The sequence below is a fragment of the Akkermansia sp. genome (assembly GCF_020860705.1).
Lineage (GTDB): Bacteria > Verrucomicrobiota > Verrucomicrobiia > Verrucomicrobiales > Akkermansiaceae > Akkermansia.
In genome coordinates this window covers 1-57671 of record NZ_JAJBTT010000028.1, presented here as the reverse complement: position 1 = coordinate 57671, position 57671 = coordinate 1, and the positions used below count along the sequence as shown (strand labels likewise).

Sequence of the window (57671 nt, the reverse complement as noted above, 5' to 3'; positions counted from 1 at the left end):
GGGCGTTTTTATGGCCTTGTCCATCTACAACAGCCGGGAAGCATGGATATTGACGGGTCCGCCCTTCCCATCGTCCGGCTGCATTGCCATCTTTTGCCGTTGCTTTTTCTGCGGAACCCGGCCTTTCCGCAAGGGAGGGGCCATACCGGAATCCCGCCGCCTCCTCCCCCGGAATGATTTACGGGAGCCTTCCCTTCCACAGCCTCACCCCTGCGGCGTGGCCGGCTGCCAATCCTGCACAGGCAGCTGCAATCCCCAGTACGTCCATCCACAGCCAGCCGTTCCCCCCATTCTGGAACAGCAGCAGGTGAACAGCCTGCCCCACGCTAAGAGCCGCCAGGAACCACATCAGGAAATAGCCCCAGCTCCACGCTCCCCGGAACAGCAGGAATTTTTTCAGGGAAGGTTTCTCACACGTCCGCCCTTTCCATGGATTTCCGCACTGCATAAAAATCATCACCAGCTGGAAACAGAAACATCCTGCAAACAAAAGGGCGTCTATCACCAGGTACCCCAAAGGGGAAAAACAATGCTGCTCATCCAGCTCCAGTCCCCAAGTAATGGATGTCACCAAAAAGAACGCGAGCAGAATGATATTTCCATACATCAGAACAACCGCTATCGTTTAAAACATATGTTTTTCCTCCAGCAATAAAATTTATTTTCCGGTCATCCCTTTTCAGGAAGGTACAAGCATTTTCATTTTTGGAAACTTCCTTCCACAAAGTAAAGAATCTGGAGGGGGGGGAGCTGTTGTCAGACAGTCAAGGAAAAACGAAGCTTTCTTCAACAAGAAGCTATCCGGTATTTTTTTGCCGGCGGCGTCTTTTCCAACAAGAATATATTCGCAGGAAGTATTGGGAACAGGATCCATACCAAAGGAATCACCGAGCGTTCTTGCAATGATCGCATCAATATCTCCTATCATTTTTTGTAAGAGGTCTTCTCCTTTCTGAAAGAAACCCCGGATAAACAGGAAAAATAATTGACACTATAAAATAGTTGGGCATGAATAATGTAGTATGAAATACTCGGCATTGTTATTCTTTTTTCTGTCTTTTCTGGTTGCTTGCGAGGCACAAGAGGTCTTTTTTAACCCCGATCCGGTCGAATTCACCCCTCCCCGAACGCATCCTTTAACGTCAAAGGAAATGAAAGAGTTAGAGGAAGAATGGCAAAACGCTTACATCGGAAAAAAAGAAGACTGGACACTCTTTACACGTAAGATAAAAGGGGGAGAATTTATTCCGGATATCCTACTAAATTTGGATATCACGGGAATGAAAAAACATGTCAATAAATCTGGTTACATTTATTTTACAATACCTTTCAAATCTGGAGAGAGAAAGCTTTCATCTTTTAGCAAGTGGCACATTTCCACGAACTGCATAAAAGCGCGAAATTATATGATGCCGACCCATGAAATGGATGCCTTTTTCAAATACAGGCAGGATCTGTTTTTTACTCCCCATCCCGGGGACGAATCTTTGACGCAAGAAGAAAGGGAATTTATTAAAACTTTGGATAGATGCCTGAACCGGAATTTCGCCTTTATCTACGCGCGGCCGTATTCCAACATGGAGAGAAAATTACTGGAAAGCGGAGCTTATTCCGGCCTTCTGCATGACCATATGCTTTTGACTCACTTGCCCGCAAATACTCAATTTTTTACAAAGGATCAATACAGAAAAGAAGTGAAAAGCCTGAAGGACAGGGAACAAACTTGCATAGGGGAAAGCGGAGTTCTTGTTTTTTTCAAACGGAAATTTCAAATGTCGCATAAAGATGAAAAAATAGCAGATAGCATCTATAGTTCCTTTGGTATAAACGGGGTTAAAATGTTTAATGCACTGTGCCGGAATTTTGAAGAGTTTGAAAAGGGACTCACACCGAAACTGCGAGATAAATTCACCCCGGAAGAACACAAAATATACATGTATCTAGGTTATCCTTTGACTTTGAAAGATGAACTGGATGATGTCCTGATGTATTCCCGAGGAACTGAATCAGCTTGCCTGGACGGTCAAGAAAATGTACTCCGCTCAACTGGTAATCAATCATTTTTCAGCGTGGAAACAGTGGGTAATATAAAAAAGGAGAAGTGGCGTTCTAGCAATCTTGTTGGTGCTCACAGAGAAAAAGCGGCGGATGTCCTGTACAGAAGGTATAATGAGCGTGTCAACGCCAGTGTGTATTGTAATGCCTTTTGGACGAAAAAAAACCTTCGGGAGTTAATTCTGGACCGAGCGCAGTTTGACCCCGAAGGCTCCGGAATGAAAGAAAAGAAGCAGACACCTTTTCAAGAGGCTTTGCTCGTACGCTATCAAACGGCATCAGGCTATTGCAACAAACTGATGAACTATGCCCTAAGTAAAAAGAAGACTCCGAAATCCATGGCTCATACGAATCTACTCACTAAGGAATTAATGAAAAACGATGAAATCAAGCGCCAACAGAAATCAATTAAGTAAAGGCGTCGTAAGGAGCAGAGATCATATGATCGATATCTTTACAAAATCAGGCATTTGATAAAAATCGGCTTCCTGCCTCTCAAGAGGCGGAGAGGGGGGGGGTTGCACGTTATGCCAAAAACACTTTCTCCTTATCTGGCTATCGTTCAAATTCGACACTTCTTTTTATGAATCAAAGTATGGTGACGACGCTATTTAGATTTCTTTAATGATTTCCTTTGCAACATAATTTTCAGAAAATATTGGTAACCAATACTTCAGAATTTCTTGAACTTATCCCCTCCTTATCCTTTGCAGCCGCCTGCTATATGCGTTTTTCATGCGCGGCCCGCATGGACGCAGGCCGCGCATGAAAAAAGCCGGAACGGAATGGAGCGGCAGCAAAAACGCCTTTCAGGATTCCTGGAAATGGTATACTCCGGATGGAGAACATACCATTCCCGTATTCGTATCCGGAAAGTGCACCACCTCGGGCATGAGGCGGGTGCCCACATCCAGATAGACCAGCTTTTCCGTGGCGGAGCCGTTACGGATCACGTGCGCTCCTTCCGGATTAGCGGGAAACGCAATAATATCCCCCTCTTTCAGGCTCTTTTCACCTTCCGGGGTACGCACGACGGCATGGCCTCTGATGATATAAAATACTTCTTCATTCACTTCATGGTAATGGTAGCCGTAAGCGAATTGCCCTGGCTCCACTTCCACGAAATTGGCCGCGCATTTGCCGGTGTCCACTTCTTCAATAACGGATTTTACCGCAAAGGAATTGCCTCCCTGGCTGATGACCTGCGGCGCCATCTCTTTGTAATTGGCAATGATGATCTTGTTCATGGCATTATTTGTTCACGCTTGCCGGAACGGCAGGCTTCCGTTAGAATAACGGAACTACCTCCCTTCTGTAAAGTAGGCATAAATTTGTAACCTAGACTCCCAAAAGAAACCATTGATTAAAACCAATGACTTATCAACCTTCCTCATGTCCTGTTGAAACCACTCTTCAACTGATTTCCTCCCGCTGGAAAGTGCTGATCATCCGGGACCTGCTCCAAGGTACCCGGCGGTTCGGGAACTCCGCAAATCCATCGGTCCCGTGACGCAGAAGGTCCTTACGGCTCATTTGCGCTCCATGGAGGAGGACGGCCTGCTCACCCGGAAGGTATATGCGGAGGTGCCCCCGCGCGTGGAATATACCCTCACGGAACTGGGCTACAGCCTGGGCCCCATTCTGGCTGCCATGGCCGCATGGGGATGCGGGTACCAGCAAAGAGGCAACTGATCCTGCTTTTCCGGCTTTCTCCAGCCGTCATCCCACGGGAATGGTCATAAAATCCCGGCGGGCTTTTCTTTCCGGAAAAATCAGCGGGCGGCTTCCGCCGTCTGGCGGATGATGTCGCGGGCCTTGCGCACGTCTTCCTCATGGGTGTTCCCACGGCTCTTTTCCACTGTGAAGAGCTTGGACAGCTCTTCATCCATGCGGGCCACGGCGGCTTTCGCCTTCGGGTTCTTTGCGGCTCGGGCGCGCAGGATGTTGACCTTTTCAAACTCTTCCAGCCCGTCGCGCAGTTTTTCAAACCGCAGGGAGCTGAGGTTGCCGGGATAGACCAGGTAGCAGTCTCCCGCGGGCCAGTTGCCAAAGTCTGTCGTTTCAAACGGATTGCGGTTCCATGAATTATAGGCCCATCTCAGGAAGCCGTCCAGGTTGTTGGCCGCAGCAAACAGGGGCAGCCATTCCGCCTCCGCCAGGGGGGATGCCGTGAAGGTATTGGGCTTTTTGGGGTTGACGCAGACATAAAACGTCGTCTTTTTCCCCTCTTTTTTACGCTGCGCCAGCAGATCGCCCATGACGGTGTCGGCATGGCCGATCACGGGGGAAACGTCGTACACGTCCCGGGTCATGGCGGTAGGCCGGTCGACTGCGGAAACGATTTTGAATTCCGGGGCATACTTGTCCAGGACGTTCTTGGCGGCCTTTACCATGGCGTCCGGCCGTTCGTCCAGGCCGATGCAGGTTTTGTCCAGCCATCCCCTGCTCTTGACGTGTTTCCGGAAGTCCTTCAGGAAGGGCCCCCAAATGGCCTCATAGGAAGGGTCGGAGGGCTTGAGGTCCAGGAATTGGTCATGCCCGGTAGCTTCATCCCTGTAACGGATTTTCATGGACCAGGGAATCATGGTGTAGCAAGTGATCTGGCCTTTTACTCCCACGTCATTAAGCATGAAGGAGACCCATTTGTCAAAGTTGGCATAGTCATACCTCATGACGCCATCCCTGCCCTTCACCCATTCAATCATGGACGGCCACCAGTCATAAGTCTGGCCATTCCAGGCTTCATCAATCAGGGAGCAGGTAATGGCCTTCTGGCCGGCCTCCGCCAGCCTTTTCATCACGGGTTTCAGCAGGGCGAAGTGCTCCGGCGACCACGGTTCCACATCGTGCCAGCGGGCCACGGCTTCCGGATGCTGCCAGAGGTCCAGATGCACCTGCCAGCCGGCGGGCGGGGGCAGCAGTTCCGGAGCCACCTCCAGCCTGACGGGGACGGTCACCACCGGGCTGTTTTCCGAAGAAACGGCCACCTTCCCCTGGTAAACGCCGGGGCGGGCTGCCGCCGGAATATTGATTTCCACCCACACGGGACGAATGCCGCCGGCCGGAAGGTCACAGCGCTTTTCCTTCCCGATGATGTCCGCCACGGGTTTTCCGGCTGCCCTGGTGTAGCGCACCAGGGAGACTTGAACGGGCAGCATCTGCCCGGCGGCATTTTTCAGGCCGGCGCAGGAAACGGTTAATTGGGGCTGTGCCTGGGAAGACCAAACCGCAATTTGCCCGCTCACCCGTTCTCCCCGCCACCCGGAAAGACGGAGCGCCTTCTGGAGCATTTCCGCACCGGGCGCGCTTCCAAAGGACAGGCGGTCATATTCTTTCACCGCCGCCGCTTTCAAATCCAGGGAGGCATCCGGGCCATAACCCTTGATTTCCACCAGATGGCCGCCGTTTTCCTTCCCGACGCTGTTGCCGAGGAACGTGATTCTGACGTATCGCACCGTCTGGGGCTCCAGCTTGAACGGCACGCCGTCCGCCGTGGCGGCAATGCTGTTGGAAGACTGGTCCACCAGCATTTTCCAGTTTTTCCCGTCCGGGGAACCTTCTATCTTGTATTGATAGACGCGCCCGTCCTTCCAATAGGGCCACACGTGAAGGGCGGACAGCGAACGGGGGCGCCCCATGTCCACCTGAAGCCAGACAGGCAGATGCTCGCATCCCCAATACTTGCCGCCGTCATTGGTCCGTCCGTCCACAGCCAGTTCAGGACGGTCTTCCCCATAATGCCCGGACGCGGTTACCGTGGCCCCTGAAAAAAGGTTGGCCCCTTCTCCGTCCCCCTTCATGGAAAGAAGAGCCGGTTCATACAGGGGATGCCTGTCCGCGGACTGGGCATGAACGGCGGATGCTAAAACAATGGCGGAAAAAAGAGAAAAAAAACAATGTCGCATCATTTCCCAGTACGCGGAAACGCTCTCCATACTTTCATCCAGGCTCATTTTATGGCTATTTCACCACCGGGCGCACGGGAATATCTCTGGAAGCAAAGTACGCCTTGGCTTCCGGCACCGTGTATTCGCCAAAATGGAAGATGGAGGCTGCCAGGACGGCGTCCGCCTTTCCTTCCACCAGCACTTCCACCATGTGATCCAGATTGCCCGCGCCACCGCTGGCGATCACGGGAATGCGGACCGCCTCACTGACGGCGCGGGTCAGTTCAAGATCATAGCCCGTCCTGGCTCCGTCCGCATCCATGCTGGTCAGCAGGATTTCCCCGGCTCCGCGGCGTTCCGCCTCCACAGCCCATTCCACCGCATCCCTGCCTGCGAATTTCCTTCCTCCGTGGGTGGAAACTCCCCACTTGCCGGGAGACTGCCTCTTGGCGTCAATGGCCACGACGATGCACTGGCTGCCGAAGGCCGCCGCACCTTCATTGATCAGTTCCGGACGGTTGATGGCCGCCGTATTCAGGGACACCTTGTCCGCGCCCGCCAGGAGCATTTCACGCATGTCTTTCACGGAGCGGATGCCTCCGCCCACCGTCAGCGGCATGAAACAGCACGCCGCCGTGCGGCGTACCACGTCCACCATGGTGGCGCGCCCGTTGGAAGAAGCGGTGATGTCCAGAAAAACAAGCTCGTCCGCCTGCTGCGCATCATAGGCCCTGGCGCATTCCACCGGATCCCCGGCATCCCTCAGATTGACGAAGTTGGTCCCTTTGACGACTCTGCCGTCTGTTACGTCCAAACACGGAATGATTCTTTTTGCCAGCACGCCCTTATCAAGCCAGCTCTTCCTCAAAAGGAAAAGCTTAAAATACGGCTTGGCCTGCCGCGTGCGTTTTTCATCGTCCAGTTCGCTCTGTCTTCGGACGTTCCAAGTTGTCTCCCGCTCTTCCCTCTCTTTTTTATAATATTGAAATTCAATAAATAGCGACGCTTGAAAAAGAATTTTCCACCACATTCCATGCAATCATCAAACTCGTTTTGCGGATTGCGAATCCGGTTCAAATAAAAAAATATGACCATAAAAGAATTATGATTTTTAATTCATTGAAAATAAGAATCTTTTCCTATAACTGGTCTTTTTTTTAATCTCTCCCGTTGCTGATTTTACGGGGGATGGATAGGGGTCGTCCTCTTAAAGACGGAAAAAATCGAAGAACCGGATTCGCAATCCGTTAAAGGAATTACAGATTCACCCCGTTGTTCTTTTCCTTGTCTAACAATTTAATTATATGAAGAAAACATTATTTATCCTGGCCATGGGGCTCCTTGGAGTCTCGGGAGTCCAGGCAAGCGTAACTCTGGTTTCCGGCTTTTCCCGGTTTGACCAAACTTCCCCAGGCAGCGGCACCGCCGCCTCCGACCTGGGCACAACCGCCCTCAGCTGGACGCTCAATGACGCCACCTGGAACGATGACGGAACCTGGACATCCAACGCAACGAACGCAAAGAAAAACGGCTTGGACGTTTCCAGCCTGAATCTTTCAGGAGCTTCCGGTTATACCGTCAATATCAATTTTGCCAAAGCTACCGGCCTTGACAATCAGGATTCCATCTTTTGCGCTTCTATCGGGGGAACAGGCAACAATTCCATCCTGGGACGTTATGAAACCGGAAATAAAATTGGAATCGCAAACGATGGCGCCAGTGGGGGCCGTCCTGCCAGCGCTTTGAGCAACGCCATTAGTTTTACCGATCCTTTCTCCCTGACTCTCTCCGTTGAGGCCGGAGGCAACTATAGTCTATTTATCACGCAGAACGGAACCACCCAGAATATATACTGGAATGGAAAAACACAAGCCGGGCTCCTGAATACACTGTACATCGGCTGCTGGGGTTCATTGCCCAATTACCAATGCTCCCCGACGGTATCCGGCCTCAGCTTCTGGGAAGGAGCGGCAACGCAAGACGATCTGGCAGCCATCATCAACGTACCGGAACCGGCCACTGCCTCCCTGGGTCTGCTGGGACTTGGAGCGCTGTGCCTGCGCCGCCGGAGAAAATAGGCCAAGGTCTTTCTCTTCATGAAAGCCGTTGGCCGTGTTTTACCGCCAACGGCTTTTATTTTTTACTTTTCTGAAAACAACTGCCATGAAACTGTCTCCTTTTTGCCGCGGCCTGCTGTACATTCCCCTGGCGGCAGCCCTGATCGGCACGGCGAACGCCAAAACGCTCCAATTATACATCCTGACGGGCCAGTCCAATTCCCTGGGCGCAGTCAAGGGTTCTCCGGCATCCGCCGAATTGCTGGAACAATACAAGTCCGACGGGAGCACCAAATTCTGGCACAACAATTTCAACAAGGATTCCGGCAACTCTGTGGATTACAATCCTGCGGCTTCCTCTTCCTGGGGTTCCGTGGTTCCGCAGGTGTGCGGAACGGCGAAAAGCAATTACAACTGCATGGGGCCGGAGTACGGATTCGCGGCCGTGATGGAACGCAAGGGATGGTCCCTGGGCGGCTCTTCATCCGGAAGCACGGAGATGGGCATCGTCAAGGTTTCCCTGGACGGAGGCGGCAATTCCTACTGGAACAAGGGAACCAATGCGTACAATACCATGGTGGAAACCGTCCGGCAGGCTTGCGCGAATGCCCTGGCCAACGGCTACGACCAGGTGGAAATCATGGGCGTGATGTACCTGCAGGGGGAATCCAACGGCAATGCAAGCAACGTCGGCGATTCCTTTTTAACGTTTCTGGACAATTTGCAGGCGGACGTCAGCCAGGCAGGCGTGGACACCACCGGCTTGGCGGAGCACCAGGCCATCCTGGGAGAACAGGCCCAGTGGTCTACGGCCAATGTCACGAATGCCGAAACCGGAGATGTCACCGGCGGCTTCAACGGCAATGAAGGTTCCTCCGGAACGACGCGCGACCAGCAGAAAGCCCTGGCCCAGGCCAACGACAACATGGGCTGGGTTCCCACGCGGGACCTCGCCAAAATCACTTCAGGGGATGCCATGGGCGTTCATTACGACGGGAAGTCCCAAATTACCATCGGAGCACGGTATGCCTATGAGGCGGCCAGGCTCGCCGGCTATGATACGGGCACCGTACGCAGCGGAAATTACGATGCCGCCCTGTCTTCCACAGACGCCTGGATGAACGGCAAGCTTCCGGTGGACAGCGTGGCCGTATGGGACGTGGCTTCATCCGCCAAGGACAACATGGTGAGTACAGCTGCCGGAACCAATGCCGTTCTTTACGGCATCAGGATTGAAGACACCTACCTGAACACCATTACCATCCGGGGCGTGGCCGTGGACGGCAGCGCCTCCCCTTCCCTGGAAGACGGGCACCTGATCCTCGGCAATGGCGGCATTGACATTGCCGCCGGCAAGAATCTGAATATTGACGCCGTTCTGGAATTGCAGGGAAAACAGTCATGGAACATCGCAGGCGGCAGTACCCTCGCTATTCAGGGCAGCGGCGCAGGAAACAGCAATGCCGGCAACCAGGTTCTTTCCTTCATCACCGGAAGCGGGGACGTCTCCATCAGCAATTCCACCCTCGCGGCTGATCCGGCCGGGATAGCCAGGGTTAATGTCAGTACCTACATCAATACCAACGCCGCCGCCTTCACGGGAAACTGGACCATCGGTCCGGGCGTCGAAATCACGATGAACGGGAAGGATTCGCAAACGGCGGCCTCCGGCTGGGGTTCCGGCGCCATCCATCTTCAGGGGGCGACGGTCCTGGCCGGCTGGGAAAACGTGACGGCCAATACGTGGAACAATCATTTTATGTTGGAAGAGGGTACCGTTTCCTCCTTCGGAAGCTCCACCAACTCTTCCGGAAGCGTCCTGACCCTGGCCGGAGAGATTTCCGGAAAAGGGGCCCTGTCCAAAACCACCGACAATACGCTGGTGCTGTCCCACGCCAATACCTACACGGGAGGCACCCGGATCCAGGGAGGCACCCTGCGGCTCGGAGACAAGGATGCCCTGGGTACGGGAACCGCCGCCGTTTACACGGGGGGAACGCTGGATTTGAACCATTACGACGTTTCCAGCGCCATCCGCCTGGCCGGGGGGGAAGTTCTGAATTGGAGCTCTGCCGCGCGGGTGGAAATCGCCCACCAGGTCATCTGGGCCAACCAGCATTTGACGGGGCAGCTGGCCTTGTCCGACGGCTCCCGGATTCTGGCCGGCAATTCCATGACGCTGGGAACGGGAGACAGCCTGACGGCGGGCAATTTCACGGTGGAACTTTCATCAAGAAACCTGGTGGACGGCGGCGAAGGACTGGCCGCCATCATCATGACCGGAGGCACATTGAACCTGTTGAATGGCCTGACGCTGGACGTCAGCGGAACCATGGATGCCGCCGGTACCCTGGCCTTCAAGATAACGGATGTTTCCGGAGGTTCCCTGAACGGACTGTCCTCCGCGGAAGATTTTTCCATGGCCGATGCGTCCAGCAGCTGGAATATCCTGAATTACGACGCTTCCACCGGAATCGTGACGCTCTCCATTCCGGAACCTTCTTCCGCCTTGCTGGGACTTCTGGGCGTTACCGTCCTGCTGGCCATGCGCCGCAGAAGCTGACCTTTTTTCCGGGCGTTCATCTGCATGCAGATTAAAACGGGGAATGGGTTCTGATGCCCGATGAAATGCCGCAAGCCTCTGCGGCGTTCTCCGGCCGGTCCGGATTCTGCCGGGGACGTTGCTGGAAGCCATGTTTTCCTCCTCAAGGCATATTTCCGGGACACTCCGGAAATATGCGGAAAAATTCGGGGGAAGAAGGGCAGACGGCTTAATACTTTTCTTTCCGTGCCCAAGTGGTAGACTCCGCGCAAGGCATCTCCACCCATGACAAACACACGCTCGGGATTTACCAAACTTGCAGCCATCTGCATCGCCATCCTTCTGGGAGCGGTGATTTGGGAACTGGGGTGGCCCCTGACGCGTGCGGAACATGAATGGTCGCGCCTGATTGCGGCCGTCGCCACGCTGGGGCACCTGACGGGCGTGCTGGGCTCCTACTTCCGGAAGGAAATCAACAGGCCTTCCCTGAGGCTGCTGGTCTTCCAGATCATCAGCTGCCTGCTGATCTTCATCCTGATCGACAGGGAGCAGCAGGAGGACAGTTTCATGAGGTTTACGGAGCTTTCCCGCCTGGTGATTACGGCCGGCCTGATTGCCATTCCCACGCTGATGTCCCTGACCAAGATTTTCCAATGGCTGCTGGGCAAACAGAAAAAAGGGCGCCCGCTGATGGCCCCCGCCATGCAGTTTGTGGCCTCCCTGGGAGTAGTCATTCTGGCAGGAACCGGGCTTCTCCTGCTTCCCAATTCCACGTATCCGGGCATCACGCTGAGCTTTACGGACGCCCTGTTCACCAGTACCAGCGCCGTATGCGTCACCGGCCTGAACGCCGTGGACTTCGCCCATATCTTCACCCCGCTGGGAGAAATGTTCACGCTTGCGCTCATCCAGATCGGCGGGTTCGGCATCATGACGTTCGCCTACTTCGTGGCCATGGTGGCGGGCCAGGGATTTTCCCTGCGGGACCGCGTGCTGCTGACGGACTTGCTGGACGAAGGCAATCTGGGGTCCGTGGTCTCCTTCATCACCACGATTGTGGTAAGTACGCTGTTTATTGAATTGTGCGGCGCCGTTCTCCTTTATTTTTCGTGGGAGGGGAAAGACATCAACCTGATGGGGGAACCCCTGTGGTGGCATTCCCTTTTCCATTCCGTTTCCGCTTTCTGCAACGCAGGTTTTTCCACGTTTCCGATGAATCTGATGGAGCCGGGCATCCGCCTGTGCTACAGCGGGCAGGCCGTCATCATGGCACTGATCATCTGCGGCGGCCTGGGCTTCGGCATTTACAAGGAAATCAATTCCCGGCTGGTCAACCGCTTTCTGGCGAAGCACCGCCGCCTGCGCATGCAGTGGAGCCCTTATTTCAAACTGGTGATGATCACCACCGGCATTCTGCTGGCAGGGGGAGCCCTGTCCATCTTTGCCGTTTCAGCGCCCCATGCCTCTGCCCCGCTGGGGCAGCACCTCTGGAACTGCCTTTTTGACAGCGTCACGTCCCGCACGGCGGGCTTCAACATCAGCGATTACAGCCACTACCTGCCAGCCGCCAGCCTCATCATGTGCGGCCTGATGGTGGTGGGCGGCAGCCCCGGCGGCACGGCGGGCGGCATGAGAACCACCACCTGCGCCATTGCAGGCGCGGAAATCCTGCGTATTCTCCGCGGGCGGGACCATGTGGAATTTTTTCACCGCCGCATTGACCAGCGCACCGTGGCGCGGTGCGTGATCACGGTGGTGGTCTCCTGCGCCTGGATCGGCTGCTTCACCATCCTGATCTGCAGCCTGGAGCCCGCCATGAGCTCACTGGATATCTTCTTTGAAAATTGCAGCGCTTTTGCTACCGTAGGCGTGTCACGGGGAATCACGCCTGATCTGAGCGACCCTTCCAAATATCTTCTCATCATCAACATGCTCGCCGGCCGCGTGGGGCTCTTCGCCTTTCTCATTGCGCTGGCCGGCACCCCCACCCCGCGGCATTACCGCTATCCATCCGTCAAAATCCCGCTAACCTGAACATACCGTTATGAGATATACCGTTATCGGCCTGGGCCAGTTTGGGCAGGAACTCTGCATTGAGCTTTCCGCCCGCAATATTGAAGTAGTGGCCGTCGCCTCCACGGATGAAGAACTGGAGCAGGTCAAGGATTTGGTTACTTATGCCGTTGTAACGGATTACACTAATCCGGCCGCCCTGCGCGAACTGGAACTGGACGAGCAGTCAGCCGTCATCGTCGCCATCGGGGACAGCTTTGAAGAAAACCTTCTGGTCGTCACGCACCTTCAGAAAATGGGCGTCCGCTACATTTACGCCCGCGTGATGAGCCCGGTGCATGAACACATCCTGAGCCAGATGAACGTGTACGCGCTCATCAATCTGTCCCGCGTGGCTTCCAAGCAGCTCGCCAGCCAACTGGAATCCCCGGAATTCCTGCGCGTCTCCCCCATGGATGAAAACCACAGCATCGTGGAAATAGCCGTGCCGCGCATCTGGGTGGGCAAGCGGCTCCGCGACGTGGGCCTGCGCACGGACCACCATCTGAACCTGCTGACCATCCGCCGCGGAGAAGCCCAGACCCCGCAGGGGCGCCGGGAAATCCTTTCCATCCCGCGCATTCCCGTGATCGGCACCCCTTCCCCGGACCTCGTTTTTGAAGACCACGACATCCTGGTCCTGTTCGGCAAGGAAACGAACCTGATTGAATTCGCCCAGCTTTCCAAGGGTTTGTGACCTGGAAACATTTTCCATGAAGGAAGGGGGAGGAATCATGCCATGGCATGCTTTTTCCTGTTCCGGAATTCTTACAGGATTTTTCGGGCTTCCTGATGGAAAGTCCGGCCAGTTCCCGGAGCCATAGCTTTCAGGAGAGTTCTTCAAACGCGGTGATCAACCGCTTTTCAGAGATGCGCCCTTTGACAGAAATAGCGGGAGCGAAGACGGCCAGGCGGTATTCTTCCAGCAGGTAGCCGTACTGCGTCCAGCGCAGATCGTCCGCATGCTCCGGCAAAGCCCGATGCCAGGGGAGATAAACGCGTTCAAAGAGGTCCAGGCGTTCCAGCTCCCTGGCGAGGGGTTGCTGGCCGATGCGCCTGATGCGTTCCGAGATGCCCTGCATGTACCGTTTCAGGTCCGGCAGGCGTTCCACTCCATGCGCCCACAGAAAGCGGGGACGGAGCAGCCAGTCAAGCTGGCGGCGGAGATCCGCCGTGATGCGCTCCGTATGGCGCACCCCCTGCTGCGCGGCGGAGAAGTCCCTTGCGGCATGCTCCGTGGCTGCCACCAGTTCCCATACATCCGCCACGCCATGCGCGGCGTCAAAGAGATTCTGCCGCAGGTTCATTTCTGCAGCGGCAAATTGTTCCGCCGTACGCGGGAGGGGACGGCCCATGGCCATTTCCGCAGAGACGTCCACCAGATCATCCGCATTGGTGGACGGATCCTGGCCAAGCAGGTGCAGGGAGAGTTTTCCTTCCAGCTTCAGCGGGAATTTTTTGCGGAGGTGGTTGAGCTGGTCCGCCTGGCGCAGGCGCATGAAGCGCAGGCACCCTCCCCGGTGGGAGTCCGCCGCACGCAGCCCGTCTTCAAAAACGCGCACGCCTACGGATGAGCCTTCATCCACCAGGGCGACGTAACCCGTCCTCCCCGCTACATCCACCGTGTGTTCCAAATTCCCGCAGGTCCATTCCTTCATTCCGGTAACGGACACAATGTCCGCCGCCGTTTCCCGGAACCGGCGGGAGAGTTTTTTGCCCAGGCGTCCGTTCAATTCCGCAACGTCCGTACCCATGGCAAGTTCTTCCCCTTCATCATCGCATACCCAGATTTTCGTGACCAGCTCCGCCGGAATACGGTTCATGTCAAAGAAGGAGGGAGCGCAGAAACGCCCGGTTTCCGATTCCACGAATTCCGCCAGTTTCTGCGCCAGCGGGCCATCCGGTTCCAGGCCATGCCGCAGTTCCGCAAAGTAGGCGGCTTTCTGGCTGATGGGCTGGAGGAAGACGCGCAAGTCCTTGGGAAGGGTACGCAGCAGGCATTCCGCCCGCTGGGCCAGATGGCCCGGTACGCCCCACTCCGGCAGCCACTCCGGAACGTCCGGCAGCTGGTCGATATGGACGCCCAGCGTCACGCCGTCATCTTCCGCGCCGGGGTCATTCTGGTAGTAGACGGCATACTCCGCCCCGGCACAGCTGATTTCGTCCGGAAAGCCGTCCAGCAGATCCTTTCCCCAGAATTCGTACATGGCTTCCTGGGCCGGAACATGCAGGGCTTCCGGGTCTTTTTTCTCCACGCTTCCGGCCCAGCGCAGAAAGGCCCTGGCCGTGCAGCAGTCCTGCGGAATGAGCCTGTCAAAGAATTCAAAAACGCCTTCTTCGCACCAGACCTGGTCCGGACGGCGGAGTTTCAGTTCTATCTGCCGCACTTCCTCCCGGAGCGCTTCCAAATGTTTGATGCACCCGGGCCTGGTACGGAAGCCGCCGCCCAGCAACCCTTCACGGATCATGATTTCCCGCGCATGGGCGGGATTGATGCGGCCATAGTGGACGCGCCTGTTGTCAATGATGCGCAGGCCGCCGCACATCACGCGTTCCACGGCGTATACCGCACCCTGCTCCTTGTCCCACCGCGCTCCGGAGTAATGGGATTCACAGAGGTGGGGAGCCACCTGCTCCACCCATTCCGGTTCCAGCCTGGCGGCGCGGCGCATCCACAGGCGCGTGGTGTCCACCAGTTCCACGCCCATCACCCATTCGCTCCGTTTCTTGCGGCGGAACAGGCCGGATCCGGGAAAGATGCCGAAGGAGCGCCCCCCGGCGCCGCGGTATTCCCGGTTATCCGCATCCCAAAGGCCGAACTGGCGCGGAACGCCAGCCAGAATGCTCCGGTGAATCATGGCAAAGGACGCCTGGCGCTCCGCTTCCGCCTCCAGCGGGGGAATCTTGCATTTCAAGGTCTCCTTCACCAGACGGGAAAGGTCTTCCCACAGGTTGAACCATTCCATCATGCGGTTGAAATTGAGGAAGTTTTTTCCGCACCATTTCCGGAGCTGGTTTTTGCGCCAGCGCCGCCCTTCCCGGAATTGCCAGGCAGCCTTCCACAATCGGAGCAGGGACAGGAAATCGCTGTCTTCATCCTTCCATTGCGCATGGGCCTGGTCCGCCTTTTGCGCAGCGTCCGCCGGACGTTCCCGGGGGTCCATGACGCCCAGGCCGGCCACGATCACAAGCATTTCAGGCAGGGCCTGTTCATGCTGCGCTTCCAGCAGCATGCGGCCCAGGCGAGGATCAATCGGCAGCCGCGCCAGCTTCCTGCCCACGGGCGTAAGCTGGCGCGCCTTGTCCAGCGCGCCGATTTCCCGCAGGGTGCGGTAGCCCTCCGTCACCAGCTTGGAGGAGGGAGGGTCCGGAAGGGGAAATTCCGGCATTTCAGGCAGACCCAGGTCTTTCATCCTGAGCAGCGCTCCGGCCAGGGCGCTGCGCCTGATTTCCGGGTCCGTGAAGTCCTGCCTGTCCTCCCAGCCTTCTTCACTGTACAGGCGGATGCAGACGCCTTCGCAGACACGGCCGCAGCGGCCCGCACGCTGGCGGCCGCTGGCCTTGGAGACGGGCTCTATCTGGAGCCTCTGCACCTGGCGGGCCGGACTGTAGCGGCTGACGCGCGCCAGACCGGAGTCAATAACGTAAATGATGCCGGGAATGGTCAGGGACGTTTCCGCCACGTTGGTAGCCAGGACGATGCGGCGGTATCCCCGCTCCGGGTGGAAAATCCTCTGCTGGTCCGCCAGGCCCAGCCTGGCAAACAGCGGCAGGATGCGGGTATTCCTCAAATTCCGGCCTTCTAATTTCTCCGCTACTTCACGTATTTCACGTTCTCCGGGGAGGAAAACGAGCACGTCCCCGCGGTCGTCCAGGGTGTCCAGCCAGTCCACGGCGCGTGCCACGTGGGCGGAGAGTTCTTCCTCCTCATGCACCGGAGGCAGGTAGTGAAGGTCCACCGGATAAGTGCGGCCTTCCACCTGGATGATGGGAGCGCCCCCGAAGAATTCGGAAAATCCCCCGGCGTCCAGCGTAGCGGAGCTGATGACCAGCCGCAGATCCTTCCGCCTGTCCAGCAGGAGTTTGAGGTAGCCCAGCAGGAAGTCGATATTGAGGCTGCGCTCATGGGCCTCATCCAGAATCAGGGTATGGTACTGGCGCAGGTCCGGATCATGCTGCGTTTCCGCCAGCAGAATGCCGTCCGTCATGAATTTCAGGCGCGTATCCGGCCCGGCTTTTTCTTCAAAGCGCACCTGGTAACCCACCAAACCTCCCAATTCGCAGTTCAATTCCTCCGCCACGCGGCGGGAAACGGAAGCCGCAGCCAGTCTTCTGGGCTGGGTGCACCCCACCCTGCCCGGCGCTTCTCCGGCAAGCTCCATGGCCATCTTGGGAAGCTGGGTGGTTTTACCGGACCCTGTTTCCCCCACTACCACAATGATCTGATGCTCCCGCATCGCCGCCAGAATATCGTCCCGGCGGCGGGAAATGGGAAGATCCGGATAGGAAATGTTCATGATGGAAGGGAGAAAAAAACCCTGCAAGAACGTCCTGCAGGGTGGGAGGGAAAAGCCGGAAAGGGATTTTCTTTACTGCCGGGGTTTGGGAAGGGCGATGCGGCCGCTCCGGGTCAGCATCTGCACATCGTAATCCTCAATAAGGGACAGGAAACGGTCGATCTTGTGTTCGCCGCCCGTCACTTCAATCGTCAGGGCGTCCCGCGTGACATCCACGATGCTGGCGCCCAGGATCTGGCAGAATTCAATGACTTCATGCCGCGTGGTGGAATCCACGCTGATGCGGGTCAATACCGTCTCCCGGTACACGTTGTCCGTGTTGCGGAAATCCACTACTTCCACCGTGTTGACGAGTTTTTCCAGATGTTTTATAATCTGGTCCAGAACGTCTTCCTTTTCGCGTACGACGATGGTCATCCGTGAAAAGCGCGGGTCCTGGCTAGGGGCAACGTTCAACGAATGAATATTGTAGCCCCGTCCACTGAACAAACCGGCAATGCGGGCAAGCACGCCAAATTTGTTTTCAACAAGTACGGAGATAGTATGACGAGTCATAAGTTTAATTTCTTAAAGGTGATGTATTATATGCGCTTTTAATTGCCAGTCAAGTCCGTGGAATAATGATGCCGGAAAACGTTTCCACGGGTGCATTTTCTGACAGGAGGGGAGAGGAGAAAAAAGACGGAATTCAAAGCTCCCGCGGGATGATGGCGTTGCTCTTCGTCTCCGTGGGGATGCGGGGCAGCAGGGTCTTTTCAGAAATGGGCCGCGCGTCCACTTTCACGTTGAATTGCTGTCCGTCACGGGAAACGGTCAGCAGGGCCGGACCTTCCCTCAGGGCTCTGACCAGCGCATCCATGGTGCTGACGCTCTGGTGATTCACGGCAAAAACCATGTCCCCCGCCTGTAAGATCTGCCCCACGGACTTCTTCGGGTTCACCTGGATAACCAGAAGCCCGCGCGCGCCAATGGATTGTTCCTCCGCGGTAAGTTCACGCAGATGCATGCCCACTCCTTCCATAAAGTCCTCCCACGGGGAGGGAACGTTCTTTAAAATGCTGTCCCCCACCTTCAGGGTGACGTTCATTTTTTGTCCCTTGCGCCAGATTTTCAGCCTGAATTTGTCGCCGATGGAAAGATTTTCTATGTGGTCCTTCACATCCTGGTCAGTCTGGATGGGCACTTCATTGAAACTTACCATGACATCTCCCGTCTGAAGGCCCGCCTGTTCAGCCGGAGAACCGGGCTTCACGATGTTGACCACGGCCCCTCCCGCTTCATGATAGTCCAGAAAACTGCGGAGCGGAGGCGTATTGCGTACAATGTCCAGCCCCAGGTATCCCCTCATGGGGCGTCCATGCCTGCAAATCTGCTCAAAGCTGTGCAGTACGAGATTGGAAGGAATGGCAAAGCCGATGCCCGCGTAATTCTTCTCCACATTGGGAAGAATCGACTTGTTGATGCCGATGACTTCACCGCGGATATTGATGAGAGGTCCTCCGGAATTGCCCGGGAAGATGCTGGCATCCGTCTGGATCAGGTCCAGGCCTGAATCCACCAGCTTGCGTTCCCGTGCGCTGATGATGCCGCGGGAAACCGTCGTGCCCAGTCCATAGGGGTTGCCGCAAGCCAGAACGATCATGCCGGGAGCAATTTCGTCACTGTTGCCGAACGGAAGAGGGGTAAACGTCATGGGATTTTCCACTTGCAGCACGGCGATGTCCAGCTCCGGGTCCACCCCTACCAGGCGTACGGAAACGCTTTTTCCATTGCTCAGGGTGACGCGCAGCGCATGCTTGTTCTGAATGACGTGGTAAGCGGTGATGATATGCCCTTCTTCCGTGACGATGACGCCGGAACCCAGTCCATGGACCGCCAGCCTTTTTTCAATCATGGATTCTCCGTCCTCGGAAGGCTGCGGGACGCTGGTCACACCCGTGGTGTCTATGCTGACCAGCACGCGTTCCACCAGCCGTGCTACGCGTGAATATTCCTCATTAAGCTGGTGCAGAATAGGCACGTCCCTCTCTTTGAGTTCAGACTGCTGCGCCAGGGTAAACACCTCCGACCGGAAGGAAACGGTTTTCTCCGTAACCCGGCTGTTCCATCTCCAATAGGCAACGGCGACCACCATCATCATAACCGTCATCATGATGACAAGTAGCGCCCGTGTCCAAATGGTTGATCTCATGGAAATGCCCTGCCGGAGTAAGGATCAAACGATTTGCGGTTGATCACAAGGGGATGCCTGAAAACGGACGTGAAAAAGTCCGGCCGCTTTTTGAGACATTCCGGCTCTATTGATACTATTTAAGCCTATTCTCTTCAAATGAAAAAACTTTCAAATGACAAATACGTCTTTTAACAAGGCGCGTTTTATGATACCTACGGGTACGGTTTTATGGGCACCAGCACGTTACAACAGCAAGCCATTTACCTCGTTTTCGGTACGGATGAAGGAATGGTGCGTGAAAAGGCTTCCGGCCTCTTTGCTTCCCTGACGGAAGGCACAAACGAATTTTCCCATGAAATCCTGGAAGCGGCCTGCGGTGATTCCGATGAGGCGGACCAGGTGACGCGCCAGGTGATGGAAGCCCTGCGCACCCTTCCCTTTTTCCCGGGCCGCAAGGTAGTCTGGATGAAAAATTGCAGTTTCCTGGGGGACTCCGTCACGGGACGCTCCGCCACTACGGAAGCGGCTCTGGATTCCCTCAGGCATTTACTCGAAGGAGGCCTGGGACCGGATGTCCTGCTGCTCATTTCCGCCTCTGAATTTGACAAACGCCGTTCTTTTAACAAATTCCTGCTCCAATCCGCAACAGCGGAGGAACTGAACAAGCCGGATATCACCAAGGCCGGCTGGGAGGGCAGCCTGATGCCCCTGATCAACAAGGAGGCAGGCGCACGGGGCATGAATTTCGATCCCACCGCCCTGGAGCTGTTCATTCACCGCGTCAGTGAATCCTCCCGCCAGATTATCTCTGAAATTGAAAAACTGGATCTTTACCTGGGCCTGGACAGGCGCACCGTCATGCCGGAGGATGTGGAACGCATGGTTCCCCTGACGCGCACGGGCGTTATTTTTGAAATTTCCCGCGCTTTGGAGAACAAGAAGAGCGATGCGGCCATTTCCCTGATCGACTTTCAATTGGAACGCGGTGAAAATGCCATTACAATCATGCGCGCCGCCTTTATTCCAACGCTGAGGAATTTGCTGGCTGCCAAGCTTTTATGCGACGCGTTCGACTTGAAACCCACCAATTTCAAGGAATTTACGGCCAGAATTTCCTCCCTGCCCTCTTACGCAGCCGCCCTGATTCCCTTGAAAAAAGACGGTACTCCCAACGCGTATCCGCTCTTCCTGGCTGCGCAGAACGCCTCCAAATTCAAGACGGAACGATTAAAACAAACCTTGAAGGAATGCATGAAGGCGGACAAGGCCCTGGTGTCTTCATCGCTTGATCCCCGCCTGATTCTGCACCGTCTTGCCATCTGCTCCGCATCCTGATGAATTCCTCTTCTTCCCCAGCCTCTCCCCTGTTCGATGTCCTTGTCGTCGGCGCCGGGCATGCAGGCATTGAGGCGGCGTTGGCAGCCTCCCGCCTGGGATGTTCCGTCGCCGTCCTGACCCATAATCTGGACACTATCGGGCAAATGTCCTGCAATCCGGCCATCGGTGGACTTGCCAAGGGGCACATTGTCCGGGAAATAGACGCCATGGGAGGGGCCATGGGATTGAATACGGACGCCACCGCCATCCAGTTCCGGATGCTGAACGCTTCCAAGGGACCCAGCGTGCGCGCACCCCGCGCCCAGTGCGATAAAACGGCCTACCGCGCACGAATGAAAATGGTTCTGGAAACTGCTCCCGGCATATGCCTGTTCCAGGGGGACGTGGTTAAACTGCTCGTCAATGGAGAACAACAAGTAACAGGGGCCGTCACCTCCCTGGACTATACGATCTGCGCTCGCAGCGTGGTCATCTGCTCCGGAACGTTCATGCAAGGCTTGCTGCACGTGGGGCTTCAGCACGTGAGCGGCGGCCGCATGGGATGCGCCCCTTCCAGCCTCTCCACCAATCTTGCCGCTCTTGGCTTTCAGGTGGAACGGCTTAAAACGGGCACTTCGCCACGCGTCAACGGAAAATCCATTAACTTTTCCGTTTGTGAAGTGCAGCCCGGAGACACTCCGGAGGCCCTGTTCAGCTACCGTTCACGCGACGTGCTGAAACGCGCTTCCGAACCTTTTTGCACGTTGAACACCTGGGGCGACGAAGATTTCCGGATGGAGCAAATGCCGTGCTGGATTACGTATACCAACCAGAACACGCATGACATTATCCGGGAAAATTTAAAATTCAGCCCCCTTTACAGTGGCATTATCGAAGGAATAGGACCCAGGTACTGCCCTTCCATTGAAGACAAGATTGTGCGCTTTGCGGAGAAAACGAGCCACCAGGTATTTCTGGAGCCGGAAGGACGCGGTACGGAGGAATTCTACCTCAACGGCGTTTCCACCTCCCTGCCCTACTCCGCCCAATGCGACTTCATCCATACCATTCCCGGCCTGGAAAACGCCCAGCTGATTCGCCCGGGCTACGCAGTGGAATATGATTTTTGCCCGCCTACGCAACTGAATCCTACCCTGGAAACCAAGCTGGTGGAAAACCTGTACTTTGCGGGACAGATCAACGGCACCTCCGGTTATGAAGAAGCCGCGGCTCAAGGCTTGATGGCAGGAGCAAACGCCGCGTTGAAGATTCTGGGAAAACCCTCTCTGATACTTCGCCGTGACCAGGCCTACATCGGCGTCATGATAGACGACCTCGTTACCAAGGGCACGGACGAACCCTACCGCATGTTCACCAGCCGGGCGGAATTCAGGCTGCTGCTGCGCCAGGACAATGCAGACCTGCGCCTGGCTCCCCTTGCTTTTGAAACGGGCCTCATCACCCGTGAAATATTCCGGAAAACGGAAGCCAGGCAAAACGCCATTGCGGAAGGAATATCAAAAGCCGCCGTTGTCAAACACGAAGGCGTTTCCCTTTCCACCTGGCTTAAAAGGCCCGGCAACGACTGGTCCATGCTGCCTGAAGAATTGAAAAAAATGTTCCACGTGGAACATTGGGATGCCATCGCCACGGATATCCAGTATGAAGGACATATTGAACGACAGAAAAAACAGGCGGAAAAAATCACCAGGATGGAAAGTAAAGCCATTCCTGCCGACATTGATTACGAAAGCGTTCATGCCTTGAAAAAGGAAGCCGTCATTAAACTGGGCAGCATACGTCCCGCCACCATCGGGCAGGCTTCCCGCATTCCCGGCATTACTCCGGCAGATATCGCCCTGCTGCTGGTGCATCTGCAAAAGCGCAGCAGGCGGGAGCCGTGAAATTTTCCGCCTTTTTCCACAGGGATTTTAAATTTGACAACGGGACAGCGGCATGAATGATGGAAACGTCATGCGCTACGTATTAGCCATTTTACTGCCTCCCATCGCGGCTTTGGCTTATGGAGGATGCGGTTCTTTTCTTCTGAACCTTCTTCTTTGCTTCTTCGGGTACGTCCCCGGCATGGTTCATGCCGTATGGCTTGTCGTAAAAAGAGACGACGAGGAAAGGGAAGAAAGAATGATGAGGGAGATTGCCAAATGGCAGGCCCATCAGGAATTGAAAATGCTTTCCCAGCTTGAAAGCTTCCGGAAGGCGCAGGAAAATATTTCACCCCGTTAACGGTACCGTACGTCGCCGCGGATGCACACGTCGTTTCCGAATGTGCTTACAACCGGTTGTTCAAGATAGGCTTCATGTTCCAGAAACGTTCCGCCTTCCACACCTTCCGCACCCCCGCCTGTGATCATGGGAGCGTAAAATCCCACCCATTCGTCAATCAGGCCGGCTTTCAGGAATTCCCGGACCAGGCATCCGCCGGCTTCCAGCAGGATAGTCCCTATTTTCCTGTCTATATAAAGATTTTGTAATAGTTCCAAATAATTTGAAACATTCTCTATAATCATGGTCCGGTCACGGAATTCATCCGTCAGGCAAATGGAATCCTCAGGAAGGGATGCAGCGGTGCGAGTCAGAATAATGCGCCAGGGCTGCTTTTTCAGAGGAGAAACGGGGCGGTCGGGATTCCTGATAGTCAGGGACGGATTATCCAGCCGCAGGGTATTGCCTCCCGTGAGAATGGCGTCGCATTCCGCGCGCAGGGTATGCACGAAAGACCTGGATCTTTCATTCGTCAGCCACTGGGAACGTTCCGGACTGCGTGAGATACGGCCATCCAGGGACATGGCGCTTTTGGCAATCACCCAGGGGCGCTTTTCCAACATGTTCAACCGGAATCCCCTAATCAGGCGGTCACACTCCCTTTCCAGGATTCCATGGGTAACCTGGATGCCTGCGCGGTCGAGAATTTCAGCAGCGGCACCGCGATGTTTGGGATTGGGATCTTCCGAACCGTAAACTACCCGTTTGAAATGGTGTTCTACGATGGCATCCGTGCAGGGAGGCGTTTTTCCGGTGGTACTGCAGGGTTCCAGAGTAACGTACAGGGTGGAATCTTTAAACAGGGCGGCATTCCCTCTGGCTATCCCGTCGGCGATGGCGTTTCTTTCCGCATGCGGAAGACCCGCTTTTTCATGGAATCCTGCTCCGATCACCTGGCCTTCATGCACAATGACCGCTCCCACGCAGGGATTCGGGCTTGTCAGCCCGATTCCGTTGCCGGCCAGGTCAAGGGCCATTTTCATCCAGCGGGCGTCCCGGTCCTCCATACTCATGCCGACCTTGTAACACGAATCCCGGAGCAAGGACAACCATGTTGTGTGATGGAAGGATATTAGATTTAACAATATTAAATTCCTTCTTCTTCTACTGTGTGTCTAATGTGAACAACATTCCTGACAGTTGGAAATGAATAAATTGGACGTCCCTGGGAATGTGGATAAATTCAGCTCATAGAAATGTGAACAATATCTGAATAAGTTATTCACACACTGCTCACACTTAATTAACCCGTCCTTTCACAGGGTTATTGATGTACGGAACTGCGGAGGGGAGCCGCATGTTCCGTCTTGCAGAAGCATCGCAGGAAATCATATCATCTGTTCATGAGGGTTGCCAGATTGATTTATATTCCGGAGAGGGATCTCACTTTTCCCGCAACAAGCCCTGAAAGGCCCTTCCACGGCTTTTCCGTGGCCGGAACGAGCATAGCCGCCTATTGTTCCTCCCGGCTCCGGGAAGCGGGCTTTGAAGCGGTTTTCGGTCCGGAGGAGCCCGTTCCCGGGGAAGCGGAAGAGATAACGGAAGTGTCCATGCATGATTTTTCACCTCAGGCTGCCGCGTGGCTGGCCTCCTGTGAAGAAAAGGAAGGGGAGGTACGGAACGGAGAAGGGCATTTGCTGGCGCGGAAAGGGCAGGGAAGGGGACGCGCGCCCGTTTTCCTGCAGCGGGAGGCGCCTGTGGAGCGCCTTGTTTATCCCTGGGATCTGCTGGCATGGCAGGAAAAAGTAATGGAAGGAATGGAAGGAGACGATTTTTCCGGGCGGGAGGGCGTCCACATCCTGGGGACGCTCCGGGTGGGGCGGGGCACCGTGGTGATGCCCGGCGTGGTGGTGGAAGGGTCCGTGTGGGTGGGAGACGGATGCAGGATAGGGCCCAATTGCCATTTAAGAGGGTATGTCTCCATGGGGAACGGCTGTGTGGCGGGGCAGGGGGTGGAACTTAAAAATTGCATTGTTGGTGATGGAACGTTTATTCCCCATCTGAGCTATGCGGGAGATTCCATCATTGGCAGCGACGTCAATTTCGGGGCCGGAACGGTGTGTTCCAACTTCCGCCATGACGGCGGGGAGCACAGGATGATGGCGGGTGGAAGGCTGGAAACTACCGGAAGGACCAAGCTGGGAGCCGTCATCGGAGATCACGTGCGCCTGGGCGCCAATACCGTTGTTTTGCCGGGCAGGGTGGTTCTGCCCGGCGCCTGGATCATGCCGGGGGAAGTATTCACGGGAGCATGAATTACAGGACGGAAGTCCCGGAATACGGAAAAGGCCGCATGGGCCATGCCTGACGCAACCAGTAAAGTCAAAATAAAGAATGAGCGTTTCACAGAAATTGTAAAAGTCTTTGTTGTTTAAAATAGCCGGAGCTTGGCTGAAAAGCAGTTGATTTCGAATCCGGACCCTGTTCCTTTTTCTACGGAAAACGGCAAATTCATTGAATATATACACTATCCGGAAAAAGTGCTGTTTATGTTTCCTTTCATGCTTTTATTTTTCCGTTATCTTTCTTTTTGTTAACCGGCTTGTTCTTAAAAAAATAATTTGACCCCGGATTCGAAATCCGCGCAGGCTGTCAACCGGGAATTGTTCGCGGGGAAACGGACTTTTAAGAATACTTAAATAATTTGAAGAAACCGTTTCATGCAAGATATGCCCGGAGAAACAGCTGGTCACTATATATTGTATACTTTTAAAAAAATACTGCCAAATATTAGGGTTTGACGGAGAAATGGCTTGAATCACAGAAGACACTTGTGAGAGGATGCGAGGCAGATAAAAGCACAGACACATGAAGTTTACCATTTCCAAACAAGTATTTCTCGACGGTCTGAGACAGGTGGCCAGCGTGGTGTCTTCCAAGACGACACTGCCCATTCTTTCCAATGTTAAAATTGAAGCTGAAAACGGCCAGGTACGTTTTACGGCTACGGATCTTGACGTATGCATCACCGGCGTAGTTCCCGCGAATGTGCTGCGCGAGGGTACCGTGACTCTTCCTGCCAAAAAGCTGGTGAGCATCATCAGTGAACTTCCCGAGGCTGAAGTCCAGGTGGACGTCAGCCAGCGCAACCAGGCCACGGTGGAATGCGGCCGCTCCCAGTTCAAGCTGAATGGCCTTCCGGCGGACGAATTCCCGGAATTGCCGTCCTTTGAACAGGCAACCGTGTACCAGGTGGACCAGAATGTATTGCGTGACTGTATCCGCCGCACGGAATACGCTATTTCCACGGATACGACCCGCTACGTGCTGAACGGCATTTCCCTTTCCTTCCGCAACGGCAAAATGACCCTGGTGGCTACAGACGGCCGCCGTCTGGCCCTGGCGGAAACCGCCCTGGAATTCCCGGAAGAACAGCAGCTGGACGCCATCCTGCCCACGAAGGCCGTTGGTGAACTCCGTCGCCTGCTGGATGAAGTGGGAACCGTCACCATCCGTTTCACCCGCAACCAGGCCGCTTTTGAAATCAATGATACGCTGCTGATCAGCAAGCTGATTGACGGCAATTACCCGAACTACCGCCAGGTAATCCCGACGGACTGCAAGGAAAGCATCGAACTTCCCTGCGGAGAACTGCTGGAAACCGTGCGCCGCGTTTCCCTCCTTTCCGTGGACAAGAGCACGAACATCAAGCTGAACTTCCGTGAAAACGAATTGGAAGTAGCTTCCAGCGCGGAAGGCGTGGGTGAAGCCCATGAATCCATGACGATCACTTATGCCGGAAGACCGCTTTCCATTTCCTTTAATCCGGATTTCTTCATGGCCCCCCTGAAGACGATGGCCGGGGATACGGTTATTACGCTGAACCTCATTGATGAAATGAGCCCGGGCGTCTTGAAGATCGGAGATGAGTTCCTGTATGTGCTCATGCCGATGAGATCTCCCAACTGATTTTGACTGGTACAACATCGTTCATACGAGAAACAGGCGCCATGGCAGCATGGCGCCTGTTTTTTATAAGTTGACCATGAAGATGCTGCGAATGTTATTCACATTAATGTTCTACGTGGAACATTTTTCATTTTCCACCGTCCGGAAATACTTGGAACAATACCTGGAACGACTGGCCTTCCAAATTTGAAAAGACCGCGTGCAAATTCATGAAGCACCGGAGAAACAACGGTGGAATCTTTGCAATACCGGTAAACACGCGGGGGGGACCGGGAGGATAGGCGGAGCAGCAGAAAACGTAACGGTTCCAAACCGTATCATTCACTCAACAGTCCCGGAGCGGCAAACAAATCCGGAGCAATGTGGAAGGGATAGGAGCCTGAGGCTTGAAGTATGGCTTGCCGGACGGGAGGCAGAGAACTGAAACAGGCGGATTCCACATCCAGGATATGGCCGTCTTTTAATTCAATCATCAGTCCGGGTTCGGCTTCATGGTCAGGCGTACATCCTATGCGTTCAATCAGTTCCCAGGGAATTTCCCGGCGTGAAATGCTGTTTCCCCAGGAAATGGAGGAGGACGTGACTGTCAGGAAATAGGGCCTGCCCAGTAAAACTGGAAGCCACAGGAACAGCACAAGAGCGCCGAGAAGAAAACTCCACCATCCGGACCCGAAGAGAGCCCAGGCCAGGCCGCATCCCAAGGTGCCGAGGAGTTTTCCTCCCGGCCGGTAGCTGCGATAGGAATAATAAATATTCATGAGTTGCGAAGTCAGTGAAGCGTTGGGCCGGAGGACACGGAGTTTCCAGCCGTACTCTGTACGATACTCTTTTATTCCTGCAGAGACAAGAGGATAAGTCAGGAAAGGTGGTCCAGCATTTCAGGCGGCACGGAGCCGCGGGAGCGGATCAGGGCAAGAAAGGCTTTTTCCATTTCTTGCGGTGGAGAAAACAGGCCCGGTCTGGCCCGGCCTGCGGCTATTTCCACAGCGCCTTGATTGTGAAGAGCCAGTGGAGGATCTATATAGCACATTTGCGTCGGGTCCGGCAGGATGAAATTCAGGGGCCTGCCTTCATTCAGGATGCGTTCCTTCGGAATTCCCGGTCCCCATTCGTCTTCCACGCCCATATTGGCAAGCAGAACTCCGGAAGAGAGAACAGCGGTCGGATCAATCAACCCTGACAGGGCATGCCGTCTGCCCGTAGCCGTGACGGCGCAGAAGGCATTACTGACAGCGTTGCTGAGAGCTTTTACATCCGTGGCACGCACGAAGGAGACAGAAGATGCGGGAAGAGGTTTTTCCTCCACATCCGCCACGATGACATTCCATCCCCGGCTGAGGGCGTGAAGAACGATTCCATGGCCCACTTTTCCATACCCGATGACTACGAGCGTCTGTCCCTGTCCGTTCTCCGTTCCCAGCGCTTCCAAGGCGCGGAAAAAACTTTCTCCGGTTCCCAGGCAGGTTTCTATCTGCTTGATTTTCCCGGTGTCCACCATCCACACGGGCTGTGTGCAGCGGGCGTAATGTTCCGCCCCTGACCGGGTCAATTCCACATACCCGTAGCGGCTGGGAACGTGGCTGAGCGCTCCGGCGCAATCCATCACGACATCATAGGGAGCATCCGCCTGTGGCGCATTCACTACAGGAATTCCGTATTGGCCCAGCAGAGTAACGGTTTCCGGGTTATAGGGCATCACCGGAGAAACCGCTACCGTTAAATCCGCGCCTGCCGCCAGCAACGCGGCGTATTTGGCGCAGGTATTCCGGAACACGGGGGAGGCGTCAATCACGCGGCAGCCTTCCAGGGGACGGCTTTCAGCCCAGGTGCGGCACTGATGCAGAAGCACGGGAAATTCCTTCTGCCGGTAAAAGGGGGACAAGTCTTCCAGAATGCGTGCCGGAGATACAGGCATGGCGGAATTGTAAGGCGTGGGAGAAAAAGAGGCAAATCTTTCTCTTCCCGCGTTCCGGTACTTTCCGCCATTCCGGGCGCTTGTCTGAAGACCTGGTTTTTAAGGGATGCCCTGCTTGAGGAAGAATTTACTGTTTTTCATTTCAGCGGGGGGGAAGGACAAACTCCGGAGAGGGAAAAAGGCGCAAATGAATGAATAAAAAACGTCGATAAAATCATGAATTTTACGGAAGCAGACACAGGGGACGATCAAAGGGACAATATATTGGAACAGGTTTCTGATCAGGAAAGTATCGTGATAAATAACTTGTGTAGGTGAGGGAAAACTGTATTATCCTATTCCTTGATAAGGTTTTATCTCATTGTTTGATTAAAGATGAAAAAACTAGCCATGGACTGCGTGAAATGCATTATTTCATGCAGTATGGTTTTTATGAACCTGTGTCAGGCGCAGGAGGGTATGGAGAAGTCCAAGCAGGCTGCTGAAGTAGTGGACCAGGTACTGGATGATGGCTTTGGCGCGGGCCTGCGTGAGATCGTGGAAGAAAATCAGGATATCAGTGAGGATGAAGCCGCGGGCATCATGCAGATGCCCTATTACAGGGACAGGGGCGCTGTGTGGAACAGCAGTCTTAAAACGCTGGGAGAAACAGAATTCAAACAAAATGGCCTGGAAGGGCATGCGTGCGGGGTTATGCAGTTCGATCCGCAGACAGGTGTTGTCCTGCCCGGGTTTGTCATTGGAGGGGGGCGTGATGCCGCCATTTTTATCAGCCAAAGGCTGAAAATTGGACAAACCCTATTTTCATGTTTTCAGTGGCGGGATGAACGATGGAACCCAGCCGATAATGAATGGGAAGTGGCGGCAGTGGTGGTCAGACAGGCGGCCGGTTCCCGTGAAGCGGTCATGTTTTTCCTGAATAAGGAAGGAGGGCGGTGCAGCCTGCCGTGTGGGGTAGCCGGCATTCTTTATCAAAAAAAGCCGGGCAACATAGTCGCTTCCTTTTTTGACCGGAACGGCCAACCGGCCGAATTGAATCAGGCCGGATACCGCGTTTCCCGGGTGGAAGAACCGGTGGATGGCTCTCCGCCTTCCTTTTATCTGGGAAACCACTTGCTGGATATGAACTGGATGCGTTTGGGACATTGGCGGGAAGGAATGATTTATTTCTTGTGGAGTTACGGAGGCGTGGCAGATTGACGGGGAAGACGGAAGCATTCATTGGGATTTCCGTCAGCGGGTAAGGAAATCCGGATGGAGATATACAAGTACCTTCTCCGGCAGGCGATCATTTGCGGGGTTTTTTATTTCCTGAAATTTATCCTGTTGATGCCTCTGGAAGGAGGGGATGGCATAGAAAAAGGGCTGCCTTTCGGGCAGTCCTTTTTGAAGTGGATTGCGAGGAAAACAGAGTGTTTTCCGGCAGGTTGTTGTGAGTCCCGGAGCCCTGTTACTGCACGGCAGGCGCTTTCTGAGCTTCCGGTACGGGCAGAGGAGTCCGCTGGATGGTGACGGGCGTTCCTACGCTGGTTTGCTTGTAGAGAATTTCCGCGACGTTCCGCGGCAGGCGGATGCATCCATGGGAGATAGGGTGGCGCCGCACCTTCCCCACGTGCAGGCCCAGGCCCGCGTTGGTAAGCCGCTGCCAGTAGGGCATGGGGGACCCGTCAAAACGGCCGCCTTCCGGAACGGGATCCGTGGATTCCGCATTGTAGTTGATGCATTTGCCTTCGGCATCATACATCTTGCCGTAAAGATTGGAGGCGTGGTCTTCCTTTTTGGAAATGACAGTATAGTCTCCTGTCTTGGTCGGGTAGGCCTTGACGCCGGAGGAGAGGGGAAAGTCCATGGCTACCAGGCCGTCCACCAGGTACTGGCCCCGCTGTTCATCCAGGCAGACGAAAATTTTGCGGGATTTTTTCGGCTTGCGGTTCAGCAGGGCGTCATCCTTGTACACGTCATACGTTTTCCGGTAGTCCTTCCGGGCCACAAAGTGGGCATACGTGGAAGGATGGAAGGGGTTTTTGTACTCCGGAACGGATTTGTCCACGGCGCGCGGGTCCGGCAGGGACGCGTGGCCCTTGCCGGAGTGGGAACAGGACGTCCACCCCATGAGGAGCACGGGGAGGACGGCCAGAAGGAAAAGATGCTTCATAAGCGATGAAGCCGGGGCGGGAACCCCGGATTACTTGGAACGGGGAATAGTCAGTTTCTGGTTGATATGGATCATATCAGACTTGAGTCCGTTGGCCCTCTTGAGCGCTTTGACGGAAGTGCCGTTCCTGCGGGCAATGGCCCCCAGCGTGTCGCCCTTCTTCACGGTGTAGGTGCGTGCCTTGGGAGCGGATTTGCGCGCAGTGCTCTTTTTGGCGTTCGTGTTGCGGGAGGATTTGCTGCTGCCGGCCGTGGTCTTCTTCGTGGTGGACTTGTTGACGGAGGGTTTGGCCGGGGGGTTGTAGGCGTAGTCGGAAGAGCTCTTCACCGGGCTGTAATGGCCGGATTCATAGGCGGGATCGGAACTTTCCGCGATCCACGGCGGGATTTCGCCGCTGGCCGGTTCTGCAGTGTCATAACCGGCTGTGGAAGAATTCTGGGTGGAGCAGGAAGAGAGTGGAAGCACCAGCGCGGCAGCGCAGGCACAGGTTAAAATGAATGGCGCTTTCATGTGTGCCTTGTTCATACTAATTTATGGTTTCGGATTCAAGGCGCTAGCGCGGATTGTCAGGATTTTTTTTCAGCCCCGGCCCAGATTGTAAAAGGTCTCCGCATTCCGCGTCGTTACGCGGGCCAGGTGTTCCAGTTCCATCCCCCGGGAAGCGGCAATGAAACGGGCCGTATGGATGAGGTGGGCGGGTTCGTTCATGCGGCCCCGGAGAGGTTCCGGACTGAGGTAGGGGGAGTCCGTTTCCAGCATGATGCGGTCTTCCGGACACCAGCGCGCCGTTTCCGCCACTATGGGAGCGTTTTTAAAGGTGGCTACTCCGGTGAAGGAAACCATGCCGTCCAGTTCATCAAAGATGCGCGCCGCCTGGGCTGTGTCTCCGATAAAGCAGTGGAATACGGGACGCACGCGGCCCGCATGGTTCCGGGCAATCGCCACGGCGTCTTCAAAGCTTCCGGAGCCTTTCCGGTCCCGCGTGTGCAGGACGATGTTGAGGCCCAGGCGCGCCGCCAGGTCAAAATGCTGTTCCAGCAAATCCTGCTGAAGGCGGTGAAAGCTTTCAGCCTCCCAGCCTTCAGGGGCTCCGTGGAAGTAATCCAGCCCTGTTTCCCCGATGGCGGCCAGCGGAAAGTCCTGCGCTTTCAGGAAAAGCTGGTCCGCCCAGCCCTCCGGCGCATCATGGGCGTCGTCCGGATGGATGCCCAGCGCGCAAAAAACCGTACCCGGAAACTGGCGCGCCCACGCTGCATTTTCCTCCCAGTCATCTTTCCGGGCTCCCAGCGTAATCATGCGGTCGATACCTTCCCGGCGGGCATGTTGCACGTAGGCTTCCCGGCGGGATTGGTCGAATTGCGCGGAGGCCAGATGGCAGTGCGTGTCAATAATCATGGTATGAAGGCCTGTGACAGGACGGGGAAGTTTGTGGATATTTCCATGTTTTGAAAAGTGCAAACGCAGGGCATGCCTGATTTTTCCTTGCCACGCGGGGGTGAAACGCACAAACTGCCGGGCATGAAATGTGCAGCGTTGTGCATGTGTGCCGGTTTGTTGCCGGTAGCTTCTCTTCAGGCAGGAACCCAGCAGATAGAGGCGCCGCAGGAGGGAGCCGTCATCAGCTTCCATCTGGAAAACGACATGTTCGTGGGAGATGACGACAATTATACCAACGGCGTCCGTTTTGCCTGGATGTCCGGAACCACATCGGACAGCCGCACTTTTTCCGGCATGCTGGGAACGGTTCTGGGAGGCACAAACGCTTCGGATTCCTGGAGGCGTTTCATGGGCATGAGCGGTTCCCCCAACCTCCGCCAGCAATGGGGGCTTGACCTGACCCAGCTCATGTACACCCCGGAGCAGAAAGCCCCGTATCCCCTGTACAACCAGCATCCCTATGTAGGCAACCTGACGCTGGGGCTTACCTCCCTGGTCAAGAATGACGACAGGGCCAATTCCCTGGAACTGCAACTGGGCACGACGGGTACGAATTCCCTCGCCAGAGGCTCCCAGCATTTCATTCATAAGCTGTGGGGCATGGAACAGTGGCCCGGCTGGTCAAGCCAGCTTCCCGGGGAAATGACGGCCAATCTGTTTTTCAAGCGTTATTACCGCCTGCGCGGGCTGGAGAAGCACTACAGTTCAGGTTTTGAAACGGACGCCCTGGCCTACTGGCACGTGGACGCCGGTACGGTGAAGGTACAGGCGGGCGGCGGCATGTCCTTCCGCTTCGGCTACAATCTGGGCAACACCTCTCCGGAAAACAGCATCCGCGGGGCAACCAGCGCCGCGCCGCCGTTCGTTTACAACAGGACGGCTGTTTCCAACTGGGGGTATTACGGCTACCTGCACGCCTCCGTGCGTGCCGTGGCTCATGACCTGTACCTGGACGGCACGGTGTTCCGCTCCTCCCCGGAGTACGTGAACAAGTATCCCGTGGTGGGGGAATGGGGTTATGGCTTCGGTCTCCGGTACAAGCGCTCGGAATTGCTTTTCGGGCTGCATTACATGACGAAGGAATACACGCAGCAGGAGTCCATGCAGTGCGTGGGCGTTCTCCAGCTCCGGCATACCTTTTAACGGCTGCGTTCCCCGCAGACGGTGCACAAACGCAACGGCAGCTTGCAAATGGCGGGTTTGCTGTTAGAATTAGAATCGCGGATTCGTATGTAACAGGACAATCCGTTTGTGCACATCACCCCTGACACATATTGACTTCATGAGAACAACCAGATCCTGGCTTTTATCCTGTACCGCGCTGGCGGTAGGCTCCGCCATGTGCGGCCTGGGAGCCCCGGGCGATTCCGCCCCTGCGCCCGCCCCCACGGGGCTGGAATGGGAACAGGAACAGAACCTGCATTTGAACAAGGAAGCCCCCGCTGCCTCCTTCATGTCTTTCAGCGATTTGCAGTCCGCGCTGAAAGTGCTGCCTGAAAACAGCAAGTGGCGGAAATCCCTGAACGGCCAGTGGAAGTTTCATTGGGCCAAGGATCCCCAAAGCCGCCCGGCGGATTTTTACAAGCCGGATTACGACGTGAAGGACTGGAAGGAAATCAAGGTGCCCTCCTCCTGGCAGACGCAGGGCTACGGCACCCCCATTTATTCCAACCAGCCGTATCCCTTTGAACGTTCCTGGCCCTACGTGATGAAGGAGCCCTCCAACAAGAATTATACGTCCTTCAAGGAACGGAACCCCGTAGGCTCCTACCGCCGCACCTTTGAAGTGCCCGCAGACTGGGACGGCCGGGAAGTGTACATGCAGTTCGACGGCGTGGATTCCTTCTTCTACCTCTGGATCAACGGGCATTATGTAGGCTTTTCCAAGGATTCCCGCAATCCCGCCCGCTTTGACATCAGCCCCTACCTCAAGAAAGGTGAGAACGTGGTAGCCGCGGAGGTGTACCGCCATTCCGACGGCGCCTACCTGGAATGCCAGGACATGTTCCGCCTGTCCGGCATTTTCCGCAACGTTTCCATTTTTGCACTGCCGAAGGTTCATATCCGCGACTTTTTCGCGCAGGCCAACCCGGTGGACCAGCGGGACTGGGCCCTGAACATTGACCATGCCAAGCCCGGCTCCGTGAACGGAGACTGGCGCCTCCAGGTGGAGGTGGACGTGCGCAACCTGTTCCCCGCGACCGAGAAGCTGGACGACTGCACGGTCTCCATGGCCCTCTACGATTCCGCCGGCAAATTGGTGGAACCCGTCAAGCCCAAGGACGCCCCGTATGACGGCGTGCTGGAAAAACCCCTGCGCATCACGGGCATGAAGGATTTCAAGACTTCCCTGCTGGGCATTTACGCCAAGCCGAAGCTCTGGTCTGCGGAGGATCCCAACCTGTACACCCTGGTGCTGACGCTGAAGCGTGACGGCAAGACGGAGGAGATGGTTTCCTCCCATGTGGGCTTCCGCAACGTGGTGATCAAGGACAGCGTTTTCCTGGTGAACGGCCAGCCGGTCAAGGTCAAGGGCGTGAACCGCCATGAAAGCCATCCGGAAACCGGGCACTACCTGACTCCGGAGCAGATGGAGGAGGAAGTGAAGATGATGAAGCGCGCCAACATCAACCATGTGCGCTGCTCCCATTATCCCGCGGACCCCTACTTCTACTACCTCTGCGACAAGTACGGCATTTACGTGCAGGATGAGGCCAACATTGAGTCCCACGGCTACTACTACGGGAAGGAATCCCTTTCCCATCCCGTGGAATGGATGCCGGCCCATGTGGAACGCATCATGGCGATGGTGGAACGCAACAAAAACCATCCCAGCGTGATCATGTGGTCCCTGGGGAATGAAGCCGGCCCCGGCCAGAATTTCCGCAGTGCGGAAAAGATCCTGAAGGCCAGGGACATGTCCCGCCCCACCCACTATGAGCGCAATAACGACATTGTGGACCTCGGTTCCAACCAGTATCCCTCCGTGGACTGGACGCGCTCCATGGCGGCCAACAAGAATTTCCCGAAGCCGTACTACATTTCCGAGTACGCGCACAACATGATGAACGCCATGGGCAACCTGGCGGACTACTGGGAGGCCATCGAATCTTCTGACCGCATCATGGGGGGCTCCATCTGGGACTGGGTGGACCAGGGCCTGTACAAGACCCTGCCGAACGGGGAGAAGATGATCTGCTACGGCGGCGATTTCAACGACCATCCCAACAGCGGCCAGTTCGTGTTTAACGGCACCATCCTGGCGGACCGCACGCCGGAACCGGGCTACTTTGAAGTCAAGCACGTCTATCAGAACATCTCCACCTCCCTGACGGACGACGGCAGGATTTCCATCTTTAACAAGAATTTCTTCACGGAGCTGTCCCCGTATGACATCACCTGGACCCTGACGGAAAACGGGAATGTGGTGGCGGAAGGCAGGCTGGATACGCCTCCCGCCGGCCCCAGGGAAAAAATCGTGGTGCCCGTGCCGGATATTCCCCAGCTGAAGAACCGGAAGCCGGGCGTGGAATATGCCCTGCGCATCGGCTACAAGCTGAAGAAGGACAAGGGATGGGCCGGGAAGGGCTATGAACTGGCCTTTGACCAGCTCCAGCTCCCCGTCCAGGGAGACCTTCCCATGTTCAAGGCCCCCGCGGGCAAGGTAACCCTCAGCGCGGACAAGCACACCGTATCCGGCAAGGATTTTTCCGTGCAGTTTGATCCGGCCACCGGAGAACTGGCCCAATTCACGGTGAACGGCAAGCCCCTGTTCAAGACGCCCATGGCGGTGAACGCCCTGCGCGCCGCCTCCAGCAATGAACCGGGCGTGATGGCCAAGAGCATGGCCAACGGACTCCGTGAACTGAAGCATGAACTGCTCAGTTATGAAGCCGTGGACCATGGCAACAGCGTCATCATTAAGCAATCCGTCAAGGTAAGCGGCAGGCAGGCTGAAAACATCAGCGGCTACGGTGACACCAAGACCACCATCACGCCCAAGAAAGAGCCTCTGAACGACACGAACACCCATTTCATCAACAATCTGGAATGGACCATCTATGCGGATGGAACCGTTGTCTGCCAGTCCGTGCTGCTTCCGCGCGGCAATCCCCTGGAACTGCTGCGCCTGGGGTATGAACTCCAATTGCCGGCGAACATGGGCAACGTGGCCTACTACGGCCGCGGACCGGAGGAAAACTACGCGGACCGCAAGAGCGGCATGCCGCTGGGCGTGTACAAGACAACAGCCAGGGATTCCTTCTTCCCGTACGGCAGGCCGCAGGACTGCGGCAACCATGAAGACACCCGCTGGGTGGCCGTCACGGATGACCAGGGGCAGGGCCTGCTCTTCGGCTCCCTGGGCGCTCCGTTCGCCTTCTCCGCCATTCCCTACACCACGACGGACCTGATTCTGGCCAACCACCCCGTGGAACTGCCGACGACGACGGATAAGACCGTGCTGGTCCTCTCCTCCGCCACGCGCGGTCTGGGCGGCGCCTCCTGCGGCCCCGGCCCCATGAGCAGGGACATCATCAAGGCCAACAAGCCCTATCCGCTGTCCTTCTTCATGCGTCCCGTCACCTCCAAATCCTACAAGGGTGAAATCCGCGTGCCCGCCGCCCAGCTGGATATGACCATGCTGACCCGTACGGACAAGTACACGGTTAAGAGCGTGAGCAGCCAGGAACAGGGTGAAGCGGACGCCGAGTTCGCCATTGATGGAGATCCCGGCACTTTCTGGCACTCCGAATACAACAAGACCGTAACCAAGCACCCGCATGTGCTGGCCGTGGACCTGGGCAAGGAACGGGAATTCTCCGGCATTACCTACCTGCCCCGGCAGGACGGCAGCACCAACGGCCGCGTGAAGGACTATGCTGTGGAAGTGAGTACGGACGGAGAGAAGTGGCAGCCTGCCGCCAAGGGAGCCTTCCCGAACAGCTCTGACCTTCAGGAAGTGAAGTTCCAGGCGCCCGTCAAGGCTCGCTATTTCCGCTTCTCCGCCCTCAGTGAGGCGGGAGGCAGGGATTACGCCGCCGTAGCGGAACTGGATATCATCCCCGTTAAGAAATAACTCCTGCGGCCCAACCGCTTGAAGACCGCCCCGCCGCTCTTAAAGAGCGTGCGGGGCATTTTACTGGCCCCTGACGCTGCCGGAGCGGCGGCGGCAGAAAGATTCCGTGGATACAGGCCAGGCCATCCATGTGAAATGCGTCCTCCGGCGTTCGTTTGCCGCAAGGGATTGCGGCGTTCCGGAACAGGGAAGTGAAATCCAGTGAAACGGAGGCCGGGCTGGACGGTCCTGCTTATTTTCCGGGGCCTGCGGTACTTCCGGGTATAAAAAGCCTCCGCACGGAAGGCGTGTCCATGCGGAGGCTGGGGGAAAAGGTTGTTACCGCCGTCTGCGGCGTGTCATCAGAGCGGCCAGTCCAAGCAGTCCCAGTGTGGCGGTAGCAGGTTCCGGAACCAGAAGCTGAATCGTTCTAAGATCCCTATCCACGTTTCCCAGAATGCAGTCCATGTAGTAACTATAACCAAGTTCAGTCGCTCGATCCTGCGTAGTAAGGCCCAGGTCGAATAGGTGGCTGGTGGAAAAATCCACATCGCTGTAAGTTAACACGGAGTCATCGGCTATTTTTTTAAAGACAAAAACAGCCAGTTCGCCCGTTTCTCCCGTAACCATTAAGTAAACGGGAGTGGTTAAGGTGGAGGGAGTCTCGTATGCTCCCGTCAGGTCAAAGCTGCCATTGGTGACAGTACCGTCTTGATATTTAGGTATGGAAGTCAATGTGTTGGTGAAGCTGTTCTGCATATTTACCAGCTGGCTGTAGGTCAACTGGTCCTGCCTGTAGGATTCCCCCTCGAACATCCATTTGGAGCTTTCCATATCGTAGCTCCAGGTGTCACTGTTGAAAGCGCCGAGGATGGCTTTTCCTCCGTTCAAAGATTGCCCGAGGGAGTTGATCAGAGAATAATCATTGCTGATAGTAAAGTTATCCGCTAAAGCAGTACCCCCGGAGAGGACCGCGCAGGCGGCGAGAGTGGCGGTAAAAAAGGAGCGGTAAGACATAGTCGGTTATTTGTTGGTGAAGTGTTTATTGGAAACCGTGATATGGGCGGGTGTTTTGGAAGATGCGTCATAGACGGAGAAAGCCCCGTGGAAGGGAATGTTGGAAACATCTTGTTTGTTGTCGTCGCGCTTCCAGGCGCCACCCTGGCGAACTACCTTGACCATGGCATTTTTTTCGCCTATGGGGATGTTGACGATGGTGTCGTCCGGCAGTTCCAGGGCAGTTTCAGCCAGGGTCTGGGCGAGCGGGAGTCGGGTGTGAAGAAGGGAGTTGGACTTGGGCATGACAAGCTTCTGGTGTTTCATGGACACTTCCCCGATGACCACGGCTGTAACGTCGTCGCCGGGTTTGCGCGTAATGGTCAGGGGTTCATGGCTGAACACGGGCATGCCTCCAATATTTTTCGCGGCCCCTCTCCGCTTCCATTCTCTTCCGTCATAATAGATTGCCAGCTGGGTGGTTGCGGAATTGAAAATGTTGACTGTATCTGCAGATATGGCGGAGCCGCTCTTTAATCCAAATTGATTGGTTGACCCAAGCACGTCATCCAGCGTGCGCGCCTTGCGGAGAATATAGGAATCAGGCTTTTTGCCGGTTTTAACCAGTTTGGAAAGAAGGCTGTCGTCTACTACGATTTCATGTGTCGTCCAGCAGGAACCCGGTTTTTCCCATCCGTCCCGGTTCAGGGGAAGGGCAAGAGCTTCATCCCCGAAATGAAGGACCAGGACGTAGGCGGATTTTTCGTCCATCAAGTCCTGAAAATCAACGTCGGAATCCGTAATAGTAACTTCAGAGCCTTTATAAGCTACACTTTCTTCCTGAAGCGTGTGCTGCATCAGCGCTTCCGGATGCACCCCCAGGCCCAGGTAGCCCGTTTCCTTGGCGTACAATTCCGTCTGGATGTAGCCGCAGGGCGTGCTATAGGCTGTTTCCGCATGCAGGGAAGCGGCTGTAGCCGTCAACAGGGCGCATGTACACAGAAATGTTGGTAAACAATGTACCGGATTCACAAACATTAAATCATTAAGAAGAAGGGGAATGATTTGTCAATTAAGAAAGGGAAAAACATTCCGAATTTTAAATTTTATTTATTCAACGGCTTTTTCAAAAAAGGGAGCATGAAACCTCCTGCTATTTGTCAAGAACACGGCAGGCGCTGAAATTGCCGATTTCAGGCGTGCCGGCGTATTTTTCCGCCGTCAGCCATTTGCCGTGCATTCTCCCCTTCCGGAAAAACGGCTGGAGTCCCGAAGCCCATTCCGCTGCTGGCGCCGGAAGAAGATGAACCGGGAAAAGAAAGCCTCCTTCCCCCTTGACGGAACGGTGTCCGTGGAAAGCAGGGTTCCGCCTTGTTAATGCGGGTTTTCTTCTTCCCGGGAGATTTTCAGGCGCAGGAAGCGCCGCGGGGAACTTTCCGCGTTGATGGGCGCGGTATCCCGGAAGATGGCGGCGCTTTTGCCTTCCGTTTCCACTTCCGCCATTTTCGTCCAGGTTTGAAGGTCTGCGGAGGATTCCATCAGATGCCTGATTCCCGTGGCCTCCGGATTGACGGGCCAGGCCAGCACCAGGAAGGTGCCGCCGTCCGTTTTTTCCGTGGAGACCTGCACGACGCTTCCGCAGGGCTTGAGCGGGTCCAGTCCCGTAGCGTATTTCAGCAGGTTGGGGATGCCGTCTCCGGCGGGAGAATCAGTGGCGCCTGTCTGGTCCGTATCCGGGTCCCGGGAGGCGATTTCATCCTCCTTCCATTCGTCCCAGGTGCGCTTCTGACCGCGTTGGACCACGGTTGCGGAGCGGACGGTTCCGAAGGAGGAAAAGGAAAGTTCCTCCGTGCGGGAGTCTGCTGCGGCATTGGCCGCTGCGGAAACGGACACGGTTCCGTTGCCCGTCTCCGCGCCCTGCGTTCCGGTGATGTCCAGCCAGTCCGCCGTTTTGGATACGTTCCACGCTGCGTCACAGGTGACGGAGAAAACGGCTGTTCCCCCGTTTTTGGGCAGCATGAGGATGGGAGGGGAAAAGGTGAGAGAAGGCTGCCTGCCGGACTGGATGATGGTCATGATGGCCGGCTGGATGCCGGGAACGGAGATCGTGATGGTTCCCGTGCGTTCTCCTGCGCCTTCCCAGCGGTCCACGCTGTAGGTGACCGTGCCGTTTCCGGAGCCTGAAGAGGGGGAGACGGTTATCCAGCCTGCGGAGGAGGAGGCCGTCCAGGAAGCGTCGCTGGAAACGGTGAACGTAGCCGCCGTTGTTCCCTCCGCTCCCACGCGGATGATTTGTCCCGCGGCGGGAACGTCCAGGGAAGGCAGGAATTCGTCATACGGAATGCGCAGGAAGAAGAGGTTTTCATCCCCGTTGAGCCCTTCATAAAGCACGCCGATGTGGCCGTCCCCCGTTTCGCAGATGTCGGAATAGCCGCAGGAGGGGCGGGAATCGTAAAGAACCTGGCTGCCGGAGGGCCATGTGGAGCCTTCGTCAAAGGAGGCCTTGAGGGTCATCAGGGCGCGCGGGGCGGAAGTTCTATTGGGGTTGGAAAAAAGAAGGGCCCGGCTGATGTTTCCGGAGTTTTCCACGGCCAGCTGGCTGGCCTGGCAGGCAGCCGGTTCCGGCAGGGAGTTCAGGTTGGTGGCATGGGCCGTCCACGTCTTGCCCATGTCGTCCGTGGTGAAGATTTTCCGGTAGCCGCTCCTGTTTTCATTGCGGGCGTTAAGCATCAGGCGGCCGTCGCTGAGTTCCGTGACCACGCATTCGCTGGAGCCGGCGCCAATGCCCAGCGTGCCGGATTTTCCGGTGTCCTCGCTGATCCAGGTCTGCCCGCGGTCCAGGGAGTAAATAATGCAGGACTGGGGAGTGCCCGTGCCGCTGCTTCCCGTCCATATCTGGGAAGGGAAGACGATGGGGCGCACGCCGTTGACCGTCTTTTTCATGGTGATGCCGTGGCCCGGACCCTGGAAAAAGGACTTCCAGGCCTTGTTCTTGATATCCTTGTTGATGCTCCTGGGCTTCGTTTTTACAAACTCCCCGGTATCCGGATCAATGGAACCCCACGTCTGGCCGTTGTCCGTACTGCATGCCACCACGTATTGGACGGTTTCCAGGCTTTCCACGTCCACGTTGGCCTTGGAGGAGGCAAGCCCGTGCCTGGCGATGCCGGCCAGCCACAGGGTTCCGTTGACTTCATCCAGCAGGATGCAGGGGTCGCTGACGCCGTAGCCGGCATTATAATCGTTGGAGGCCTCCCCCGTAGGGTTGAAGTTGACGGCCACGTGGACGGGCGTCCAGGTGCGGCCGTTGTCTGTGGAGCGGCTGCATCCCGTGTCGATATTGGCCTGCATATCGTTGCGGCCGTCGTAGCGGATGTCGAAGACGGAGACGAGGTCGCCGTTCTTTGCGCGCACGATGCCCGGAATGCGGAATTTTTTGGAAGTCTTTCCTTCCGTGGGGCCTCCGTAGACAGGGTCGTTCGCCTTGGCGATGGCATAGCCTATCCGCTGCCTGGCCGTTACTCCGCCGGCAAAATCGTCTGTTTGTCCGTCCACCGTGACGGAGGCGATTCTGGCGCCCACCTTATGGTCCATGCTGGCGGAATCCTTGAGCTTGACGCTGACCCAGAAATAGTATTGCTGCCCGTCAACGAGCGCCCCCGGGGTGACAGGAAAAGTCATGACGGGAGCCGGCGGCTGGGCCGGGCTGGCGAGGACGCCCCGGGAGCTCATGGCGCCGTGGCCGCTGGCTCCATAGGCGGGAGCGGAGTAAATGCTGTTGGCGTCTCCGGTGTAAAGGGATACGCTTTCAATGTCTGCCAGGTCGTCGGACGGGCTCATGTCCACGGTGACGGACATGCCGGCATAGGAGGCGGGGACGTTCGTCAGGGAAAAGCGGAGGATGCCGTTGGCCTCCATGCGGATCATGGCCGGCCATGCTTCTGCGGCGCTGGAAAAGGGCTGGAAGGGGGAAAGGACCAGATCATCGAAAAGGACGCCCTTATCGGCAGGGGCTTCACAGCGGAAAACAAGACGGACGGTCCCGGACGGGAGAACTCCCTGTACCTGCTGGGCCATGGGGCTGTTTCCCGTTTGCAGGGAGGAACCGTCCACGACCAGCGTTTCATTCCCTTCCCGGTCCGCGGCATGGATGGTGAAGGAAAAAGGATCGGTGCCCGTCCAGCGTTCCCCCTTCAGGGAAAGAATTTTCCTGGCTGTCAGGGGAGAGGGCAGCGTCAGTATGGCTGTGCTTTTGGTTCCGGCGCCCTGGCCTATCAGCCGCATGCAGTTGGGCTGGGAGGAATAGCGGTTGTCAGCAATGGCGGCGTGGCCGCTCTCCGCCGTCATGGTCCCCAGAGCGGTGGCCAGGGTGGTGAAGCCGCCCGTTGGGAAGGAATCAAAATTTTCGGAAACGGCCTCGTCTGCTCCCCTTGTCATGCCGGCGCCCAGGTACAGGAAGAACAAGACGGCGGCAGAGACGAGGGTGCGGCGGAGGATCTGGAAAGTGTTCATCATGAGAAAGGAAAGAAAAAACTTTTAAAAATGCTTGATAGCGGAAAAGGACGGGAAATGAAAACAGAAATAGAAAAGGGAGGGGGGAAATTAATAAAATTTTAACGGTTGTTCTGGTCTGTTTTATTTGTGCTGCGAACAGAGTTCCTCTAACATGAATCCATTGTTGAGGAGGCAATCACTCCTTCCCCCTTTTTCCATGTTTTCAGAAGTGCACTCGGACAGCCAGCGGGCGGACAGAATTCTGGCCTCCATCCGGAGGGAGGAATCCCGTTCGGGCCGTGGCTTGTTGAAAATTTTCTTCGGCATGGCTCCGGGCGTGGGAAAGACGTATGCCATGCTGGAAGCCGCTATCCAGGCGGCGGACAAGGGGGTGGAGGTGATCATCGGCGTGGCGGAGTCCCATGGCCGGGAGGACACGATGCGGCTGATCGGAAGGCTGCCGCGCCTTCCCATGAAGAAGACGGTTTACCGCGGCGTGGAGATGGAGGAATTTGATTTGGAGGAGGCGCTGCGCCTGAAGCCCCGGCTTATCCTGGTAGACGAGCTGGCGCACACGAACGTGCCCGGCATGCGCCATAAAAAACGTTATCAGGACGTGGAGGAGCTTCTGGCCGCCGGCATTGACGTCTATACCACTCTGAACGTGCAGCATCTGGAAAGCCGGGCGGATACCGTGCATGACATCACGGCCGCTCCCGTGCAGGAGACCGTTCCGGATTCCGTGCTGGCGGAGGCGGATTGCATTCAGCTGGTGGACATTGCCCCGGACCAGCTGCGCGCCCGCCTGCGGGAGGGGAAGGTGTACGGCGCGCCGCAGGCTTCCGCCGCGCTGGACAATTTTTTTAAGGAGTCCAACCTGACGGCCCTCCGTGAACTGGCCCTGCGCATCATGGCGGAGAAGGTGGACCATGAGCTGACGGAGGTGCGCACCATCTCCGGAGACCGCTCCATCTGGCGCAGCGGGGAGCGGCTGATGGTAGCCGTGGGCCCCAGCCCGTTTTCCGCCCGGCTGGTGCGCTGGACGCGGCGGATGGCTTATGCCCTGAATGCGCCGTGGATCGCCCTTTCCGTGGACACGGGGGCGGCTCTTTCCCCGGAGCAGCAGCAGCGGCTGGATGCCAACCTGGAACTGGCGCGGCGCCTTGGAGCGGAAGTGATCGTGATGCCCGGCTCCGACCTGGCGGAAACCCTCCTCCGCATGGCCTTTTTAAGAAATGTCAGCCAGATCGTGGTGGGGAAGCCGCAGGAATCCTACCTGTGGGGGCTGGTGCGGCCCATGTCCCTGGTGGACAAGCTGGTGAAGGGGAGCGACCAGATTGACATTTATGTGGTTCCCGCCGCTCCGGGGCCATCCCGGAGCGGGTGGAAAAGCTGGCACCGTGAAACGGAAAAATACGGCCGGGACTACTGGCTGGCCGCAGGCGTGACGGCCGCTGTTACCGGGATCGGGCTGCTGATTTCCGCGTTTACCGGTTATTTCGCCCCCGGATTCCTGTATCTGGCGGGTGTAGTGGTCCTGGGCTTTTTCATCCGTTCCCGCTGGGCCATGCTGATGGCGGCCGCCATCAGCGCCCTGTTGTGGAACCTGCTGTTCATCCCTCCCGTGCTGACCTTCAAGATAGAGCGGCTGGAAGACGCCCTGATGTGCGCGTTTTTCTTCCTGGTGGCTCTTTCTACGGGGCGTCTCACGTCACGGCTGAGGGTGCGGGAGCAGGAGGAGCGGGAGCGCGAAAAGAAGACGAATGCCCTGTTTCTATACTCGCGCGCCATTGCCTCCGCGGCAGACATCCCCTCCCTGGTTTCCGTAGCCGTAGGCCAGATGAGCCAGATTATGGGCGTACGGATGGCGGCCATGGTTCCCTCTTCCGGCGGCGGACGGCTGAAGCTTTGCGAGGCCGGGGGAGCCTATCCCATGGATGAAAAGGAATGGAGCGTGGCTTCCTGGTGTTTTGAGCACCGGCAGCCGGCGGGAAGATTTACGGATACGCTTCCGGTGGCGGAGGGGTTTTATTTTCCCATGATGTCCGGAGAGCACTGCATGGGGGTTCTGGGCGTAAAAGCGCAGGACGGGGACCGTCTGACGGCGGGACAGAAGGATTTGCTGGAAAGCATGGGGGCCCAGCTGGCCATGGCGTTGGAACGTGAAGAATTGCGGGCGGAAGGAACGCGGGTGCGGTTCATGGAGGAGTCTGAAAAATTACACCGTTCCCTGCTGGACAGCGTCTCCCATGAGTTCAAGACGCCGCTGGCCGTCATTGAGGGAGGCTGTGAAAAGCTGTCCGGGCGTTCTTCCGCCGCTCCGGAGGAACGGGAGGAATATGCGGAAATCATGGCTGCTGCGCGGCGCTTGCGGCGCCTGGTAAAGAATTTATTGGATGTGAGCCGCCTGGAATCCGGCGCGCTGAGGCCCCGGCTGGACTGGTGCGACTTGGGGGACGTGGTGGAAGGCGCCCTGGCGGCAACGAAGGAGGCGCGGAAGAATCATCCGGTTTCCGTTTCCCTGCCGCCGGATTATCCGCTGGTCAAGGCGGATTTCTCCCTGATGGAGCAGGTGCTGGTCAACCTGCTGCTGAATGCCTGCGTACATACGCCTTCCGGAACGCCTGTCACGTTGCAGGGAGGTACCGATTCCGTGAACGGTGTGGTGTGGCTGGATGTGCATGACCTGGGGCCCGGCATTCCCCCGGAGCTGGCGGAGAATATTTTTGAGCGTTTCCGGACGACGCGTCCAGGAGGGCTGGGCCTGGGGCTTTCCATCGTGCGCGGCTTCATGGAGGCGCAGGGGGGAACCGTCACCCTGGTTCCCGTTTCCGCCGGAACCTGTTTCCGGCTTGCTCTTCCCTGGAAAGAGCATGATCATGTTCCTGAAGAATGATTCCATGCCGCTGAAGCCATGAGCAATCCTCCCGCAGATATCCTGGTTATTGACGATGAACGGCAGATACGCCGTCTGCTTTCCCTGACCCTGGCCGGAGCCGGCTACCATGTCCGGGAGTGTGAGAACGGGCAGCTGGGCTTGAGCGAGACCGCTCTGAAACGCCCGGACGCCATTATTCTGGACCTGGGCCTTCCGGACATCAACGGTCTGGAAGTGCTGAAGCAGCTCCGGGAGTGGACGCAGGTGCCCATTCTGATTCTGACCGCCTGGGACCGGGAGGATGAGAAGGTGGACGCCCTGGATGCCGGGGCGGACGATTACCTGACCAAGCCGTTCAGCGGGAGGGAACTGCTGGCGCGCCTGCGCGTGATGCTGCGCCGGAACCGGCCGGACAGGGAACCCTCCGCCTTCCGGCTGGGTTCCGTGCGGGTGGATCTCAGCACCCGGCGCGTGGAAAAAGGCAGGGAGGAAATACACCTGACGTCCAAGGAATATGACATTCTGCGGCTTTTGCTTCTCCACCAGGGCAAGGTGATGACCCACCGGCAGCTGTTGCGGGAAGTATGGGGCCCGCAGCATGAGGAGGATACGCACTACCTGCGGGTGCATATTGCGCACCTGCGGCAGAAACTGGGAGATTCCGACCCGGAAAACCGCATCATCCGTGCGGAATCCGGCCTGGGTTACAGGATTGCGGCGGACAGCGCCGAATAGTTTTTTCCCTGCCGCCGCTGTGAAAGGCGCGGTACAGACATGCAGGAATGTTTTTACGCCTGTAGGAGCGGCATGCCGCCGCATGGCAGGAGGGAAGCAGGGCGGAAACGGGGCAGGCTATATTTTTTCATAACGCTTGCGGGGTTTGTCTTAACTTAACGTATTTCAACAAGGTGCGTATATTCAGGGCGTATAGAACACGTCTATGAAGATGAAATACGCCATAGCAACAATAGGGGCCGCAGCCTGCTGCGCCATGATGTCCACCACCGCCTGCCTGGGCAATGAAGCGGCCGTGGAATTCTCCCGCCCTCTGTCCAAGGACCAGTTATCCGCCATTCCTTCCACAGATCGTGACTGGTCCTTTTCCCTTTCCTCAGGGTGGTCCAGCAAATACGTGACGGAAGGGCTGGATTGCCTGCCCGGCAGCGGCATCTGGGAAGTGGCTCCCTCCGTTTCCTGGAAAAATGTCACGTTGAGTGCCTGGTATGCGGGTGGAGATTCCGCCAATTACGATGAATTGGACCTGGTGCTGGGCTACGCCTGGAATTTGGGGAACTGGACGGTCAATCCCTGGTACGAACACCAGTTTTATTTTACGCAAGACTACAACGTAGCCAATCCGGCCCTCACGGTCTCCTATTCGGTAACGGACTGGCTGACCGTGGGTGCGGAAACCCAGGTGAAGGTGGAGCATCAGGATTTTGACTCCTATTACAGCGCCTTCGTCCAGCTGGAATGGTCTCCCGTGGAAAACGTGACCGTGACGCCCATGGTCCGGTACGGATACAATGGAGGCTATAACGTGGATTACGCGGACGGTTCCAACTGCATTGACTGGAGCCTGGGCGTCACCTGGAAATGGGCGGAGCACTATTCGCTTTCCGGTTCCGTCAACTATTCCCAGGCGGCCACGGTGCTGAGGCGCAAGAACGCCGGTGACGAATTCTGGGTAGGGTTCCGCCTGGGAGTGGAGTTCTAAAGGTGGATGGGTGGCGGAAAAACGGGCTTCCGGAGGGAATTTAACATTTTCTTAATGTCCGGAAGCCCCTTGTTAACTACCCGGCATGGCCGGAAAATGTATAGAGTTTCGTTATGTCCTCGCACGACTTGTTAATCATTGTCCTATTCATAGGCATCCTGGTCGCCTTCACCCCGTTGCTCGGGAAGTGGCTGGCGAATGTTTTGCAGGGAAAGCAGAACTGGCTTTCCCGTTTTCTGGGTCCCGTGGAACGCTGCACCTACCGTGTGGCCGGTGTAGACCCTTCCAGGGAAATGGACTGGAAAAAATATCTGGCAGCCGTTCTTCTATTCAATGCCGCCGGATTCCTGATCCTGTTTCTTTCCCTGTTGTGCCAGAAATGGCTCCCGCTGAATCCCGCCGGTACGGAAAACATGCGGTGGGACATTGCCCTGAATACGGCGGTCAGCTTCATGACCAACACCAACTGGCAGTTCTATTCCGGTGAAGGCAAGGAAGGCATCAGCTACTTCGTCCAGATGACCGGGCTCGGTGTACAGAACTTTGTCAGCGCCGCCACGGGGATTGCTGTCATGGCCGCCCTGATCCGCGGGCTGAAAAGGAAATGCGCCTCCACCCTGGGCAACTTCTGGGCGGACCTGACGCGCAGTACGCTGTACTTCCTGGTTCCCATTTCCGTGATCGTTGCGCTCCTGCTGGTCTCCCAGGGGGTGGTGCAGTCCTTTGACGGACCCACGACGGTGGCCGGCATGGACGGAGTGGAACAGGTGATTCCCAACGGTCCGGCGGCCTCCCAGGTGGCGATCAAGCAGCTGGGGACGAACGGCGGCGGCTTCTTTGGGAACAACAGCACCCATCCCTTTGAAAATCCCACGCCCTTCAGCAACATGGTTGAAATGCTCTCCCTGCTGCTGATCGGCTGTGCCTGCCCGTACGCCTATGGCGTGATGATCGGGAAAAAGAAACAGGGCTGGATCATCTTCGGCGCCATGATGCTTCTGCTCGTGACGACTATCGGGCTGTCCCAATGGGCGGAACACGCGGGCAATCCGCTCTTCCCCGGCATGGAAATGCTGGAAGGCAAGGAAGTGCGCCTGGGCGTCACGAACAGTTCCCTGTGGTCCGTGGCCACAACCGCTTCCTCCAACGGGTCCGTGAACTGCATGCACTGCAGCATGTCCCCCCTGGCGGGAGGCATCGCCCTGTTCAACATGCTGCTGGGTGAAGTGATCTTCGGCGGCCTGGGCTGCGGCCTGTACGGCATGCTGATGTTCGCCATGATTACCGTATTCCTGTGCGGGCTGATGGTGGGCCGCACGCCCGAATTCCTGGGCAAAAAGATTGAAGCCCGGGAAGTGCGCTGGTCCATGGTGGGCGTCCTTCTGCCCGGCATCGCCGTGCTGGTGATGAGCGGCCTGGCCGCCGCCACGGAAGTGGGGAGGGAATCCATCTGCAATGCCGGCCCCCACGGACTGACGGAAATCCTGTACTGCTTCGGCTCCCAGGCCGGGAACAACGGCAGCGCCTTTGCGGGCCTGGCCGTGGGCGATACGCCTTTCTACCCGCTGCTGGGCGCCCTGGCGATGCTGCTGGCCCGTTTCGGCGCCATCATTCCGGTGATGATTATTGCCGGAAGCATGGTCTCCAAGAAGGCCGCGCCGCCGGCCCGGGGCACGATGCCCACGGACAATCTGATGTTCATGGTGCTGCTGGTAGCCGTGGTGCTGATTGTAGGTGCGCTCACCTTTTTCCCCGCCCTGGCCCTGGGGCCCGTTCTGGAACACCTGCTCCTGTATTCGGGAACCGTGCTGTAAGGAGGACCCATTGACAACCCAGATTTTAAAATCATGAAAGAAGAAAAGAAAAACAAATCCTGGTGTGACAAAACCCTGCTGAAAGCGGCTTTTTGGGATGCGCTGCGCAAATTTGATCCGCGCGCCTTGTCCAGGAACTTCGTGATGTTCGTCACGGCTGTCGGCGCCCTGGTCGCCACCATCGTGCTCATCAGGGACATCGCGGCGGGGCAGCCCTTCGGCTTTACCCTGCAAATCACGCTTTGGCTATGGTTTACCGTCCTGTTCGCCAACTTTGCGGAAGCATTGGCGGAGGGGAGGGGAAAGGCCCAGGCGGACGCCCTGAAAAAAATGCGCGTCTATGTCAACGCCCGCCTGCTGACGGACAAGGGAACGGAAGAAATCGTCTCCGTTTCCGAACTCCGCAAGGGCCAGAAAGTCCTGTGTGAAGCCGGGGACGTCATTCCCCTGGACGGGGAAGTGATTGAAGGCATCGCCAGCGTGGATGAATCCGCCATCACCGGGGAGTCCGCTCCGGTCATCCGTGAAAGTGGCGGCGACCGGAGCGCGGTAACGGGCGGAACCCGCGTGATTAGCGACGGCATCGTCGTCCTGATCACGGCGGAGCCGGGCAATACCTTCCTGGACCGCATGATCGCCATGGTGGAAGGAGCCTGCCGCCAAAAGACCCCCAATGAAATCGCCCTGAGCATTCTGCTGGTGGCGCTGACCATTGTCTTCATGGCCGTCGTATTTTCCCTGCCTGCCATGGCCGGTTACATTGAGGATTCGGCACGGGCGCTGGGTTTCAACGCAGACGGCCATATCTCCCTGCCTGTGCTGGCGGCTCTGCTGGTATGCCTGATTCCGACGACGATCGGCGGGCTATTGAGCGCCATCGGCATCAGCGGCATTGACCGTCTGGTGCGCCGGAACGTGCTGGCTACTTCAGGCCGCGCGGTGGAAGCGGCCGGGGACATCGACGTCCTGATGCTGGACAAAACCGGGACCATCACCTTCGGCAACCGCATGGCGAACGAATTTCTGCCCGCGCCCGGCGTGGAGGACCAGCAGCTGGCGGAAGCCGCCCAGCTTGCCTCCCTGTCTGATGAAACGCCGGAAGGCCGCAGCATTGTGGTGCTGGCCAAAAAACAGTTCGGAATCCGTGGCCGCCACATGGACGCGGATTACATCACCTTTGTTCCGTTCTCCGCCTCCACCCGCATGAGCGGCGTGGACATTGCGGACCATGACGGCCAGCCGGCCGTTTCCATCCGGAAGGGGGCTGCGGAAAACGTGGCCCAGTGGGTGAAAGAACAGGGGGGGATCTTCCCTCAGGAAGTTGAAATGACCGTGCAGAACGTCGCCCGTGCGGGTGGCACGCCTCTGGTGGTGGCCCGTGGGAAGGACGTTTTAGGCGTCATTTATCTGAAAGACATCGTCAAGGGCGGCATCAAGGAACGGTTTGCCCACCTCCGTGCCATGGGGATCCGCACCGTGATGGTGACGGGAGACAATTCCCTGACGGCCGCGTCCATTGCGGCGGAGGCCGGTGTGGACGATTTCATTGCGGAAGCCACGCCGGAAATGAAGCTGGCGCGCATCCGTGACGAACAGGCGGAAGGCCATCTGGTGGCCATGACCGGGGATGGGACCAATGATGCGCCCGCCCTGGCCCAGGCCGACGTGGGCGTTGCCATGAATACCGGCACGCAGGCCGCCCGGGAGGCGGGCAACATGGTGGATCTGGACAGCAACCCGACCAAGCTGATTGAGATCGTGGAAATAGGCAAGCAGATGCTGATTACGCGCGGTGCGCTGACTACCTTCTCCTTTGCCAATGACGTCGCCAAGTACTTCGCCATCATCCCCGCCATGTTCGCAGGCCTCTTTGTGGCTGACGGCATGGCCATGGGGCCGCTTTCCGCCCTGAACGTCATGGGGCTGCACTCCCCGCAAAGCGCGATTCTCAGCGCCGTTATCTTCAACGCCCTGATCATCGTAGCGCTGATTCCGCTGGCTTTGAAGGGGGTCTCCTACCGCCCGGCGGGAGCCTCATCCCTGCTGAAGCGCAACATCCTCATTTACGGCGTGGGCGGTCTGGTGGCGCCTTTCCTCGGCATCAAGCTCATTGACATGGCCGTCACTGCCTTGCACCTCGTCTGAACAATTAAAAATCAACCTGTTGAATCATTATGAAATGGACATTTCCCAATCTGCGCCTGTTTCTGGCGCTGGCCGTCATCACCGGCGGCCTTTATCCCGTGGCCGTCACGCTTGTCAGTCTGGTCCTGTTCCCCCATCAGGCTCATGGTTCCCTGATCCGCAATGAACAGGGGGACGTGATCGCCTCGGAGCTCATCGCCCAGCCCTTTACTTCCGCCAGGTACTTCTGGCCCAGGCCTTCCGCCGGGGATTACGCCACCATGCCTTCCGGAGCCAGCAACCTTTCCTGGACCTCCGGGGAACTGGTGAAGACGGTGGCGGAACGCAGGAGCGCCTTGCTGAAAGCCCACGGACTTCCTGCGGAAACCCCTGTTCCTGCGGATCTCCTGTTTGCTTCCGGAAGCGGACTGGAATCCTTCATTTCCCCGGAAGCCGCGGAATTCCAGGTAGTCCGCGTGGCTGCGGCCCGTGGCCTGGCCCCGGCGAAGGTCCGGGAGCTGGTAGCCGGCCATTTCCACCATGGCGGCATTCTGGGGGAAAACGTAATCAACGTGATGACTCTCAACGCCGCCCTGGATAAATTGCCCCGTGATTAGTGGGATGTAATTATTCCTGCCCGGCCTGGAGAATACCCTGGCGGAAAAATCGCCCGGCGCCAGCCGGAGCCTTGGTTCCGCATCATTCTCCAGGTCCGGGCAGTTATTTATTTTTACCCTCCAGAAGGAACAGGGCCGCTCCGTGCGGATTAACCTGTACGTTCATTTCCCGGCTTACGGTGCCTGCGTCCTCCTGCTTCCACAAATCGCGGACGTTTTGCGGAGACTTGAGCCTGAGGCCGGAAAGGGGAACGTTAATGGTTTGGCGGTCATTGCCCGTATTGAAAAAACCAACGGCGGTGCGGTTTTTTCCCAGCGGTTTGAGCCAGACTTCACATCCGTTTTGGGATAAGACCTTTTCCGACGGGCCGTAAAACGTCTGGTTGACGGCGATCACCTCCCGGTTGCACAGGATGCCCCGGGTGAAATCGTCCAGATGCTCCAGATCGCATGAAATAATCAGCGGAGCGGACACCATGGCCCAGAACGACATTTGGAAATACTGTTCATCCGGCGTCAGGCGCGTGGGTTTGAATGTGGTGTTGGCTTTCCCAACCTGGCCCAGACGGCCGATTTGGAGCATGTCCGGATCATTCCAATGTCCCGGCCTGGTGTAGGGCTGCCATTTTTCCTGGGAAGAAGCAATCTTTTTCAAACTGCCCCAGTGGTCTTCAATGTCCCCTGTGGTGCGCCATACGTTGGTCAGCCTGCTGATGGGGGCGGCAATCTCAAACGGGGTGGAATTGGAGACGCTCAATACGATATCCCTGCCGCTTTTTTTCAAATCCGCGGCGATTCTTTCCGTATTTGGCACGTCGATCAGGTACCAGTCCATCTTGATATAATCAAAACCCCATTCCGCCCACTGTCTGGCATCCTGGGTGACCATCCAGACGGGGCCGACTTTGGCGGCTCCCAGCCGTTGGGAACCCGGACAGTTTCCAAACAGCTGGTCCGGCTGCGGACGTTTGTTTTCCGGAAGGGCCAGGGAGGAATAATCCCCCTGGGGATTGGGGGAGGAGGAGCCTATGTAGCCGGCATAAGTGCCCATCCACGGAGTTGAATAAATGCCTGCTTTCAGTCCCAGGGTATGGATTTCCCGGCACATGGCCTTCATGTCCGGAAAACGTTTGTTGGGCTGGATGGCGCGGTATTTGCCGCCCCTGGCGCCTTGCCAGCAATCGTCAATATTCACGTACCTGTAACCGTACTGGGCCAATCCGGAACTTACGAGCAGACGGGCGGTTTTCAGGATATTCTCCTGGCTCACGCCGCCGCTGTAGGAATACCAGCTGCTCCAGCCCATGGGCGGTGTCAGGCATATTTCCTGTCCGATGCGGAGGGTGACGGTGCCGTTTGCCTTGCCGTGGCTGTTGGCCGCCTGCACGGAAAAGGTATAAGCTCCCGGACGGCTGATTTTGCCGGTGATCACGCCGGTTTCCCTGTCCAGCTTCAGGCCGGGGGGAAGGTTGGCGGCGGCGAATTTCATGGGGCGTTCTCCGCTGGCGCAGATAGCGAACTGAATGGGAGAGCCGGGCCGGGCTCCGAAAAGCCGTGGTTCATTGAGGAACGGAGCCGCTGATTCGGGGGGAGTCAGGCGGATTCCGGATTCAGGAGCCGGATAGGGGGAAGGCATCTCGCCGCCGAAGGCGTCTGTCCGGGCCAGAAGCAAGGCGGCGCAAAGCAACGGAAGGAAGTGAATGCGGATCATGGAGCAAGAAGAAATGGTAATGGGAAAATAAGGGATGCGGATCAAGAGCGGATTCTTTAGAATAGGCGAAGTGAGGAATCATATGATACAAAATATGACGCGTCAAAAAAAATGTGGATAACGGGAAAATTCCTGTTTTCCCATTCAACGCTTGCAGGTATTCTTATGTCTAAATTACCAACATACCATGCTTAACAATCTAACAACAAAATTTCAGGAAGCGCTGATGCAGGCGCAACAAACCGCCGGGCGGCTCGGGAAGCCGGAAATTTCCTCTCTGGACGTTTTAGTAGCGCTGCTGGAGCAGGAAGGCGGTATTCTCTCTCCCATTCTCCGGAAGGCCTCCTGTGATCCGGGGCTGCTTTTACAGGCGGCCCAGCGGGAAGTGGCCCATGAGCCCACGCAGAGCGGATCTACCACGCAGCCCCAGATGGGGCGGGACCTGGCTACGGTGATGCACGCCGCGGAAGAAGAGCGCAAAAAACTCAAGGACGACTATCTCAGCGTGGAGCACTTCATGCTGGGGGCCCTGGACTCCCAGAACAAGGTGCACCAGCTGACGGACACCTTTGGCCTGACCAAGGACAATTACCTGGCCGCCATGAAGGAAGTGCGCGGCAATCAGCGCGTGACGGACGACAATCCGGAAGGGAAGTACCAGACGCTGGAAAAATACGGCACGGACCTGACGGCCCGCGCCCGCGCCGGCAAGATTGACCCCGTTATCGGCCGCGACACGGAAATCCGCCGTGTCCTTCAAATCCTTTCCCGCAGGACCAAAAACAACCCCGTGCTTATCGGGGAGCCCGGCGTGGGCAAGACCGCCATTGCGGAAGGCCTGGCGCGCCGCATTGTCAACGGAGACGTGCCGGAAAGCATGCGCAACAAGCGCATTGTCTCCCTGAACATCGGCTCCATGCTTGCCGGGGCCAAGTACCGCGGGGAATTTGAAGAACGTTTGAAATCCTTCCTCAAGGAAGTGACGGACTCCAACGGTGAAATCATCCTGTTCATTGACGAACTGCATACCATTGTGGGCGCTGGCGCCAGTGAAGGGGCGGTGGACGCCTCCAACCTCCTCAAGCCCGCGCTGGCGCGCGGTGAACTGCGGACCATCGGCGCGACGACGTTGGACGAATACCGCAAATACATTGAGAAGGATGCGGCCCTGGAACGCCGGTTCCAGCCCGTCATGGTCTCGGAACCCAGCGTGGAAGACACCATCGCCATTCTGCGCGGCCTGAAGGAACGTTATGAAGTCCACCATGGCGTGCGCATTACGGACGCCGCCATCGTGGCCGCGGCGACCCTTTCCGACCGCTATATTTCCGACCGTTTCCTGCCTGACAAGGCGGTGGACCTGGTGGACGAAGCGGCGGCCAGGCTCAAGATTGAGCTGGACTCCATGCCCACGGAGATCGACCAGATTGAACGCGAGGCCATGCAGCTGGAAATGGAACGCCAGGCCTTGGCGAAGGAGGAGGATGCCGACAGCAAGGCGCGGCTGGAAAAAATCACCAAGGATCTGGCTGACCTGAAGGAAAAATCCGGATCCATGATTGCCAAATGGAAGAGTGAAAAAGCCGTTCTGGATGCAGTCCGCGTGGAACAGGAAAAAATAGAAGCCCTCAAGCTGGAAAGCGAAAGGGCCAAGCGCATGGGGGATCTGACCCGTGCCTCCGAAATCACGTACGGTGAGCTTCCGGCCGCCGAACGCTCCCTGGCGGAAGGCAAGGAAAAGCTTAATAAGATGCAGCGGGAGGACGGAGGCCTGCTGAAGGAGGAAGTCACGGAAGGGGACATCGCCAAGGTGGTGGCCACCTGGACCGGCATTCCCGCCGCACGCCTGCAGGAAGGGGAACGCGCCAAGCTGGTGCACATGGAAGAACGGCTGGGCGCCCGCGTGATCGGGCAGAAACAGGCCGTCAAGGCCGTCTCCGACGCTGTGCGGCGCGCCCGTGCGGGATTGCAGGATGAAAACAGGCCCATCGGCTCTTTCCTGTTCCTGGGGCCCACAGGCGTGGGCAAGACGGAACTCAGCAAGGCGCTGGCGGAATTCCTCTTTGATAGTGAAAACGCCATCATCCGCATAGACATGTCCGAATACATGGAAAAACACTCCGTGGCGCGCCTGATCGGGGCGCCTCCCGGATATGTGGGTTATGAAGAAGGCGGCCAGCTTTCTGAAGCCGTGCGCCGCCGTCCGTACTGCGTGGTCCTCTTTGATGAAATTGAAAAGGCCCATCCGGACGTTTTCAACGTGCTTCTGCAGGTCTTGGATGACGGCCGCATCACGGACGGGCAGGGCCGTACGGTGGACTTCCGCAACACGGTCATCATCATGACTTCCAACATCGGAAGCCAGTACATCCTGAATGAATCCAACGCGGAACAGCGGGAAGCCAAGGCCATGGAAGCCTTGCGCGGCCACTTCCGCCCGGAATTCCTGAACCGCATTGATGAAATCATCATCTTTGACCGCTTGACGGCGGAAGAACTCAAAGGCATTGTGGACATTCAGCTTCAGCGTGTCCGCAAGCGCCTGGAAGCCAAGGGCCTGTTCCTGCGCATGACTCCGGAGGCTACGGCTCTGGTGGCGGACCATGGCTTTGACCCCGTCTATGGCGCCCGTCCGCTCAAGCGCGCCATCCAGCACGACCTGCTGGACCCCCTCAGCCTTAAACTTCTGGAAGGCGACTTCCCGGAAGGAACGGAAATCGTGGTGAGGGAAAAGGGCGGCAAGCTTGACTTTACCAAGGAAAAGAAATAACTGAAAAGGCTGCTTTTCCGGTGTGCTGCCGGAAAAACCGTGAAGGGCGTTCCCTGACAGGAGCGCCCTTCTGATATTAATCCCTTCCCAGGTGGCCAAAGGGAAACTGCCGCCTGGCCGGTGTGAAAGGAAAATCCGGGAAAGGAAACCGTCAGCAGCGGCGTCTTCGTAAGGCGAGCGCAGCCAGTCCCAGCAGGGAAAGCGTGGCAGTGCCGGGTTCCGGAACCATGTTCCAGCCCATGGAACGCATCAATTCCATTTCTCCATCCGTCAAGGTGCGGTGGTAGGTATCCGGTAAAATGGAATACTGCATGAGGGCGTCCGGATCGCTCGCGCTGTCAATGTGGGCCATGCTGGACCCTGGCTGCCAGGTGGTGGGGTTATAGGCGGTGAGCCCCGTATCGCCCAGGGACAGGGTTTCTCCAAGTGTAAATGCCGTATTCCCGTTGCCGGCCTTCTCCACGATGGATTGGCCTTCCTGGTTGGTTAACAGGGAATCGTACCTGGTATACAGCATGGTGCTGTAGGCTTTTGGATCATTTCCGGACTGGACCTGGAAAGTGCCGGTTTGTGTCGCCAGGGAAAGAAACCCTACGGTATGTCCCACCTCATGGGTCAGGATGCTTTGAAAATCATATTTTCCCGTATGCTCCGCCGATAAGGCGGCCTCATAATAAAGAGAATTCAAATGAAAGGTATTGCACTGGATGTAAATATCGTAGCCTGTGGTAGTACTCGTGACCCCATCGCGCCAGACGGACTCCGCCCGTGTGGAAACCTGTTGCGGCACGTTTGACAAATAGTAGGAATAAGGGGAATAGGCGGAGGCAAGAGTGGAGGAATTGGCTCCGTCGTACCAGGTGAGGCCTACGTTAAGTGTTCTGCCCGGGGTGGACTCAATTAAGCTATCCCATGTGGTCAACGCCCGTATGGCAGAGTCTATCTGATCCTGGGTCCAGTTATGGGTACTCGCCGAATCAAAAAATCCCTGGTCCCCGGAATCCAGGAAGGTGCATGAAAAAGTGGAGCCTATATTGACTGTTTGTACAGCAGACGAGAGAGGAATGTTCCCCAGGCAGCAGACAGTGCAAATGATACCAATCCGGAATGAGCTTTTCATAAATAGAAAAATAATAAAAACCCTCCCGTAAGAAAACCCGGCAACTCCGTTACTGTCGTCTAAAGAGGGAAAAGG

At 56.7% G+C, this 57671-nt stretch carries 39 protein-coding genes and 2 pseudogenes; 22 read left to right on the top strand and 19 right to left on the bottom strand.

The features are described from left to right. Positions 1–178: 178 nt before the first annotated feature. On the bottom strand, positions 179–571 hold the full coding sequence (locus LIO64_RS05975) for a hypothetical protein (protein WP_290548526.1): 393 nt from the start codon (positions 569–571) through the stop codon (positions 179–181). Between the two features lie 108 nt (positions 572–679). After that, a complete protein-coding gene (locus LIO64_RS05970; RefSeq protein WP_290548525.1) occupies positions 680–928 on the bottom strand; it encodes a hypothetical protein in 249 nt (82 codons plus the stop codon). A gap of 94 nt (positions 929–1022) precedes the next feature. Here LIO64_RS05970 and LIO64_RS05965 point away from each other — a divergent pair, with 94 nt between their 5' ends. Continuing rightward, positions 1023–2471 carry a hypothetical protein gene (locus LIO64_RS05965; RefSeq protein WP_290548524.1) on the top strand — a complete coding sequence of 483 codons (1449 nt, stop codon included), beginning with the start codon at positions 1023–1025 and terminating at the stop codon, positions 2469–2471. Then, a pseudogene (locus LIO64_RS13030) lies at positions 2472–2567 on the top strand (IS5/IS1182 family transposase); the annotation flags it as partial. A 297-nt stretch (positions 2568–2864) separates the two neighbouring features. Here the strand turns inward: LIO64_RS13030 and LIO64_RS05960 are convergent. After that, positions 2865–3302 (bottom strand): cupin domain-containing protein, encoded by a 438-nt coding sequence (locus LIO64_RS05960; protein WP_290548523.1) that lies wholly within the window; start codon positions 3300–3302, stop codon positions 2865–2867. Between the two features lie 125 nt (positions 3303–3427). Between LIO64_RS05960 and LIO64_RS13025 the strand changes: the two are divergent. Continuing rightward, positions 3428–3747 (top strand): annotated as a pseudogene (locus tag LIO64_RS13025) (helix-turn-helix domain-containing protein). Positions 3748–3827: 80 nt separating this feature from the next. On the opposite strand, the gene LIO64_RS05950 reads toward LIO64_RS13025, so the two are convergent. Both LIO64_RS05950 and hisF read right to left on the bottom strand, forming a co-directional pair. Continuing rightward, positions 3828–6008, bottom strand: a complete 2181-nt coding sequence (locus LIO64_RS05950; RefSeq protein ID WP_290548521.1) for a glycoside hydrolase domain-containing protein — start codon at positions 6006–6008, stop codon at positions 3828–3830. Between the two features lie 7 nt (positions 6009–6015). Continuing rightward, positions 6016–6783, bottom strand: coding sequence for an imidazole glycerol phosphate synthase subunit HisF (hisF, locus tag LIO64_RS05945; protein ID WP_290548544.1), 768 nt, complete (start codon positions 6781–6783; stop codon positions 6016–6018). 463 nt (positions 6784–7246) lie between these two features. On the opposite strand from hisF, the gene LIO64_RS05940 reads away from it, so the two are divergent. From LIO64_RS05940 to LIO64_RS05925, 4 genes are all read left to right on the top strand, one after another. Continuing rightward, positions 7247–8020: a PEP-CTERM sorting domain-containing protein gene (locus tag LIO64_RS05940; RefSeq protein WP_290548520.1), complete on the top strand. Its 774-nt coding sequence runs from the start codon at positions 7247–7249 to the stop codon at positions 8018–8020. 85 nt (positions 8021–8105) lie between these two features. After that, positions 8106–10562: a sialate O-acetylesterase gene (locus LIO64_RS05935; protein WP_290548519.1), complete on the top strand. Its 2457-nt coding sequence runs from the start codon at positions 8106–8108 to the stop codon at positions 10560–10562. 264 nt (positions 10563–10826) lie between these two features. Further along, positions 10827–12575: a potassium transporter TrkG gene (locus LIO64_RS05930; protein ID WP_290548518.1), complete on the top strand. Its 1749-nt coding sequence runs from the start codon at positions 10827–10829 to the stop codon at positions 12573–12575. Between the two features lie 10 nt (positions 12576–12585). Further along, positions 12586–13290 carry a TrkA family potassium uptake protein gene (locus LIO64_RS05925; RefSeq protein ID WP_290548517.1) on the top strand — a complete coding sequence of 235 codons (705 nt, stop codon included), beginning with the start codon at positions 12586–12588 and terminating at the stop codon, positions 13288–13290. 130 nt (positions 13291–13420) lie between these two features. Here LIO64_RS05925 and hrpA read toward each other — a convergent pair whose 3' ends face one another. The 3 genes from hrpA to LIO64_RS05910 all read right to left on the bottom strand — a co-directional run bounded on the left by hrpA (position 13421) and on the right by LIO64_RS05910 (position 19262). Next, positions 13421–17110 carry an ATP-dependent RNA helicase HrpA gene (gene hrpA, locus LIO64_RS05920; RefSeq protein ID WP_290548516.1) on the bottom strand — a complete coding sequence of 1230 codons (3690 nt, stop codon included), beginning with the start codon at positions 17108–17110 and terminating at the stop codon, positions 13421–13423. A gap of 72 nt (positions 17111–17182) precedes the next feature. Beyond that, positions 17183–17665 (bottom strand): acetolactate synthase small subunit, encoded by a 483-nt coding sequence (gene ilvN, locus LIO64_RS05915; RefSeq protein ID WP_290548515.1) that lies wholly within the window; start codon positions 17663–17665, stop codon positions 17183–17185. A gap of 133 nt (positions 17666–17798) precedes the next feature. Beyond that, on the bottom strand, positions 17799–19262 hold the full coding sequence (locus LIO64_RS05910) for a trypsin-like peptidase domain-containing protein (protein WP_290548514.1): 1464 nt from the start codon (positions 19260–19262) through the stop codon (positions 17799–17801). Between the two features lie 249 nt (positions 19263–19511). Between LIO64_RS05910 and holA the strand changes: the two genes are divergently transcribed. The 3 genes from holA to LIO64_RS05895 are packed head-to-tail and all read left to right on the top strand — an operon-like array spanning position 19512 to position 22844. After that, positions 19512–20618, top strand: coding sequence for a DNA polymerase III subunit delta (holA, locus tag LIO64_RS05905; RefSeq protein ID WP_290548513.1), 1107 nt, complete (start codon positions 19512–19514; stop codon positions 20616–20618). After that, on the top strand, positions 20618–22504 hold the full coding sequence (gene mnmG / locus LIO64_RS05900; RefSeq protein ID WP_290548512.1) for a tRNA uridine-5-carboxymethylaminomethyl(34) synthesis enzyme MnmG: 1887 nt from the start codon (positions 20618–20620) through the stop codon (positions 22502–22504). Before holA ends, mnmG begins: the two co-directional genes overlap by 1 nt. Positions 22505–22556: 52 nt before the next feature. Then, positions 22557–22844, top strand: coding sequence for a YqaE/Pmp3 family membrane protein (locus LIO64_RS05895; RefSeq protein ID WP_290548511.1), 288 nt, complete (start codon positions 22557–22559; stop codon positions 22842–22844). On the opposite strand, the gene ribD is transcribed toward LIO64_RS05895, so the two are convergent. After that, complete coding sequence (gene ribD, locus LIO64_RS05890; RefSeq protein WP_290548510.1) at positions 22841–23896, bottom strand: bifunctional diaminohydroxyphosphoribosylaminopyrimidine deaminase/5-amino-6-(5-phosphoribosylamino)uracil reductase RibD; 1056 nt, start codon at positions 23894–23896, stop codon at positions 22841–22843. The two genes, LIO64_RS05895 and ribD, sit on opposite strands and share 4 nt — an antisense overlap. 330 nt (positions 23897–24226) lie before the next feature. Here ribD and LIO64_RS05885 point away from each other — a divergent pair, with 330 nt between their 5' ends. Together LIO64_RS05885 and dnaN are read left to right on the top strand one after the other, a co-directional pair. Beyond that, positions 24227–25138, top strand: a complete 912-nt coding sequence (locus LIO64_RS05885; protein ID WP_290548509.1) for a hypothetical protein — start codon at positions 24227–24229, stop codon at positions 25136–25138. Between the two features lie 553 nt (positions 25139–25691). After that, positions 25692–26792, top strand: a complete 1101-nt coding sequence (gene dnaN, locus LIO64_RS05880) for a DNA polymerase III subunit beta (protein ID WP_290548508.1) — start codon at positions 25692–25694, stop codon at positions 26790–26792. A gap of 317 nt (positions 26793–27109) precedes the next feature. Here dnaN and LIO64_RS05875 read toward each other — a convergent pair whose 3' ends face one another. Then, complete coding sequence (locus LIO64_RS05875) at positions 27110–27550, bottom strand: hypothetical protein (protein ID WP_290548507.1); 441 nt, start codon at positions 27548–27550, stop codon at positions 27110–27112. Positions 27551–27648: 98 nt separating this feature from the next. Then, entirely contained in the window at positions 27649–28707 is a 1059-nt protein-coding gene (locus LIO64_RS05870) for a hypothetical protein (protein WP_290548506.1), read from the bottom strand. A 459-nt stretch (positions 28708–29166) separates the two neighbouring features. Here LIO64_RS05870 and LIO64_RS05865 point away from each other — a divergent pair, with 459 nt between their 5' ends. Beyond that, positions 29167–29907: a hypothetical protein gene (locus tag LIO64_RS05865; RefSeq protein ID WP_290548505.1), complete on the top strand. Its 741-nt coding sequence runs from the start codon at positions 29167–29169 to the stop codon at positions 29905–29907. Positions 29908–30157: 250 nt separating this feature from the next. Here LIO64_RS05865 and LIO64_RS05860 read toward each other — a convergent pair whose 3' ends face one another. The 3 genes from LIO64_RS05860 to LIO64_RS05850 all read right to left on the bottom strand — a co-directional run bounded on the left by LIO64_RS05860 (position 30158) and on the right by LIO64_RS05850 (position 32257). Beyond that, a complete protein-coding gene (locus LIO64_RS05860; RefSeq protein ID WP_290548504.1) occupies positions 30158–30862 on the bottom strand; it encodes a L,D-transpeptidase family protein in 705 nt (234 codons plus the stop codon). A 30-nt stretch (positions 30863–30892) separates the two neighbouring features. After that, the gene (locus LIO64_RS05855; protein WP_290548503.1) at positions 30893–31372 is read right to left on the bottom strand and encodes a LysM peptidoglycan-binding domain-containing protein; all 480 of its coding nucleotides are present in this window, start codon (positions 31370–31372) and stop codon (positions 30893–30895) included. A gap of 69 nt (positions 31373–31441) precedes the next feature. Next, on the bottom strand, positions 31442–32257 hold the full coding sequence (locus LIO64_RS05850) for a TatD family hydrolase (RefSeq protein ID WP_290548502.1): 816 nt from the start codon (positions 32255–32257) through the stop codon (positions 31442–31444). 144 nt (positions 32258–32401) lie between these two features. Between LIO64_RS05850 and LIO64_RS05845 the strand changes: the two genes are divergently transcribed. Together LIO64_RS05845 and LIO64_RS05840 are read left to right on the top strand one after the other, a co-directional pair. Next, on the top strand, positions 32402–33442 hold the full coding sequence (locus LIO64_RS05845) for a lipid A deacylase LpxR family protein (protein ID WP_290548501.1): 1041 nt from the start codon (positions 32402–32404) through the stop codon (positions 33440–33442). A gap of 139 nt (positions 33443–33581) precedes the next feature. Then, positions 33582–37376 (top strand): glycoside hydrolase family 2 TIM barrel-domain containing protein, encoded by a 3795-nt coding sequence (locus tag LIO64_RS05840; RefSeq protein ID WP_290548500.1) that lies wholly within the window; start codon positions 33582–33584, stop codon positions 37374–37376. Positions 37377–37694: 318 nt separating this feature from the next. Here LIO64_RS05840 and LIO64_RS05835 read toward each other — a convergent pair whose 3' ends face one another. The 3 genes from LIO64_RS05835 to LIO64_RS05825 all read right to left on the bottom strand — a co-directional run bounded on the left by LIO64_RS05835 (position 37695) and on the right by LIO64_RS05825 (position 42866). After that, complete coding sequence (locus LIO64_RS05835; protein WP_290548499.1) at positions 37695–38246, bottom strand: PEP-CTERM sorting domain-containing protein; 552 nt, start codon at positions 38244–38246, stop codon at positions 37695–37697. Between the two features lie 132 nt (positions 38247–38378). Then, entirely contained in the window at positions 38379–39335 is a 957-nt protein-coding gene (locus tag LIO64_RS05830) for a hypothetical protein (RefSeq protein ID WP_290548498.1), read from the bottom strand. Between the two features lie 390 nt (positions 39336–39725). Then, positions 39726–42866, bottom strand: a complete 3141-nt coding sequence (locus LIO64_RS05825) for an exo-alpha-sialidase (protein WP_290548497.1) — start codon at positions 42864–42866, stop codon at positions 39726–39728. Between the two features lie 196 nt (positions 42867–43062). On the opposite strand from LIO64_RS05825, the gene LIO64_RS05820 reads away from it, so the two are divergent. The 6 genes from LIO64_RS05820 to kdpC all read left to right on the top strand — a co-directional run bounded on the left by LIO64_RS05820 (position 43063) and on the right by kdpC (position 51995). Then, a complete protein-coding gene (locus LIO64_RS05820) occupies positions 43063–45741 on the top strand; it encodes a sensor histidine kinase KdpD (protein WP_290548496.1) in 2679 nt (892 codons plus the stop codon). An 18-nt stretch (positions 45742–45759) separates the two neighbouring features. Further along, positions 45760–46458: a response regulator transcription factor gene (locus LIO64_RS05815; protein WP_290548495.1), complete on the top strand. Its 699-nt coding sequence runs from the start codon at positions 45760–45762 to the stop codon at positions 46456–46458. A gap of 205 nt (positions 46459–46663) precedes the next feature. After that, positions 46664–47440, top strand: a complete 777-nt coding sequence (locus LIO64_RS05810) for a TonB-dependent receptor (protein WP_290548494.1) — start codon at positions 46664–46666, stop codon at positions 47438–47440. Between the two features lie 113 nt (positions 47441–47553). Next, positions 47554–49254: a potassium-transporting ATPase subunit KdpA gene (gene kdpA / locus LIO64_RS05805; protein ID WP_290548493.1), complete on the top strand. Its 1701-nt coding sequence runs from the start codon at positions 47554–47556 to the stop codon at positions 49252–49254. Positions 49255–49287: 33 nt separating this feature from the next. Next, positions 49288–51399 carry a potassium-transporting ATPase subunit KdpB gene (gene kdpB / locus LIO64_RS05800; RefSeq protein ID WP_290548492.1) on the top strand — a complete coding sequence of 704 codons (2112 nt, stop codon included), beginning with the start codon at positions 49288–49290 and terminating at the stop codon, positions 51397–51399. 29 nt (positions 51400–51428) lie between these two features. Beyond that, the gene (kdpC, locus tag LIO64_RS05795; RefSeq protein ID WP_290548491.1) at positions 51429–51995 is read left to right on the top strand and encodes a potassium-transporting ATPase subunit KdpC; all 567 of its coding nucleotides are present in this window, start codon (positions 51429–51431) and stop codon (positions 51993–51995) included. Positions 51996–52098: 103 nt separating this feature from the next. On the opposite strand, the gene LIO64_RS05790 is transcribed toward kdpC, so the two are convergent. Next, positions 52099–53706: a putative Ig domain-containing protein gene (locus tag LIO64_RS05790; protein ID WP_290548490.1), complete on the bottom strand. Its 1608-nt coding sequence runs from the start codon at positions 53704–53706 to the stop codon at positions 52099–52101. A gap of 187 nt (positions 53707–53893) precedes the next feature. Here LIO64_RS05790 and clpB point away from each other — a divergent pair, with 187 nt between their 5' ends. Next, entirely contained in the window at positions 53894–56476 is a 2583-nt protein-coding gene (clpB, locus tag LIO64_RS05785) for an ATP-dependent chaperone ClpB (protein WP_290548489.1), read from the top strand. 151 nt (positions 56477–56627) lie between these two features. Here the strand turns inward: clpB and LIO64_RS05780 are convergent, their stop codons facing one another. After that, positions 56628–57596: a PEP-CTERM sorting domain-containing protein gene (locus tag LIO64_RS05780; protein WP_290548488.1), complete on the bottom strand. Its 969-nt coding sequence runs from the start codon at positions 57594–57596 to the stop codon at positions 56628–56630. Between the last annotated feature and the right edge of the window lie 75 nt (positions 57597–57671).

Excerpts from the sequence above, each read along its gene's own strand:
- LIO64_RS05970 (WP_290548525.1), bottom strand. The coding sequence starts at position 928 with ATGATAGGAGATATTGATGCGATCATTGCAAGAACGCTCGGTGATTCC.
- LIO64_RS05965 (WP_290548524.1), top strand. The coding sequence starts at position 1,023 with ATGAAATACTCGGCATTGTTATTCTTTTTTCTGTCTTTTCTGGTTGCT.
- LIO64_RS05960 (WP_290548523.1), bottom strand. The coding sequence starts at position 3,302 with ATGAACAAGATCATCATTGCCAATTACAAAGAGATGGCGCCGCAGGTC.
- LIO64_RS05950 (WP_290548521.1), bottom strand. The coding sequence starts at position 6,008 with ATGAGCCTGGATGAAAGTATGGAGAGCGTTTCCGCGTACTGGGAAATG.
- LIO64_RS05940 (WP_290548520.1), top strand. The coding sequence starts at position 7,247 with ATGAAGAAAACATTATTTATCCTGGCCATGGGGCTCCTTGGAGTCTCG.
- LIO64_RS05935 (WP_290548519.1), top strand. The coding sequence starts at position 8,106 with ATGAAACTGTCTCCTTTTTGCCGCGGCCTGCTGTACATTCCCCTGGCG.
- LIO64_RS05930 (WP_290548518.1), top strand. The coding sequence starts at position 10,827 with ATGACAAACACACGCTCGGGATTTACCAAACTTGCAGCCATCTGCATC.
- LIO64_RS05925 (WP_290548517.1), top strand. The coding sequence starts at position 12,586 with ATGAGATATACCGTTATCGGCCTGGGCCAGTTTGGGCAGGAACTCTGC.
- hrpA (WP_290548516.1), bottom strand. The coding sequence starts at position 17,110 with ATGAACATTTCCTATCCGGATCTTCCCATTTCCCGCCGCCGGGACGAT.
- ilvN (WP_290548515.1), bottom strand. The coding sequence starts at position 17,665 with ATGACTCGTCATACTATCTCCGTACTTGTTGAAAACAAATTTGGCGTG.
- LIO64_RS05910 (WP_290548514.1), bottom strand. The coding sequence starts at position 19,262 with ATGATGACGGTTATGATGATGGTGGTCGCCGTTGCCTATTGGAGATGG.
- holA (WP_290548513.1), top strand. The coding sequence starts at position 19,512 with ATGGGCACCAGCACGTTACAACAGCAAGCCATTTACCTCGTTTTCGGT.
- mnmG (WP_290548512.1), top strand. The coding sequence starts at position 20,618 with ATGAATTCCTCTTCTTCCCCAGCCTCTCCCCTGTTCGATGTCCTTGTC.
- LIO64_RS05895 (WP_290548511.1), top strand. The coding sequence starts at position 22,557 with ATGAATGATGGAAACGTCATGCGCTACGTATTAGCCATTTTACTGCCT.
- ribD (WP_290548510.1), bottom strand. The coding sequence starts at position 23,896 with ATGAGTATGGAGGACCGGGACGCCCGCTGGATGAAAATGGCCCTTGAC.
- LIO64_RS05885 (WP_290548509.1), top strand. The coding sequence starts at position 24,227 with ATGAGGGTTGCCAGATTGATTTATATTCCGGAGAGGGATCTCACTTTT.
- dnaN (WP_290548508.1), top strand. The coding sequence starts at position 25,692 with ATGAAGTTTACCATTTCCAAACAAGTATTTCTCGACGGTCTGAGACAG.
- LIO64_RS05875 (WP_290548507.1), bottom strand. The coding sequence starts at position 27,550 with ATGAATATTTATTATTCCTATCGCAGCTACCGGCCGGGAGGAAAACTC.
- LIO64_RS05870 (WP_290548506.1), bottom strand. The coding sequence starts at position 28,707 with ATGCCTGTATCTCCGGCACGCATTCTGGAAGACTTGTCCCCCTTTTAC.
- LIO64_RS05865 (WP_290548505.1), top strand. The coding sequence starts at position 29,167 with ATGGAGAAGTCCAAGCAGGCTGCTGAAGTAGTGGACCAGGTACTGGAT.
- LIO64_RS05860 (WP_290548504.1), bottom strand. The coding sequence starts at position 30,862 with ATGAAGCATCTTTTCCTTCTGGCCGTCCTCCCCGTGCTCCTCATGGGG.
- LIO64_RS05855 (WP_290548503.1), bottom strand. The coding sequence starts at position 31,372 with ATGAAAGCGCCATTCATTTTAACCTGTGCCTGCGCTGCCGCGCTGGTG.
- LIO64_RS05850 (WP_290548502.1), bottom strand. The coding sequence starts at position 32,257 with ATGATTATTGACACGCACTGCCATCTGGCCTCCGCGCAATTCGACCAA.
- LIO64_RS05845 (WP_290548501.1), top strand. The coding sequence starts at position 32,402 with ATGTGTGCCGGTTTGTTGCCGGTAGCTTCTCTTCAGGCAGGAACCCAG.
- LIO64_RS05840 (WP_290548500.1), top strand. The coding sequence starts at position 33,582 with ATGAGAACAACCAGATCCTGGCTTTTATCCTGTACCGCGCTGGCGGTA.
- LIO64_RS05825 (WP_290548497.1), bottom strand. The coding sequence starts at position 42,866 with ATGATGAACACTTTCCAGATCCTCCGCCGCACCCTCGTCTCTGCCGCC.
- LIO64_RS05820 (WP_290548496.1), top strand. The coding sequence starts at position 43,063 with ATGTTTTCAGAAGTGCACTCGGACAGCCAGCGGGCGGACAGAATTCTG.
- LIO64_RS05815 (WP_290548495.1), top strand. The coding sequence starts at position 45,760 with ATGAGCAATCCTCCCGCAGATATCCTGGTTATTGACGATGAACGGCAG.
- LIO64_RS05810 (WP_290548494.1), top strand. The coding sequence starts at position 46,664 with ATGAAGATGAAATACGCCATAGCAACAATAGGGGCCGCAGCCTGCTGC.
- kdpA (WP_290548493.1), top strand. The coding sequence starts at position 47,554 with ATGTCCTCGCACGACTTGTTAATCATTGTCCTATTCATAGGCATCCTG.
- kdpB (WP_290548492.1), top strand. The coding sequence starts at position 49,288 with ATGAAAGAAGAAAAGAAAAACAAATCCTGGTGTGACAAAACCCTGCTG.
- kdpC (WP_290548491.1), top strand. The coding sequence starts at position 51,429 with ATGAAATGGACATTTCCCAATCTGCGCCTGTTTCTGGCGCTGGCCGTC.
- LIO64_RS05790 (WP_290548490.1), bottom strand. The coding sequence starts at position 53,706 with ATGATCCGCATTCACTTCCTTCCGTTGCTTTGCGCCGCCTTGCTTCTG.
- clpB (WP_290548489.1), top strand. The coding sequence starts at position 53,894 with ATGCTTAACAATCTAACAACAAAATTTCAGGAAGCGCTGATGCAGGCG.
- LIO64_RS05780 (WP_290548488.1), bottom strand. The coding sequence starts at position 57,596 with ATGAAAAGCTCATTCCGGATTGGTATCATTTGCACTGTCTGCTGCCTG.